General features: G+C 72.1%; 40 protein-coding genes (2 of these 40 running past the window's edge). 10 read left to right on the top strand and 30 right to left on the bottom strand.

Going from position 1 to position 57,671, the window contains the following annotated elements; genetic code table 11:
- On the bottom strand, positions 1 to 3,857 hold the 5' portion of the coding sequence (locus tag WMF22_RS28545) for a hypothetical protein (RefSeq protein ID WP_438031825.1). It extends 826 nt beyond the left edge of the window; only the first 3,857 of its 4,683 coding nucleotides appear in the window; the start codon lies at positions 3,855 to 3,857; the stop codon falls past the left edge of the window.
- Between the two features lie 522 nt (positions 3,858 to 4,379).
- Between WMF22_RS28545 and WMF22_RS28540 the strand changes: the two genes are divergently transcribed.
- Positions 4,380 to 4,565, top strand: coding sequence for a hypothetical protein (locus tag WMF22_RS28540; protein WP_438031824.1), 186 nt, complete (start codon positions 4,380 to 4,382; stop codon positions 4,563 to 4,565).
- A 25-nt stretch (positions 4,566 to 4,590) separates the two neighbouring features.
- Here the strand turns inward: WMF22_RS28540 and WMF22_RS28535 are convergent, their stop codons facing one another.
- The 3 genes from WMF22_RS28535 to WMF22_RS28525 all read right to left on the bottom strand — a co-directional run bounded on the left by WMF22_RS28535 (position 4,591) and on the right by WMF22_RS28525 (position 9,026).
- Positions 4,591 to 5,406 carry a hypothetical protein gene (locus tag WMF22_RS28535; protein ID WP_438031823.1) on the bottom strand — a complete coding sequence of 272 codons (816 nt, stop codon included), beginning with the start codon at positions 5,404 to 5,406 and terminating at the stop codon, positions 4,591 to 4,593.
- 352 nt (positions 5,407 to 5,758) lie between these two features.
- The gene (locus WMF22_RS28530) at positions 5,759 to 7,972 is read right to left on the bottom strand and encodes a hypothetical protein (RefSeq protein WP_438031822.1); all 2,214 of its coding nucleotides are present in this window, start codon (positions 7,970 to 7,972) and stop codon (positions 5,759 to 5,761) included.
- Between the two features lie 184 nt (positions 7,973 to 8,156).
- Positions 8,157 to 9,026 carry a glycine zipper family protein gene (locus tag WMF22_RS28525; RefSeq protein ID WP_438031821.1) on the bottom strand — a complete coding sequence of 290 codons (870 nt, stop codon included), beginning with the start codon at positions 9,024 to 9,026 and terminating at the stop codon, positions 8,157 to 8,159.
- A gap of 653 nt (positions 9,027 to 9,679) precedes the next feature.
- Between WMF22_RS28525 and WMF22_RS28520 the strand changes: the two genes are divergently transcribed.
- Complete coding sequence (locus WMF22_RS28520) at positions 9,680 to 10,960, top strand: lipase family protein (protein ID WP_438031820.1); 1,281 nt, start codon at positions 9,680 to 9,682, stop codon at positions 10,958 to 10,960.
- 112 nt (positions 10,961 to 11,072) lie between these two features.
- Here the strand turns inward: WMF22_RS28520 and WMF22_RS28515 are convergent, their stop codons facing one another.
- The 6 genes from WMF22_RS28515 to WMF22_RS28490 form a co-directional block, all read right to left on the bottom strand.
- Positions 11,073 to 12,263 (bottom strand): radical SAM protein, encoded by a 1,191-nt coding sequence (locus WMF22_RS28515; RefSeq protein WP_438031819.1) that lies wholly within the window; start codon positions 12,261 to 12,263, stop codon positions 11,073 to 11,075.
- A gap of 120 nt (positions 12,264 to 12,383) precedes the next feature.
- Entirely contained in the window at positions 12,384 to 12,641 is a 258-nt protein-coding gene (locus WMF22_RS28510) for a hypothetical protein (protein ID WP_438031818.1), read from the bottom strand.
- Between the two features lie 639 nt (positions 12,642 to 13,280).
- A complete protein-coding gene (locus WMF22_RS28505) occupies positions 13,281 to 14,246 on the bottom strand; it encodes a hypothetical protein (protein WP_438031817.1) in 966 nt (321 codons plus the stop codon).
- Positions 14,243 to 15,514, bottom strand: a complete 1,272-nt coding sequence (locus tag WMF22_RS28500; protein WP_438031816.1) for a radical SAM protein — start codon at positions 15,512 to 15,514, stop codon at positions 14,243 to 14,245. Before WMF22_RS28500 ends, WMF22_RS28505 begins: the two co-directional genes overlap by 4 nt.
- Positions 15,515 to 15,701: 187 nt before the next feature.
- Positions 15,702 to 18,215 carry a kelch repeat-containing protein gene (locus WMF22_RS28495; RefSeq protein ID WP_438037293.1) on the bottom strand — a complete coding sequence of 838 codons (2,514 nt, stop codon included), beginning with the start codon at positions 18,213 to 18,215 and terminating at the stop codon, positions 15,702 to 15,704.
- A complete protein-coding gene (locus WMF22_RS28490) occupies positions 18,215 to 18,913 on the bottom strand; it encodes a Kelch repeat-containing protein (RefSeq protein WP_438031815.1) in 699 nt (232 codons plus the stop codon). Before WMF22_RS28490 ends, WMF22_RS28495 begins: the two co-directional genes overlap by 1 nt.
- A gap of 202 nt (positions 18,914 to 19,115) precedes the next feature.
- On the opposite strand from WMF22_RS28490, the gene WMF22_RS28485 reads away from it, so the two are divergent.
- The gene (locus WMF22_RS28485; RefSeq protein WP_437293147.1) at positions 19,116 to 19,682 is read left to right on the top strand and encodes a hypothetical protein; all 567 of its coding nucleotides are present in this window, start codon (positions 19,116 to 19,118) and stop codon (positions 19,680 to 19,682) included.
- Between the two features lie 265 nt (positions 19,683 to 19,947).
- On the opposite strand, the gene WMF22_RS28480 is transcribed toward WMF22_RS28485, so the two are convergent.
- On the bottom strand, positions 19,948 to 20,301 hold the full coding sequence (locus tag WMF22_RS28480) for a BON domain-containing protein (protein ID WP_437301624.1): 354 nt from the start codon (positions 20,299 to 20,301) through the stop codon (positions 19,948 to 19,950).
- Between the two features lie 147 nt (positions 20,302 to 20,448).
- Between WMF22_RS28480 and WMF22_RS28475 the strand changes: the two genes are divergently transcribed.
- Positions 20,449 to 21,549 carry a hypothetical protein gene (locus WMF22_RS28475; RefSeq protein WP_438037349.1) on the top strand — a complete coding sequence of 367 codons (1,101 nt, stop codon included), beginning with the start codon at positions 20,449 to 20,451 and terminating at the stop codon, positions 21,547 to 21,549.
- A gap of 885 nt (positions 21,550 to 22,434) precedes the next feature.
- On the top strand, positions 22,435 to 23,757 hold the full coding sequence (locus WMF22_RS28470; protein WP_437293146.1) for a DUF5690 family protein: 1,323 nt from the start codon (positions 22,435 to 22,437) through the stop codon (positions 23,755 to 23,757).
- Positions 23,758 to 23,850: 93 nt separating this feature from the next.
- Here WMF22_RS28470 and WMF22_RS28465 read toward each other — a convergent pair whose 3' ends face one another.
- On the bottom strand, positions 23,851 to 25,338 hold the full coding sequence (locus tag WMF22_RS28465; RefSeq protein WP_437293145.1) for a hypothetical protein: 1,488 nt from the start codon (positions 25,336 to 25,338) through the stop codon (positions 23,851 to 23,853).
- 335 nt (positions 25,339 to 25,673) lie between these two features.
- On the bottom strand, positions 25,674 to 26,186 hold the full coding sequence (locus WMF22_RS28460) for a hotdog fold domain-containing protein (protein WP_437293144.1): 513 nt from the start codon (positions 26,184 to 26,186) through the stop codon (positions 25,674 to 25,676).
- Positions 26,187 to 26,508: 322 nt separating this feature from the next.
- On the opposite strand from WMF22_RS28460, the gene WMF22_RS28455 reads away from it, so the two are divergent.
- Positions 26,509 to 27,918: an RNA polymerase sigma factor gene (locus WMF22_RS28455; RefSeq protein WP_437293143.1), complete on the top strand. Its 1,410-nt coding sequence runs from the start codon at positions 26,509 to 26,511 to the stop codon at positions 27,916 to 27,918.
- Between the two features lie 40 nt (positions 27,919 to 27,958).
- Here WMF22_RS28455 and WMF22_RS28450 read toward each other — a convergent pair whose 3' ends face one another.
- The 3 genes from WMF22_RS28450 to WMF22_RS28440 are packed head-to-tail and all read right to left on the bottom strand — an operon-like array spanning position 27,959 to position 31,940.
- Positions 27,959 to 30,220 (bottom strand): hypothetical protein, encoded by a 2,262-nt coding sequence (locus tag WMF22_RS28450; RefSeq protein ID WP_437293142.1) that lies wholly within the window; start codon positions 30,218 to 30,220, stop codon positions 27,959 to 27,961.
- The gene (locus WMF22_RS28445; RefSeq protein WP_438031814.1) at positions 30,217 to 31,629 is read right to left on the bottom strand and encodes a hypothetical protein; all 1,413 of its coding nucleotides are present in this window, start codon (positions 31,627 to 31,629) and stop codon (positions 30,217 to 30,219) included. The genes WMF22_RS28450 and WMF22_RS28445 overlap by 4 nt, the downstream gene beginning before the upstream one ends.
- A complete protein-coding gene (locus WMF22_RS28440; RefSeq protein ID WP_012237857.1) occupies positions 31,626 to 31,940 on the bottom strand; it encodes a hypothetical protein in 315 nt (104 codons plus the stop codon). Before WMF22_RS28440 ends, WMF22_RS28445 begins: the two co-directional genes overlap by 4 nt.
- A gap of 331 nt (positions 31,941 to 32,271) precedes the next feature.
- Between WMF22_RS28440 and WMF22_RS28435 the strand changes: the two genes are divergently transcribed.
- Positions 32,272 to 34,050: a DUF2169 family type VI secretion system accessory protein gene (locus WMF22_RS28435; RefSeq protein ID WP_438031813.1), complete on the top strand. Its 1,779-nt coding sequence runs from the start codon at positions 32,272 to 32,274 to the stop codon at positions 34,048 to 34,050.
- A gap of 66 nt (positions 34,051 to 34,116) precedes the next feature.
- Here the strand turns inward: WMF22_RS28435 and WMF22_RS28430 are convergent, their stop codons facing one another.
- Genes WMF22_RS28430 through WMF22_RS28400 form a run of 7 tightly spaced genes read right to left on the bottom strand, consistent with a single transcriptional unit; the run spans position 34,117 to position 42,239 of the window.
- Positions 34,117 to 34,716 carry a DUF6484 domain-containing protein gene (locus tag WMF22_RS28430; RefSeq protein ID WP_437293139.1) on the bottom strand — a complete coding sequence of 200 codons (600 nt, stop codon included), beginning with the start codon at positions 34,714 to 34,716 and terminating at the stop codon, positions 34,117 to 34,119.
- Positions 34,713 to 35,333: a hypothetical protein gene (locus tag WMF22_RS28425; RefSeq protein ID WP_437293138.1), complete on the bottom strand. Its 621-nt coding sequence runs from the start codon at positions 35,331 to 35,333 to the stop codon at positions 34,713 to 34,715. Before WMF22_RS28425 ends, WMF22_RS28430 begins: the two co-directional genes overlap by 4 nt.
- Before the next feature lie 22 nt (positions 35,334 to 35,355).
- Positions 35,356 to 36,600: a DUF4150 domain-containing protein gene (locus WMF22_RS28420; protein ID WP_437293137.1), complete on the bottom strand. Its 1,245-nt coding sequence runs from the start codon at positions 36,598 to 36,600 to the stop codon at positions 35,356 to 35,358.
- Positions 36,601 to 36,602: 2 nt separating this feature from the next.
- A complete protein-coding gene (locus WMF22_RS28415; protein ID WP_438031812.1) occupies positions 36,603 to 37,715 on the bottom strand; it encodes a beta-ketoacyl synthase N-terminal-like domain-containing protein in 1,113 nt (370 codons plus the stop codon).
- Positions 37,716 to 37,748: 33 nt separating this feature from the next.
- A complete protein-coding gene (locus tag WMF22_RS28410) occupies positions 37,749 to 38,750 on the bottom strand; it encodes a DUF2169 family type VI secretion system accessory protein (RefSeq protein ID WP_437293135.1) in 1,002 nt (333 codons plus the stop codon).
- Positions 38,734 to 40,041 (bottom strand): TIGR02270 family protein, encoded by a 1,308-nt coding sequence (locus tag WMF22_RS28405; RefSeq protein WP_438031811.1) that lies wholly within the window; start codon positions 40,039 to 40,041, stop codon positions 38,734 to 38,736. The genes WMF22_RS28410 and WMF22_RS28405 overlap by 17 nt, the downstream gene beginning before the upstream one ends.
- A 2-nt stretch (positions 40,042 to 40,043) precedes the next feature.
- Positions 40,044 to 42,239 (bottom strand): type VI secretion system Vgr family protein, encoded by a 2,196-nt coding sequence (locus tag WMF22_RS28400; protein WP_437293133.1) that lies wholly within the window; start codon positions 42,237 to 42,239, stop codon positions 40,044 to 40,046.
- A gap of 531 nt (positions 42,240 to 42,770) precedes the next feature.
- On the opposite strand from WMF22_RS28400, the gene WMF22_RS28395 reads away from it, so the two are divergent.
- Both WMF22_RS28395 and WMF22_RS28390 read left to right on the top strand, forming a co-directional pair.
- Entirely contained in the window at positions 42,771 to 46,244 is a 3,474-nt protein-coding gene (locus tag WMF22_RS28395; RefSeq protein ID WP_438031810.1) for a protein kinase domain-containing protein, read from the top strand.
- Positions 46,245 to 46,372: 128 nt separating this feature from the next.
- Positions 46,373 to 46,984, top strand: a complete 612-nt coding sequence (locus tag WMF22_RS28390) for a hypothetical protein (RefSeq protein WP_438031809.1) — start codon at positions 46,373 to 46,375, stop codon at positions 46,982 to 46,984.
- 107 nt (positions 46,985 to 47,091) lie between these two features.
- Here the strand turns inward: WMF22_RS28390 and WMF22_RS28385 are convergent, their stop codons facing one another.
- Positions 47,092 to 48,072 (bottom strand): helix-turn-helix transcriptional regulator, encoded by a 981-nt coding sequence (locus tag WMF22_RS28385; protein WP_437293130.1) that lies wholly within the window; start codon positions 48,070 to 48,072, stop codon positions 47,092 to 47,094.
- A gap of 135 nt (positions 48,073 to 48,207) precedes the next feature.
- Between WMF22_RS28385 and WMF22_RS28380 the strand changes: the two genes are divergently transcribed.
- Positions 48,208 to 48,663 carry a GFA family protein gene (locus WMF22_RS28380; RefSeq protein ID WP_438031808.1) on the top strand — a complete coding sequence of 152 codons (456 nt, stop codon included), beginning with the start codon at positions 48,208 to 48,210 and terminating at the stop codon, positions 48,661 to 48,663.
- A 66-nt stretch (positions 48,664 to 48,729) separates the two neighbouring features.
- Here WMF22_RS28380 and WMF22_RS28375 read toward each other — a convergent pair whose 3' ends face one another.
- From WMF22_RS28375 to WMF22_RS28350, 6 genes are all read right to left on the bottom strand, one after another.
- Positions 48,730 to 50,667: a PAS domain-containing hybrid sensor histidine kinase/response regulator gene (locus WMF22_RS28375; RefSeq protein ID WP_438031807.1), complete on the bottom strand. Its 1,938-nt coding sequence runs from the start codon at positions 50,665 to 50,667 to the stop codon at positions 48,730 to 48,732.
- Between the two features lie 353 nt (positions 50,668 to 51,020).
- Positions 51,021 to 52,379 carry an SGNH/GDSL hydrolase family protein gene (locus WMF22_RS28370; RefSeq protein WP_438031806.1) on the bottom strand — a complete coding sequence of 453 codons (1,359 nt, stop codon included), beginning with the start codon at positions 52,377 to 52,379 and terminating at the stop codon, positions 51,021 to 51,023.
- A gap of 237 nt (positions 52,380 to 52,616) precedes the next feature.
- Positions 52,617 to 53,759 (bottom strand): hypothetical protein, encoded by a 1,143-nt coding sequence (locus tag WMF22_RS28365; RefSeq protein WP_438031805.1) that lies wholly within the window; start codon positions 53,757 to 53,759, stop codon positions 52,617 to 52,619.
- 148 nt (positions 53,760 to 53,907) lie between these two features.
- Positions 53,908 to 55,065: a hypothetical protein gene (locus tag WMF22_RS28360; RefSeq protein WP_438031804.1), complete on the bottom strand. Its 1,158-nt coding sequence runs from the start codon at positions 55,063 to 55,065 to the stop codon at positions 53,908 to 53,910.
- A complete protein-coding gene (locus WMF22_RS28355) occupies positions 55,062 to 56,651 on the bottom strand; it encodes an RNA polymerase sigma factor (protein WP_438031803.1) in 1,590 nt (529 codons plus the stop codon). The genes WMF22_RS28360 and WMF22_RS28355 overlap by 4 nt, the downstream gene beginning before the upstream one ends.
- A 267-nt stretch (positions 56,652 to 56,918) precedes the next feature.
- Positions 56,919 to 57,671, bottom strand: partial view of a hypothetical protein gene (locus WMF22_RS28350; RefSeq protein WP_438031802.1) — the 3' portion only. The gene runs 279 nt beyond the window's last position; 753 of the gene's 1,032 nt are visible here — the last part of the coding sequence; its start codon lies beyond the right edge, outside the window; it ends in the stop codon at positions 56,919 to 56,921.

Below are 57,671 nucleotides of genomic sequence, written 5' to 3'. Positions count from 1 at the left end.
GCCTTGCCGCTTGCCGTGCCGCGAAGGCCGCTCGGCAAATCGATGGCGCGCGCCACCGTGCCCGTCGCGAGCGCCTCGACATGGTAGGTCGTCGACCTGCCGAGCGCCGTGGACACCGTCTCGCGATGCCCGCCCGGCTCCTCCGCCGGCGTCAGGCGCTTGCTACCGCCGGCCGGGTCCTCGTCCCGGATCAGCAGCCCGGCGTCGTCGTACGTGAACGTGTGGCTCCGGCCCAGCGCGTCCCTGAAGCCGGTGAGCAGTCCCTCCGCGCCATACGTGAGCGTCACCGTCTCGTGCTCCGGGTTCGTCACCGTCCACAGGTACCCGTCCGCGTTCAGCTCGAGCTGTGTCGCCTGGCCGAATGGTCCGGTGATGGAGCGCGGCGTGCCGCTCGCGTCGCGCTCGATCGTCGTGACGTCGTTGTCGACATCCGCGATCGCGATGAGCTGCCCCGATGGATCATAGGCCATCTGGAACAGGGTGGCCCCCGTGCGGGTGTCCACCGTCCTCTGATGCTTGCCGCGTCCGTCGAACACGTACGCCTCGCGGCCGTCCTCGGATGGGATCACGATCTCCCCGGCGGATGTTCCCGCCATCGGCGGCGGCGCGATGCGGCGCACCCGGTTCACGCCGGCGCTCATCTCCGCCAGGTAGAGCGCACGATCCGGCCCTACGTGCAGCTGTGCGACCAGGCCGAGCGCCGCGTCGATCGCGGGCAGTCCCTCCTGGATCTGGCTCGCGACGGTGCTGTCTCTCCCGGCGATCGTCGTGATGACTCCGTCCGTTCCGATGCGGCGAAGTCGGTATCCGTGGCCGTCGGCAATGTAGAGCTCTCCGCTGGGTCCCGCGGTTGCCGCGGTCGGCCCTTTGAGCTGTGCTCGCAAGGCGAGGTCCCCGTCGCCCGCAGTGCCTGGCACACCCGTGCCGGCGATCGTCCGGATGGTCCCCTGCACGTCGATCCGGCGCACGCGGTGGTTGTCCGTATCGACGACGACCACGCTGCCGTCGCGCTGGAGGGCGACGCCGCGCGGCTGCCTCAGAAGCGCAGCCTCCGCCGGTCCGCCGTCGCCCCCGAAGCCCGCCACGCCGGTGCCGGCCACCGTCTCGATCACGCCGTCGGGCGCGATGCGACGGACGCGGTGGTTGCCCGTATCGGCGATGGTGACGCTGCCGTCGAGCCCCACCGCCACGCTGAACGGCTGCCTCAGCGTCGCCAGCGTGGCGGGTCCGCCGTCCCCGCCGTCCCCGGAGATGCCGGTGCCCGCCACCGTCGCGATCGTCCCGTCGGGCGCTACCCGCCGCACGCGGTTGCCGCCCTGCTCCGCGATGTACAGGCTCCCGTCGGGCCCGAACGCGAGCCCCCGCGGCACCTCGAGCTCCGCGGCGACCGCGGGCCCGCCGTCGCCCCCGCCGCCCGCCACGCCCGTGCCGGCCACCGTCTCGATCACGCCGTCCGCTCCCACGCGGCGCACCCGGTGGTGGAACGAGTCGGCGATGGTGACGCTGCCGTCCGGCGCCGCGGCCACGCCCGAGGGCGCATAGAGCGACACCTTCGTTGCCGGCTCGCCGTCGCCCAGCGCACAGTTTGCGCAGCCGTGGCCCGCCACCGTGGTCAGCACGTCGCCCAGCGCATCGGCGCGACGCCGCCGCCCGTTGCCGAGGTGAAGCACCCGCCCGATCGGCTCGTACGCGTGGTGCTCGCTCAGCGTCCAGCCGCCTGGCCCGTGAGAGCGAGCGCCGAGCGCGCCGAGCGCACCGCGCCAGACCTTCCATAGCGTCGCGTCCTCTCGGGTCCTCGTGCCGACGATCGGTGTGCTGGAGAAGCCCGCGAACGCTCTGCGCCGCTCCGCCGGCTCCATGTAGACCCCCGGGTAGACGTAGCCCACGCGCACGGTCACCGGCTGCGCCCCCTCGACCGTGCGCCCAAAGGCATCCTTGCCGTCCCACGAGAAGGTCGTCTCGCTGTCCGGCTCGCACGGGCAGGCAAACCGCCCTTCGAAGCGCCGGCCGGCGACCTCCACGACCAGATCGATGCGCTCGAGCGAGGCGGGCACGCCGCGCCGGCTGAGCGGGATCGTCAGCGCATAGGCCGCCTTGCGGCCGGGCACGCGATCGCTCCGGTAGTGGAGCTCGAACGGCGTGCCCGCGAGCGGCACGCTCTCGCCGAGGATCTGGTTCTCGCACTCGATGACCGAGCCGGCCTCCTCGCAGGCATCGGGCATCGGCGCCGGCGGCACCGGATCCGTGCCGCCGCCGTCTCCGTCCCCTGCGCCGGTGCCGTCCCCTGCGCCGCCTTCATCCGGTGCGCAGACCAGATCCATCGGCATGCAGGCGTCCGGCGGCGGACCCCAGGGCCAGTTCAGGTCCCACGGCGTGAAGTGATCGAGCGGAACACGCCACAGCGTCGCGCCCACCGTGTAGAGCGCGGCGAGCGCCCTTCGCTCCTCGTCCGTGATGCCGAGCTCGAGCAGCGCGCTGCGTTCGTCCTCCGCTCCGTCGCCATCGATGTCGACGGCCGCCAGATCTCCCGCGACGTCGATGATGCCGAGGACGCGCCCGTCGTCGGAGGGGACCCACGCGCCGAGCCCCCGGTCGTAGTACCCCGCAGGCACGTCCATGCCGACCGGGAAGCCGAGGAAGTTGTCGACGTAGAGCGGGATGCGCTGCGTGAATCGCACGGACGTCGCCCCGGCGGCCACGGCCTCATCCACGCTGAGCTCGACCGCATAGGTATAGGCGCTCGCGGGCGGTAGCGCAGCGGGCATCGCCGCGGGGCCGTGCTCCCCGACGGTGTACTCGGTGGCCCGCACGCGCAGCGTGGCGAGCGGCTGCGTCGTGCCATCGGGCAGGAGCATCTCGGCGCCCGTGCCGGTCGGGAAGAGCAGCGTGGCTTGACGGACGCCGTCGGCGTCTGCGACCACGCTGCCGCGGGCCACGGAGATCGGCGCCGCAGAGGCAAGGTCGATGACAGTCACCTGGCGGTCGTAGGACGTCATCACGACGTCGCCCACGGTCACGTAATCCTGCCATGGCACGTCGACCGTCCTCGCCACGCGCAGGTAGCCGTCCCCCTCGTACGTCACCGTGAGCGGGCCACCGCCGTTCACGGCCATCAGGAATGTGCCGCCGGCGAGCGTCCTTGTGCTGCCGTACTCGGGGTGTCCCTGGACCGAGATCGTGATGCCGGCGAGCGGCGCGCCATCCGTGCCGCGCACCTGCCCGCGGAGGACCGCCGCCCGGTGCGGCGAGAGAGTGCCCGGGGCGACGCCGTTCTGGACGGGGCTCGGGCCGCTGTAGAGGAACGCCGATGCGTCCACGAGGGCGGTCGCGATGGTCCGATCGAGCACCGAGCACGAGGCACGTGCGATTCCGGCGACGGGATCGCAGGTGTCCAGCGTGCACGGGTCGCCATCGTCGATCGCTGGCGCTGTGCCGGCGGCGCACGTGCCCGCGCCGTCGCACGTCTCCTCGCCGTCGCACACGTCGCCGTCCGCGCACGGTGTTCCCGCCGGCGCCGGCGCGTGAACAACGCCAGCCATCGAATCGCAGGCATCGACGGTGCACGGGTTGCCGTCGTCGACGACGGGCGGCGTGCCGGCGACGCACATGCCTATCCCATCGCGCGTCTCCTCACCGTTGCACGCGTCGCCGTCCGAGCACGGGGCGTCGGCGGGGGTCGCGCTCGTGCTCGCGCCAGCGCTGGCTGCGCAGTCGGGCCCTCCAGTTTCCTCCGGCGGACGCGACGGCGCCGTCGCGACCGGCGGCTCCTCTTGCGAGGCGGGGTCGTCACCGCACGCGATGAGCATCGCTGTAACGAGGAGCAGCGTCCGGGCACGAAGACCGCGCAAATCAACCATGGTTCCCCTCTTTCCTGCGCTCACGGCTACTCAGGATCTCGCCATGTCCCGATGCCGCAAGGCGAGCAGTGACCAGGCGCCATCAGCCCCCATCCCGGCCGCGGCGCGTGCGCTCGATCCGCCCGTCCGGGGCGCTCCAAGGCCGAGGGTTTCGTGGATCTCGCCACGATGTCCCGCGCCACCGGCGAACAGCACGACAACGCCGACCAGCCAACGCGCAGCCGACATCCAGCCCCCCTACGCGACCCCGCTCCGGCGGCACGCACCGTATTCTCACCGGGAAAGCGACGTCAATACGTAGCGGCGGCTACCGCCGCCCTCACCCCGGACGCCGATCCAGCCATACCAACGCGTCCTGGTCCCCCTGCGACCGCGCTCGCCCGCGACCACGACGCGACCTGGTCCCCTCGCGAGCGCGCTCGCCCGCGACCACGACGCGACCTGGTCCCCTCGCGAGCGCGCTCGCCCGCGACCACAACGCGACCTGGTCCCCTCGCGAACGCGCTCGCCCGCGACCACAACGTGTTCTGGTCCATCGCGAGCGCGCTCGCCCGCGACCACAACGCGTTCTGGTCCATCGCGAGCGCGCTCGCCCGCGACCACAACGCGTTCTGGTCCATCGCGAGCGCGCTCGCCCGCGACCACAGCGCGTTCTGGTCCGCCGAGATGTATCTTAGGAAGAATACTCGTCTTTTGACGGCGACGTGAGCTTTCTCACGCGCTCAGGCTCGGCTCACGCCGGATCGGCCAGCGGCTCCTCTTCCGCCTCCACCGGCGGCGCGGCCGGCGCCTCATCGTCGTCGCTGGCTTCGCCGCTCGATGCAGCCGGCCGCGACTCCCACGCCGCGAGCGGTGCGAGCAGCGCCGCGCTCACCTCCTCGCTGCCGGGCACGTCCGGATCCGCGTGCGCGGCGACCCGGGTCGCATAGTCGCGGAGGGCTGCGAGCGTCGCCAGGAACGCGGCGCGCACGTCGCCGGTCGGAGCGCTCGCGGGCTTCGGCGCGGTGATGTGCAGCGCCCTGCCGTAAGCCTCGTGCGCCTCTTCCAGATGCACGAGGAAGCCCTCGCCGCCGAGCTGCTTGAACGTCCTCTCGTGCCGCGCGCTCCGGATCGCGTCGAGGCGGGCCTTCGACTCCTTCCATTCGAGCTTGTACGGGAGCCGGGTAAAGGAGAGGCCGTCCGGGTAAAGGATCTTGAAGAGATCCTTCGCCTCATCGAGGTGCGGGTTCCGCTCCGGCGGGAGCTTGCACCAGCCTCCGAGCCAATCGAACGTCGCGCTATACGCGTTGTCGAGGATGCGATCGGCCTTCGGCTTGGTCTTCGTCTCCACCGGATCGCCCCCTTGCGGCCGGGTGAGCACCTCGAGCGTGGCGACCGCGGCGGCGAGGCGCCCCTTCGATCGCCCGATCGCCTCCGGGAGCTTCTTCGGCTTGAGCTGCTTCTCCCTCGCGTCGGCCACCGTGATGAGCTCCGTGGCGAGCACGACCGACTCGGCGGCGTTGAGGCGCGGGAGAGCGACGAGATCCTGGGAGGTGAATGAACGAGCCATGGTGAACTCCTTCCCTGAAACGGCGCAGTCGATTGCGCCGGGGAGGAACGTCTTGGCAAGAACGGAGCCGCGCACGGCACCTCGGAGTTTCGCGCTCTCCAACGCTCTGTGCATGCTCCTGGCCTGGTTTGGCCGGCCAGTCCTGGCCCGCCTGGCCGCGCGAGCTCCATCACCGATGCGGCGCCCCGGCCCTCTTCTGGGGGCGCGCCGCCGGGGTGGGGCTCCGCAGCCGACGCGGACGATGACGTGACGCGCACGCCTACGGCGAACGAAACACGCCTACCGAGGACTGAATAGGCCGAGCGCGCCGCGTCGGCGCTGGCGGGCGGTTAGGTTCCTCTCCAGACACCGCTCAGGCGCGCGGGCCGCGCAGCTTCGCGAGCTCGTCGATGCCGAGCTCACGCGCCTTCTGGGCGAGCGCCTCGATCTTCCTCTTCCCGTCGGCGTCGGCGCTCGGCAGGAGCGACGTCAGGAGCCCCGACAGCGTGCCGTCCGAGGGCTTTGCCCCGGGCGCGACGAGCTGCTTCAGGTCCTCCGTGACGCTCGCGTTGCCGTTCAGGTAGTCGCCGGCCAGGGCGCGCACCGTCGCGCTCTGGTCGACGAGCCCGTCGACCGACTGGCCCAGGGTGACCGCCTTGACGAAGCGATCGAAGAACGCACCGTCGCCGCCGACGATGTTGATCTTCGCGTGCTCGAACGCCCCGTGCAGGATCTCGGCCTGCGCCTTGGCGATCTCGGCCCGGATGCGCAGCGACTCGAGCTCCACCGCCCGCTCCTTCTCGAGCCGGAGGCGGAACTCCTCGTGCTCGCGCCCGACGCCGTCGAGCGCCTTCATCGCCGCCGCCTTCTCCGCCGTGCCGGCCGCCTCGGCCAGGAGCCGCTGCTTGATCGCGGTCGCCTCGGCGAGGCCCGTCTTCTCCAGCGCGAGCGCCTCGGCCTCGCGCGTCCGCGCGGCCGCGAGCCCCTTCTGCTCGATGCCCGCCGCCTCGGCGAGCAGCCGCTCCTTCGCGACCGTCGCCTCGGCGCGCCCCTGCTTCTCGATCGCCATCGCCTCGGCCTCCTTGACCATCACCCGCGCGAGGCCCTGCTTCTCCTCGCCGGCGGCGGCGGCGTTCATCTTCTCGAGCGCCACGCGCGCCTCGGCGAACCCCTGCTTCTCGATCGCCTGCGCGTCGGCCTCCTTCACCCGGATGCGCGCCAGCCCCTCGGCCGCGGACTCGGCCTGCAGGCCCTCGGCGAGGCGGATCTTCGCGCGCGCGGCCTTGTCGCTCACCTCGAGCTCGGCGTCGGCCGTGATGAGCTTCTCGCGCGCCCGGAACTTCGCCGCCTCCTCGCTCGCCTCGGCGCCCTTGAGCTGCTTGACGAGCTGCTCCTGCGCCTCGGCCTCCGCGTTGATGCGCGTCACGTCCTTGAGGCGCGTCGCCTCGGCCACCGCGCGCACGTCCTTGATGCGCTCCTCCTCCTCGGCCACCGTCTTGTCGACCGCGATCCGCGCCCGGACCACGTCGGCGATGTCCTTCCTCTGGAGCTCGAGCTCCTTCTCGCGCGCGATCTGCTGGAGCGTCACGTCGCGCTCGCGGCTCACGATCTCGAGCTGGCGCGCCTTCTCGACGCGCTCGGTCTCGACCGCGACCTCCCGCTCCTTGTTCTTCTGGGCGACCGAGACGCCGCGCTCCTTCGCCTCGCGGGCGACGAAGGCCTCCTCGTCGTTCTTCTCCTGGAGGAGCAACGTCTTCTTGCGCTCGTCGCTCACGATGCGCGCGGCCTCGTTCTGCTCGCGCGCCTGCGCCACCGCGATCTCCTTGGCCTTCTTCGCCTCGGCCTCGGCCCGGCGCTGCTCGAAGCGGAAGATGGCCTCGTCGGAGTTCAGGTTCTGGCTGCCGATCTCCATCCGCTCCTTCTGGCGGAGCTCGTTCGTCAGCACGTTCTGCGTGACCGTGAGCTCGGTGATCTTCCGGATGCCCTCGGCATCCATGATGTTGTCCTTGTCGAGCAGCTCGATGGGCGTCTGCTCCAGGTAGTCGATCGCCGCGTCGGCCAGCACGAACCCGCTCAGGTCCTTGCCGATGACGTCGATGATGTCGTCCTTGAACTTCTGCCGCTCCTTGTAGAGGTCCTCGAAGTTCAGGCGCTTGCCGACCGTCTTGAGCGCCTCGGAGAACTTCGCGGCGAAGAGCTGCTCGAGCGTCTCGGGGTTCGACGCGCGGACGCAGCCGATGGTCCGCGCGACCGTGCGCACGTCGTCCTGCGTCTTGTTCACCTGCACGAAGAAGGTGACCTTGATGTCCGCGCGGATGTTGTCCTTGCAGATGAGGCCTTCCTTGCCGCGCCGGTCGATCTCGATCGTCTTGACCGAGATATCCATGTACTCGGCGCGGTGGATGATCGGCAGCACCAGCGTCCCGGTGAAGGTGACGATGGGGTCCTGGCCTCTCGTGTTGATGATCAGCGCCTTGCCCTGATCCACCTGGCGGTAGAACTTGGCGTACATCACCAGCATCCCGAGGGCGACGAAGGCGAGGACGCCGACGAGGACGATGATTAAGGGGACGGTCACAGGGGGCACGCGGAGCTCCTTCGCGTTTCGGTGGAGGGGAGGGCGCCGGCCCCCGCGTTCACGTCGGTGAGGGTCGGACGGCCAGGCCCGCTCAGAGCCGGGTCGGGGGCCGAATGATGCCCCCTCGGGGGATGAGCGTACACGAAACAGCCCGCCCGACAGCGGCGTTCAGCGGCGGCGCCCGCGCCGGCGTTCAGCCGCGGCGCTGCCGCTCGTCCGCTGCGCGCGCCGCGGGCGCGTCGTCCTCCTCGACGCCGGCCAGGCGCGCTTCCACGCGGGACGCACCCCGCTCGGCCAGGGGAGGGGGAGGGCCGAGCAGGGCGTCGAGCGGCTCGACGCTGAAGATCTCTCGGTCCGGGTCCCAGCTCACGAGCAGCGCGCGGTCGCCCCGGCGGAGCGCGCCTTCTGTGTCGCACCGGACGTCGAGGATGTGGCTCGCCCCGCCCTCGTCGATCGTCGCCTGGCCGAAGCGCTCGTCGACGCGCCCGGTGGAGATGACGCACACGCGGCCCACGAGATCCCTCTTCGACTGGCCGTGCCGGGTCACGAACAGCGGGCCGAGCGGCCGCACCGCGAGCGAGGTCGAGAGCACGGCCGCGACGAGCGAGCCGGCGAGCACCGCGACGCCGAGCGCCCAGCGAGGCAGCCCCCAGCCGAGCCAGAGCGGCTCGACGAGCACCGTCGACAGGGCGCTCGTGAACCAGCCGAACGCCGCGATCAGCGTCAGCGACACGGTCGCCGGCACGCGGTGGAGCTGGAGCGCGGCGAGGAGCGAGCCGGCGTCTTGCGCGACGCCGGCCCCGTCCGCCGTGCCCGTGGCAGCGCCCTCGAGCGAGCCCTTGGCGGCGCCTTCGAGGGCGCCCTTGGCGGCACCTTCGAGGGCGCCCTTGGCGGCGCCTTCGAGCCCGCCGAGGTCGGGGGCAGCGTGGCCGTGGGCGCCGCCGAGCAGATCGAGGTCGACCGCGCCCAGGAGGACGAACAGCCAGTAGATGAGCGCGAGCGCGAGCGCGACCGTGAAGATCACGGCAGGGAACGCGAGCGATGCGGCGAGCACCTCGGCCATAGACAGACGCGGGCAGGACGCGGCGCCCGCGACCGGCGTCTCCGATAGGATCACAAGGAGGGGAGGGATGGGGCCAAATTCGGCCGCACAGGGTGTTGCCGAAAAGGCTTGACATGCCTGGGTGGGCGCTCGATCGCGGAGCGCAGCGTGGGAGCGCTGAGCGCCGCGCAGACGCCCGGGGCGCGGCCAAGCCGACCTGCCAGGGAGCCGCTTCGTCCAAGGGGGCGCTTTGCGACCCGAGGCGTGCGCGGCGATCCACCCTGGTATGCTTGAATCGCTCTGGCGTCTCTTTCCTCCATATCCTGCGAGGACGCTCGATCTTCTGGCCCGGGTTTTCACCTATTCTCGTCGGAAGACCTGGCAGGCTGTTTGCGGGCCTCCGCCGTGCTCGGGTGGTTGCAGAGGGGGGAGGCGGTGGTAGTTTGAGGTGTGCGATCGACCCGCTCCGGTGTTGGTGGGCGCGGGGCGCGTCGTCGGCGCAAAGGTTACGCTGCGGGTCGAACCAGCTCACGATGAGCGCTGGTGATGGAGGCGCGGCTCACGCCAACCGGACTCTGAGCGACGACACGCGCGCGTCCCCGGCCGGAGGCGCGTGCTCGTCGCAGCTTCCATAGCGAACGCCGGCCGAATGGCGATGAGGAGCGAGGTGAGCCATGACAGGCAAGGATTTGTGGCCAGATCATGACATGTCGAGCAGCGCCGACGGCATCCGGATCGCTGAAACACTTCAGCGTGCAATCGCTCTCTTTCCGGAGGAGTGGGCGGCTGCAGCGGCACGTGTGAGAGCCGGTGCCCTCGTCGACGACCTCGTGAACGTGAGTCCAGGTGCATACGACCACACTGCTTCATCTCTTCTCGCTGCCGCGTCGGCATGGGCATACTCGGACAACGAGGAAGTCATCAGAATGATGGAACGCCGCGGATTCTCGAATGTCTGTGTCACGGTCAAGTTCAATAATCAGGGCTTTCTCATGGATTCGCTTGCGCACTTCGCCCTGAGCAGGGATGGGCGGGTGGGAATCCTCGTTTTTCGTGGATCGCAGCTGCAGCCTCTGACCAACTGGTTGGCCAATATCAATATGAAGACGGAGGCGTTCTATGCCGCCGGACGTGTGCACGGAGGCTTCCATCGCGGCATACTCTCGGTGTGGTCACGTGTAAAACACTACCTTGTCGCTGCCCAAAGCGGTGAATCAATCTGTCGAGCATCGGAGCGCGATGCGATAAACAAGCGCTGCGCTCAGGAGTCCTCGGCGGAGGATGTCTGTGTGTCCTGTGGCGAGGATTCGGGCTTGTCGAAGCAAGCTGCCGAATTTCGCAGAAAGACGAGACTGTGGTCCATGGTGGGGGCGCTCGAGGACGCGCTCCGGTTCAAGATGGAGGCGCTCTACATCACCGGCCACAGCCTGGGCGGCGCGCTCGCCGTCCTCGCGGCGGCGCTGATCTACTCGGACGAGAAGCTCCGTGAGTTGCGGCCGCTGTTGCGCGGAATCTACACATTCGGCCAACCGATGGTCGGCGACCGGGCTTTTGCCACGAAGTTCCAGAGGGAGTTCGGGGACAGGCTCTTCCGGCACGTTTATCGCCGAGACGTCATACCGCACTTGCCACCGCGCTCGGCAGGGGTCTTTGAGCACTTCGGTCAGGAGTACAGCTCTTCGATAGAAGGCTGGATCAACAAAAGGGGGCCGACCGCGGGCCAGGTGCGCATTGGGGGGGTCGCCATGCTCGGCAGCGCTCTTTCCTGGCTCGAGGAGCAGTTCTCCCCTCGCGGCCTGCTCCCCGACCTCGGACCCGTGGAATGGCTCGCGAAGAAGATCGTTCCTCCCTTACTGCGTGAACCGCTCCTGCTTGGCTATTCGCTGGGCGATCATATGCCAATCAACTACCTCCGCGCCTCCCGTGGACCCGTCCCTGGCAGCGAGTTCTTGTGAGTGAGCGCCTTCGTCAGGGCCCGCTATGATCATGGTCGAGCGGGCGCTGGCTTGCCTTTGTATGCCGGCTCCGGGCGCGGCAGGACTCCGTCGTCGGCGTGGATCCTTCCCCTCAGGGATGGACCCTGCTCGGACGGACCGTCGCGATCATCTCGGGGGGCAGCGACTCGATGACGCGCTGACGGATATGGCGGATGAGCTTCTGCAGGTCCTCGCAGTAGACGGAGGGGTTGTCGAACCGCCGCTCCCGGCTGAAGCGATGCGGCATGTATCCGCCTCCGCACACGTCCCGCAGATCGCAGGCGTGGCACGTCTCGCAGAGCGCCGTGACGCCGCCCTGCATCGCGCGAACGATCGGCGAGCGACGCGCGTCGTCGAACTCGTTGCGCAGCACGTTGATGCCCAGCTTGGTGAGCCCGTGCTCGCAGCACTTGAACGCGTCGGTCGGCTCGATGCTGCCGTCGGTCTCCACGATGATCGCCCCGGCAGGTCTTCCGCCGATGTTGTCGGTGCTCATCGGATGCCCGAACAAGAGGCGCAGGATGTTCTCGAAATACCGCACGTGTCGATCGGGCCGATTCTGCTCGAACCAGAGGTCGAACAGCTCGATCATCCAGTCCCCGTACGGCATCGCCCCCGTCGGCGGCCGATTCTCATGGTTCGCGTGTGGGAGGTTGATCTCCATGCCCGGGACGTCGAGGAACTGCCACAGCTCGAACATCTCCCGAGGTGGGATGTCCGTGTTGATCACAGCGAGCACGTTCGCGAAGATCCTGGGCCCCCTCGGGTGCGCTTGGAGGCTCCGGATGGCCGCCACGACGTTGTCGAACGACCCGGCGCCCTGGTGGTCCACTCGGTGCCGGTCATGAAAGCGCTTCGGGCCGTCGATGCTGAGGCCCACGTTGATGGACAGATCCGCGAGGAGATCGATCCACTCGTCGTCGATCAGCACACCGTTGGTCTGGACGCTGAAGTGTGAGCGAACGTCGGCCCCCTCCAGCGCGCCCCTGACTTGTTCAACCCACCCGCGGAAGCGGCGCTTGCCGAGCAAGAGCGGTTCCCCGCCGTGCAGGATGACGTGAACGGTCGGAACGTCGTGTCGGGCCGTGTGCGATATGATGCGCCTCGACAACGCCGCCGTGACGTCCTCGCGCATCACCGCGGGTTGGGACACGTACGTCCGATCCGCCAGGTTATACATGTAGCAATAGCTGCAGTTGAGGTTGCAGCGGCTCACCACCTTCACCACATACGTCGATATGGGGACGGCGTGAGATCGATCGGTTGCGATAGGCAGTCTCACGACGGGGGCCATCCAGGCGCTCTCCGTGATCAGTGCGGTTGCGAGGAAGGGGGCTCCGGACAGCAGCCCGCGCCGATCCCGACCTCAGAGAGGGCATGTTTCCTCGGAACGCCGCTGTCGCTAGCCCTCCGGAAGTACGCCGGGCCTCGGCGCGGAGCCGAAGTCAGTCCACTCGCTGAGGGTGAGCGAGTCGTGTCGCCTCTGCCCCTCGCGCAGGGCTGCGACCGACAGCACCGCGGACCTTACGGCCTCTTTCCCGATCTTCCGGATGTGTTCCGGATCGGCGTTCAGAGCGGTAAGGTCTATCTCCTTGAATTCGTCGCCACACGGCTCTGCCGCCGCGTGCAAAGATTCATTCATGTCCTTGTTCATCGTCAACTCCAGATCTCGTACACCCGGCACGCCCATCGGGCGCGGGAGCACCTCATGGTAAGCTTGTGCTACTCGCAGCCACTCGCAATGGGGTGGCAGCGTGGACCAGATCTGGATTCCGAGGTGTAACGGGTCCTCCTGGCGACGCTGGCGCGAGGCTCCGGGAAGCCCAGCCCCGCGCGGGTGCATGGCTCTTCGTGCGACCCGCCGAGCGGGGGCGGACTCGTCGCGGTGGGCATCGACTTCTCCCCGGATGACACGGCGCTGGTATCCGACTATCTCTGGCGCCCCGCCGTGCCGAGCACCACGTCCATCTGCTCCATATGCCGATGAGCCGGTTCCCCATCGTGGTGGACACGCTGCGCCAGGCGGCGCCGCTCAAGCTCTACATTGATGTCGATCGCGGCGGCGGGCGTGCCCGACGCCGCGAAGAGCTCCGTCGATGCCGTCGCCGCGAAGCTTTGGCGTCTGCTCCACCTCGTCGTCACAGTACCTGCCGCTAGCGATGAGCGCGCGACCGTTCGGGAAAAGTGTTGATGAGCGCCAGCTCCTCTCCATGCGCATCGAGGGGAGCGACGACCCCGTGCGGCCCTCATGAAGGGCGACGCCAAATCAACAACGTACCGATGCCTCGAACGCCGTGGCTCAGCGAGCTCTTTGGCTTTCGAGGCTCGAGAGCACGCTGAGGTCCTCGGGCCCACCGAAGACCGGCGCCGGCACGCCGAGGATCCCGAGCTCGAGCAGTTCCCCGAACGACCTCGCCGAGATCGCGAAGTAGCCGTTGCACCGGGAAGCTCTCAGATCGGGCCTCGCGCTCGTCAGCGCGTCGAGGCTGCGCGCGCGATCGCCCAGGATCGCGCCGACCTCCCGCGGACGCGAGGCATGTTCGGTGAGCGCCGCGTAGCCGACGCGGACCCGCGGCTCGTCCTTCGGCAGCTTCGCGAAGGCGTCGCGCGCCTCCTTCTGAAAACGCTCGGGCACGATGCAGAGCCCCGCGTGATCCGGGATGAGCCAGCCCTTCGACAGCGAGGCGAGGAGGATCGCGCTCCCGTCGTCGAGCAGCGCCCGAGCCTGCTCCGTCGGCGGCGTCGCATAGGCCGAATCGAGGATCAGCATGCGCCGCTCGTCCGCGCGCGCCCAGCGCCGGAGCTGGGCCGCTTCGGGCGGCGACAGGTGCGAGCCCCACGGCTTCAGGGGCTCGCAGATCAACACCGCGTCGAGCCCGTCGAGGACAGGTAACCCGAGGCGCGCATTCCACGGGACGACGGTCGCTCCCGCCTCGGCCGCGAGCTGCTGGTAGACGGGGTAGACGTCGGCGGGGACGCCGACGCGCGCTTCCCGCTTCGCGAGGAGCTCGAACAACGCGCGAAGCGAGCGACGGATACCGTGGCTGACCTGCGTGCGCGGCTTGAGCGCCTGCGGGAGCTCGAGGTGCGCGAGGAACCGCTCCGCGAGGTGACAGCGATACGGTGCCTCCGGGTGCGTCGAGGGCGCGATGGCCGGGAAGAGACGGGCGAGGCTCCTGTAAAGGTTGAGCTCCGAGAGATCGACGAGCGAAGGACGCGTGGCCCTGAGCTCCGCGCGGCGCGCGAGAAACGCTTCGTGCTTCATAACGTGGAGCTCGGATCTTCCAGGGAGGCGAGGCAGGACCCGTCAGCCATCACGTTCCACGAGCGGACAATGCCATGAGTCCGTTCCCAGCCGACCGATGGCTCGGTGTAGGCGGCCACGCGGAGCACGCGGCCTCCCAGGGTTCCTTCGAAGACCGGGCTCCCCCAGGGGAGCTCCGCGCATCGCTCGAAGCCGAGGTCCGCGAGCGCGTGGAGCACGAGCGAGAGAGGCACCTGGTTGGCCTCGCAATACCGGTTGGCCGCGCTCGGCGCCCACGGGTTCTCCGAGAGGCTCGAGATGTAGAGCTCCTTGAAGCACACCTCCTGAAACCCCTCTCCGGCGCTCCGTTCGAGGTAGGCGCGCACCTTCGCGGCGTCGTCGACGCCGCCGCGCTGGAGCACGCAGATGGCCCGCGTGCGGAGGCCCGGCGCGCCCCCCAGCGCGCCGGAGTCGACCTCGATCCCCATGATGCGCGCGTCGTCTTCGCGCGTCACGCCGTGCCGGCTCACCGCGAGGGTGGTGAGCCCTGCGTCCCGGAGCCCTTCGACCTGCGCGAGGTCGAGGCGCGCGCCGTTCGTGATGAGGAGGGTCTTCGGGAAGAGCTCGGACAGGCCACGAACGAGCGCGCGGAGCCGTTCGGGCTCGAGCAACGTCGGCTCGCCGCCGCCGGTGATGACGGCGCGCTCGGCGCCGCGCTCCTTCGCGCGCCTCGCCCAGTCGAGGTAGCGCGCCAGCGTGGCGCTCTGCTGGCGCGCGAGATCGGAGGCGCTCGCCTTCGAGAAGCAGAATGCGCAACGCGCCTGGCAGGCATTCGCGACGGGCAGCACCGAGATGCTCCGCGGCTGGCATCTCGCCCAGTCGATGAGGCCGGCGTCATCGAGGCGAAAGGCCTCCGCGGTGATCTCCTCGTGCCGGGTGGGCACGAGGGCGCCACGCGCATCGACCCACGCCACGCCGCTCAAGGGGATCTCGCTCGACGGCCAGCGCCAGCCGACGCCCGTGCCCGTCACGTCGTTCGGGCGCATCGCGTCAGGCCCGACGGGGAGCCGCGCCCGCAGCGCCACGACGCGATCCTTCGGCCGCCCGAGCCTCGTCACGAGCTTCCGCGCCTTCTCGAGCCCGGGCGCAAAGGGTTCGTCCTCCTTCAGCATGTAGAAAGCGTCGGGGAAGGTCGATTCGCGGATCAACGCCTTCGAGTAACGCATCCCGTAGCGATCGAAGCCCCGCAGCCAGTTCGACAGCGGAATGAAGGCAACGAAGGGGACCATGGACGACATGGTCGATGAGTCACCGAGTCGAGTCAACCGGGCTCGCGGGGGCGGACGCGAGGCCCACGGCGCTGCGGGCGCACGCCCGCCGTCGGCCATCGCCATCCGCCTGGCTCTTGCGAGGACGAAATGATTTGCGGGAGTGGGGACGAGCTACAGTGCGATTTGCGCACGTGCTCTCGAGAGCTCAGGCGGCGCGGCGGGGCCTTGCGAGGCGCCGGCGCAGCCGCGTGGCGGCGAGCGCCCCGAGGGCGAGCAGCCAGGCCGGTGCGTCCTGAGGGCCGTTCGCCGTGCGGAAGGCGCAGCCTCCTGCTGCGCTCGGGAGCTCACCGCCGCCGCTGCTCTGCGTGCCCGTCGCGCCGGCGCCGGTGGTCGTGGAGTCATCGCCGCCCGCGCTGGTCGTGGTGGATGTGGCGCCTCCTTGATGGCTGGTGTCACCGCCTTGGCCGCCTGTGGCTGTGCCGCCAGCGCCACCCTCGCCGCCAGCGCCCCCGTCGCCGCCGCCGTGGCCGCCTGCACCGCCGCTGCCGCTCACGGCCCCGCCGCCTTCGCCCGTGGTGCCGCCGCCGGCGCCGTCGCTGCCGCCCCCCGCGCCAGCGCTCTCGCTCCCGCCTCCGCCCGGCACGCAGGCGCCGCTCTGGCACATCCCGGGCGACGCCGGCTGCGCTGCGACATAGAGCCACGCATTGTCGAGACGTTGATGCCCCGAACTGCCGCCGGCGATCAGGATACGGCCGTCGTGGAGCCGCTCCATCACGGCGCTCTGAGCCCTCACGTCCAGCGCCGGCGCGAGCGTCCAGGTGTCGCTCGCTGGGTCGTAGATCTCGGCCGTGAAGGCACCGTCTTTGGCTCTGGAGGGGGACGGGAGGCCCGTCACCAGGACCCTGCCATCGGGGAGGAGCGCTGCGCGGGGGGAGTCCCGTGGCTCGACCATCTCTCCGGTCGGGGTCCACGTGTCGCTCGCCGGATCGTAGATCTCGGCCGTCTTCATGTTGGCTCCGGTGTTTCCTACTCGTCCCCCGATGACGAGCACCCGGCCGTCCAGAAGCAGCGTTGCCGCGTGGCGGCGGCGCCTCCACTGCATCGAGGCGACGCTTGTCCACGTGTCGGTCGCCGCGTCGTAGATCTCCGCGCTCACCTCCAGGGATTGCCTGTCTCCGCCCGTGACGAGGACCCTGCCGTCCTGCAGCAAGGTCGCCGCGGCGTTGCTTCGCGGAACGTTCATGGGCGCTGCCAGGGTCCACGTGTCGGTGGCGGAGTCGTAGATCTCGACCTTTTCTCCGCCGCCGTCGACGTTGCCGTCGCCGCTGGCGACGAGCACCCGGCCGTCCGCGAGCGGCGTGACCGTCGCGTCGGCCATAGAGCGCGACACGATGGTGGGCGCGGCCGGCGTCCACACGCCCGTCGCAGGGTCGAATCGCACCGTCTGCGAGGGGCGCCGGAGCGGGCCATCGGCGATCCCCAGGGCCGTCCCGTCCGGAAGCGATACCAGCCTCGTCGGGCGCCTCGGCGCGTTCAGCTTCTCGGGGGGCTGCCACGAGCCCGTGCTCGGGTCATAGCGGAGCCAGACATCGCCCGCACGCGGCGGATTCCCTGTCTCGCCGAACCCGATCATGAGGAGCGTCCCATCCTGGAGCAGCGTGGCCGCAGGCAGGTTGAGGAGGACGCCCATCCGCCCCGTCGCCTGCCAGCTCTCGGCGGAGCCCGGGAAATCGCAGAGCGCACCGTCCGGCTTCGCGGACGCGGGCGCCGCACACCCCGCCGCGGGGTCGCACACCGGCGCTTCATGGCAGTCATCGACGGGCAGGCACACCGCGAGGCTCGACCCCACGCAGGCCCCGCCCACGCAAGCGCTCGCCGCGGAGCACACGTCGCCGTCGCTGCACGGCGTCCCGTCCGGCGCGGCCGCGCCGTCGACGCACGCGCCCGCCTCGCAAACACCCCCGACGACGCACGCGTCCGTGTCGTCGCAGGCGACGCCCGTGAGGGGGGTGCAGACGCCGTCCTGCGATGCGCCCGAGGCCGCCGCGCAGGCGTCGCAGGGGCCGGCGCAGGCCGCCTCGCAGCAGACCGAGTCCACGCAGAAGCCGCTCCCGCAGTCGCTGTCGGCGTCGCAGGTCTCGCCGAGCGGCGAGCGCTCGCGGAAGAGCACGGCAGACGCCGTGGCGGTCGCGGCGTCGACGTAGCCGCCGGCGATCAGCACGCTGCCGTCGTTGAGCCGCGTCGAGGAATGGTAGGCGCGCGCCATGGTCACGGGCGGCGCGAGGTCGAGGCTCGACCAGGAGAGGGTCGCCTCATCGAAGAGCGCCTGGGTCGCATAGAAAGGAACGACGGACGCTGTCGAGCCCGCGGGCCTGCAGGGCTCCGCGCCTCCGGTCAACAGCACCTTTCCGCTCGGGAGCAGCGAGGTGCGCATCCCCTGGATACCCGAGGAGTCCTGCCCGCACGGGCTCGATGCCGGAGCATACGGTCCCGGGGTCGGCTCCCAGCGGTCGTCCTGCGGCAGGTAGAGCTGCGAGAAGGCGTGAATCTCCGGGGCCGGGCCGGCGGGGAGGGTGCCTCCGACGATCAGGACCCCGCCGCCCGGGAGCGTCGTCGCGCCGGGATACGCAAGCTCGGTCGTCGGCTTCACGGCGCCCAGCTCCCAGGTCCAGAGCTGGGTCTCCAGGTCATAGAGGCTGCAGCCGCTTCCGGCCACCATCACGCGGCCGTCCTGGGAAGCAGGGTCGCGCTCACAGGCTGGGGCCTGTAAGGCAGCCTCACCCACCGGTCCACGGCGTCGCAGTGCGGAAGGTCCGTCCAGCCGCGCGACTCCGGGTCGTAGATGGCTGCGTTCTGGTAATAGTGCAGCACGAACTGGCCATCGAACTCGTCGTAGACGTCTTGCCAGGCCAGCCCGACGAGCACCGGCCTGCCGCCGGCGAGCATCATCGAGGGCGCGGGGTGCGCTATCGACAGCGGCCCTGCAGGCGTCCAGGTGTCGCTCATCGGGTCGTAGATCTCGGCCGAAGACAGGGAGGTTCCCTGCGCCTGTGCGTTCATCATCCTGCCGCCGGCCACGAGGACATGGCCGTCTGGCAGCAGGATGGCCGCGTGTCCGCTGCGGGCCTGGAGGAGCGGCGCCGCGGGCGACCATGTCCCGGTCGCCGGGTCGTAGATCTCGACTGCGTTGAGGCTCATCGCCTCTCTCGTCGTGTAGGGCGGTCCGTCCAGCTCCGGGTATCCACCCGCGACGAGCACCCTGCCGTCCTGGAGCACCGTGGCTGTGTGCTCGCCCCGCGGGGTGATCATCGGCGACACGCTCTCCCAGGACGGCGCGCTGGCCGCCGACGCGACGCCCGCGCAAAGTGTCACGAACCCGCAGGCAGCGGCGCTCCCCAGCCTTCCGATCGATCTCATGTCCCGATGACCTCCGCGGCCTTCTGTTGCTCGCGGTGGCGCGAAGATTCAGGGCGTGGAGGACGCGCTCCGCACGCTGCCCGATGTGCCGTCGATACAGCAGCAATCGGCTCACCCTGGCGCAGTCTCATCGTCTCGCGCTCGGAAATCCACGATTTGTGCTGGCACATCAGGCTGGCACATCCGTTGCTGAAGGGGCGGCATGAAGACCTTTGTCCGATGGCTCATTCCCCTCGCGCTCCTTCCTGTGTTCGCCTGCTCCGACGCGGTCGAGCAGCCTTCCGGCGGAGGTTCGGGGGGCGGCACGCCCGACGAGCCCCAGTCCTCCAGCGTATCGAGCGGCGCTGGCGACACGCCCGAGGAGACCACGTCGTCCAGCGCCTCGACCGGTGGCGACGCCCCCGTCGCGTGTGATTTCTCAGGAGGGGGCGCGCCGCCGGGGGCGCGCTGCGCGAACGAGGGCGAGCTTTGCGACTACGCCTGCTCCCCCTGCAGCGTCACCTGCACCGACGGCGTGTGGGTCGAGCACTGCACCGCATGTCCCGATACGGCGCCCGAGAACGAAACGGACTGCAGTTCCTACTACGGCGTGGGGCCGTGCAGCTACAAGCGCGAGTGTGGCACAGTGAGTGCCACTTGCGACGGACCGACCGGGTTGTGGGTGGTCAGCTGCGGTGACGAGAGCGACGGGAGTGGCGGGGGCAACGAAGGCGGTGGGGGCAATGCAGGCGGCGGCGGCGAGGACACCCACGGCGGCTGCGGCGGATAGAACGACAAACGGGTTGAAACCCCGAGAAAAGCAGGAATTTCACAGGGAGACGGGGAGGCGGGGAGCGAGAGACGGCAAGAGGGAGAAATTCATTTTCTTTCTTCCTCCCCGCCTCCTCGCCTCCCTGTGAAAATTCTCCGGGTTTCAACATGATCGCTGTTCTAGGCGTGGCCGCGGCGGCTCCCGCCGCCACGTGTGCCGCGCGCTCGGCCTGCGATCGACCGCCGCACGGCGGCCCGCCCGCCTCGGCCCTTCGCGCCGGCGCTCAGGAGGCGTTCCGGCGCGACTCGTTGTTCTTCGTCTCCGGGGGTGACGTCGCGCCGATGGAGGTCGCGGAGCCCGCCGTGACGCCGCTCGTGCTCGCGGCCGCGCGCTCGCTCGACGACGACCCCGCGCTCGTCCTCGCCTCGCCCTGCTGCTGCTCGCGGTAGAGCCGGATCTCGTTCCGCACGTCGACCACGCCCGAGATCCGCTCGGCGAGCGCCTCCAGCTGGTGCTTCACGCGACGCTCGCGGACGGTCCCGGAGAGGATGACCTCGCCGCTCTGCACCTTCACCTCGACGTCGCTCGCGTCGAGGTCCGGCTGATCGGAGATCTGATCGCAGATGTCCTCGCGGATCCGCTCGTCCGAGCGCTTGTACCCCTTGGGCGGGCGACCACGCGAGCCGCCGGGCCCGCCGCCCTGTCGAACGGTCTGGAGGAAGCTGCGGCCGCCTGAGGCCTGTCCGCCGGATCCCTGTCCGCCGTAGGGCCGAGGGGAAGGGCCTTGATCGCCGTCGAAGGACGACTCGTGGCCTTCGTACCCGCGTTGCTGTCCTGGCCGCTCGTTCCAGCCGCGCTCGTCGTCGGCCCACTGCCGGAGGCCGCCGCGGGCTCCGTATCCTTCGTGCTGGACTCCGCCCAGGCCTCCCTGGCGACCGAAGCCGCCCTGGCCGCCACCAGATCCACCCTGGCCACCGAATCCACCCTGGCCTCCGAGGCCGCCCTCACCGCCCTGGCCGCCGCCGAAGTGGCCCTGTCCGCCGAAGCCGCCCTGGCCAACCTGTCCGCCGAAGCCGCCCTGGCCACCGAAATAGCCCTGACCGGCGCCATAACCGCCCTGGCCGCCGCCGAAGCCACCCTGTCCGCCGAAGTGCCCCTGTCCGCCGAAGCCACCCTGTTCGCCCAAGCGGCCCTGTCCGCCGAAGCGGCCCTGTCTGCCCTCATCGCCATAGGCGCCCTGGCCACCGGCGAATCCGCCCTGGCCGCGGCCGGATCCCTCTCCGCCGTGGCCGCCGAAGCGGCCCTGTCCACCGAAGCCGCCCTGGCCGCCACCGAAGCCGCCCTGGCCGCCGCCGAATCCGCCCTGGCCGCCGCCGTGACCGCCTTGGCCGCCGCCGAAGCCGCCTTGGCCGCCGTAGCCGCCCTGGCCGCCGCCGAAGTGACCTTGGCCGCCGTGACCGCCCTGGCCGCCACCGAAGCCGCCCTGGCCGCCGCCGAAGCCGCCTTGGCCGCCGCCGTGGCCGCGCCTGGCGTCAAGATCGTCGCGACCTCCTCGCTGGAAGTCATCACGCTGGCCGCCCCAGTCCTCACGCCGGGCGTCCTCGCGCTGCCCCCAGGCGCGATCCTGTCGGACCTCCCAGCCGCGTTCCCCGCCCTGGCCGCGCCAGCTCGGGTCGCCCTCGCCGTCGCGCTCGCCCTCGTGGCCGCGTCCGACAGACTCTCGCTGATCGGGGCGACCGCGGAGATCATCGTGACCTCCGCGGGAATGGCGCCGATCGTCTCGCTGGAGGACTTGCTCGTAGTTGCCACGATGCCCGTAACTAGCATCCCCGCTCGCTCCGCGCTCGCCACGATATCGCTCATCGCCCCGCTGACCCGGGGTTGACCCAAACCGCTCGTCGTCGCGCCCCGGCGCATCGTTATGTTCCTCGTCGATCCATCCCTGACGATTCGGCATGACTCCTCCGCCTTTCTTGCGAGGAGAGCGACACGGCAGCGAAACTGGGCCGCTCCTCTCCGGTGATCCAGCCGACGCTCGGTCTACATTCGGGCGACGCACGAGCGTGCGGGAGGACAGCCGTATCGGGCCGCCGGTCGTGCGTGCCTGTCCGGCGCCGCGTGGGCTGAAGATCCAGGGCCCCGACGCCCCGGCGCGATCCGTCATCGCACATCGCAAGGGGTGTTCCAGGACGGCGAGGGCGGTATTTCGCTCCGTTTTCAGGGAGATTTCGCCCCGTCAGGCCCGCTGCGAGGCGCGATGCGCCCCATGCCGGAGCGACCAAATCGTCTCACAGAGACGTTGTGCCACAGTGACGACATCATGACTTAGGGCTTCCCCTGAGGGTGACCCGGGAGCCGACGGACGGGCTCACATGACTTTCCGGGCCGCGCGCCGGCGTCGCTCGCCGATGTGTCGACTTCAGGCCATCCGATCTCGACCATCACTGCGCGGATGAGCCCGCTTCATCGATCGCCGATGAGCTTCCTCGAACGCCGCACGCCCGCGGGCGCCCCATGAGGGGCGCGAGAGACGAAGAGCGAGGACCGGAGCGACGAGGGGCGAGCCGCGACACGAGCCGGGAGAAGAATGAGCAGGGCGGAAGGCGAAAAATGCGACCATCGCGGCATACCGGCCGGACGCTCTGCAGGCCACGGCGAGATCCGCGGTTCGCGTGTTCGTGTGCGGGCGGCAGTCCGGCCCGCTCCTCACCGAAAAACCATGCGCGCGCCGCGCGGCCGCGATTACCCTCGCGCCTTCCTCGGAGCTCCCATGCCGGCCCAGCAGCGAAGCGTGACGAAATGGCTCGAGCGAGCCCCTGCGCCGGTGTTCACGGCCTTCGCCGTGATCGCCGCGTTCTCGACCTACTTCTGCATGTACGCCTTCCGCAAGCCGTTCGCGGTGGGCTCCTACAAGGGGATGGTCGCGCTGCCGCTGCTGCCCGCGCTCGATCTGAAGAGCCTCTACATCATCGCCCAGGTGCTCGGGTACTGCGCCTCCAAGTTCCTTGGCATCAAGATCGTCTCCGAGATGCCGCCCGAGCGGCGCGCGCTCGCCATCCTCGCGTGCATCGGGGTGAGCGAGGTCGCGCTCGTCCTGTTCGCGCTCGCGCCTGCGCCGTACGCCGCCGTCTTCCTCGCGCTGAACGGCCTGCCCCTCGGCATGGTCTGGGGGCTCGTCTTCGGCTTCCTCGAGGGGCGCCGCGTGAGCGATCTGCTCGGCGCGGGCCTCTGCGCCAGCTTCATCGTCGCGAGCGGCTTCGTAAAGACCGTTGGCAAAGTCACGCTCGGCTGGGGGGTCCCGGAGGTGTGGATGCCCGCGGTGACGGGGGCCCTCTTCTTCCCGCCGCTGCTCCTCTCGGTGTGGATGCTCGCGCAGATCCCGCCGCCCTCGGTGGACGACGAGGCGCTCCGGACCCGGCGCGCGCCCATGGACCGCGCCGCGCGGCGCGCGTTCGTCCTCGCGAACGCGGGCGGGCTCGCGACCCTCGTCCTCGGCTACGTCGTCCTCACCGCTTACCGCGATTTCCGGGACAACTTCGCCCGCGAGATCTGGGACGCCCTCGGCTACACCGACCAGCCGGCCATCCTGACGACGGCCGAGATCCCCGTGGCGATCGGCGCGCTCCTCTCGGTCGCGGTGATGATCGGCATCCGCAACAACCGCGCGGCGCTCGCCGCGATCCACGGCGTCATGGTCGCCGGGGCGGCGCTCGCGGGGCTGAGCACCGCGCTCTACCAGGCGGGCGTCATCGGCCCCGTCGCCTGGATGATCAGCGTCGGGCTCGGGCTCTACGTGGGGTACGTCCCGTACAACTGCGTCCTCTTCGACCGGCTCATCGCGGCCGTGGGCTCGGTGGCGACGGCGGGATTCCTGATCACCGCGGCCGACGCCTTCGGCTACCTCGGGAGCGTGGCGCTCCTGCTCTACAAGAGCTTTGGCCAGGCGAAGCGCTCGTGGCTCGAGTTCTTCCTCGGCTTCAGCTACGCGACAGCGCTCGTCTGCGGGGCCCTGTTCACCGCGTCCGCGGCGTACTTCTGGCTGCGCACCCGCGGCCCGTCCGCCGCCGCGCGGCCGGCGGCGCTCGACGCCTGACGCGCCGCGCGCCACGCGCCACGCGCCACCAACTACCGGCCGCGCGCGCGAGCCATGGGGGGCGCGTGGCGCCGGCGAGGTGGCGGGAAGGGCTCAGTTGATCGGCGGGATCTCGGTCTTGCAGCCGACCTGGAGCTGGACCTGCCCGCCCGCCTGGAAGTGGGTGCACGTCGCGGGGCACATCACGATCTTCGTCGGCGTGCCGCCGGTCGCGGGGTCGACGTCGTAGTACCAGCCGCCGGCGGTCGCGTCGCAGCGCGCCTCGGTGGCCACGTAGAAGATGGTCGACGGGTCGGCGCCCTCCGGCGGCGTGTGCTGGACGTTGAGCGTGCCGTAATCGAGCGTCTGCCCGGCGGACGGCGCCGGGACCTGGTACTCGCACGCGAGGCTCGTCCCGCGGATCTCGCTGAGCGCGTCGAGGAACGCCTGCGTCACGTCGGAGCTCGTGTCGATGAAGTAGGCCGACGTCGTCCCGCCGCCCTCGGCGATGCGGTTCATCGTGGCCTGGGCGCCGTCGTCGTCCCTGCCGAAGACGCCGATGACGAAGGTCGAGATGCTCGGCGAGCCGCCCAGCCCCTCGGCCGCGATCTCCGCGATGCCGTCGGCGGACGTGGGGTTGCACTCGGTGGGCATCCCGTCGGTGGCGAGCACGGTGACGACCCTGTGGGTCGGGTTCGCCTGGGCGTGGGCCCGGGCCTGGGCGATCGCGCCGGACAGGGCGCCGGCGGTGGGCGTGCCTCCGTCGGGAAACGTCCGGTCGATCGACCCGATGAGCTCGTCGGCCCAGGCGGCGTCGAGCGGCGCGATCGAGACGGCGGGCGTCGCGTAGTCCTCGGTGACGCACGAGTACGGATGCGCGCAGGAGCTCCGGGTCACCTTGTTGCACGTGCCCGCGCGGTTGGGACAGCGCTCGCCGATGTCGCCGCAGACGATGTTGCTGTTCTGGGAGCATACGCCGATGTCGATGCACGCGTCGTCGTCCGGGCAGTCCGCGTCGGTGACGCAGACCTGGATGCCCGTGCGGGCGTCGAACGAGCTGCGACAGGCCCGGAGCGCGCACGGCCCGCTGACGCCGCACTCCTCGTGGGTCCTGCAGCTCATGGGCTGGCCGGCGTTCAGCAGAGGGAAGTACTGGAGCCCGACGCCGAGCCCCTCCGACTTGGGGTCGGTGAAGAAGGCCTCGAGCGCGTCGGTCACGGCGGTCCACTTGGTGCCGCCCGTCGCGAGCCGATCTCTCATCGACCCCGACGAGTCGAGCATGATGTAGAGGTCGAGCGGCACGAGCTCCGCCGTCTTCGTCTCCCCGGCGCACGACGCCTCGCCGCCGGCGCCCTCGCCGGCGCCGCTGCTTGGCCCGGTGGTGATCTCTCCAGGCCCGTCGGTGCCAACTCCGGTGCTCGTCGCTCCGCCTGTTCCCGGGCCGTTCCCCGTGCCATTCCCCGGGCCTGTCCCCGAGCTGGCCCCGGCGCCCGCTCCGCCGGCTCCGCCGGCGGAGACCGAGCCGTCGGCCCCCCCGCACGCCGCGAAGATCACGCTGATCCCCGTCGCGGCGAGCGCCACCATCGCTGACCGGTTCCTCATGAGAAGAATCGAAACACCCTGGAAGCGCTTTGTCGAGCGTGTTGACTCGAACCCTCTGTCCGCGCTCTGGCGCGGTGTGGGGCGGGGTGAGACGCTTCAGGGGAGGTCAGGCGACAGCTGAGCTCCCCGTGTGCTCGCGGGCACAGGATTGCTCCGAAGCACAGGATTGCTCCGGCCGGCAAGGTGCTTTGGAGCACACGTCTGCTCCGGAGCTTAGGGCTCCGCCGCAGCGCAGCGTGCTTTGGAGTACAGGGGGGCTCCGGCGCGTGGCGCTTTGCCGGACTGCGGGGGTCGGGAGCGCCGGGGGGCTCGGTAAGGGCGGCGCGGCGCCGAGCTCAGGGGTGCTTCTTCGGACCGACGAGGCTGCGGAGGACGGCGCGGGCGACCTCGGCCCCCGTCGCGTCGCGCAGGCTCACCGGGATATCGTACTCCCTGCGCTCGCTGGTCTCCGGGAGAGGGCACTCGCAGACGGCGCGGATCGTCCCGCGGGCCTTCTTCACGTACTCGATCGAGAGGCCCGCGACGATGAACCGGGCGTCGTCGGGCAGCGCGTAGGACAGCGCCGTGTTGCCGGTGAGCTCGGCGAGGTTGACGAGCGCGACGGCGTGCACCGAGCGGAGGTGGTTGCGCAGCCCCGGCCGGTCGCGCATCGACACCTCCGCGCGCCCCCGCTCGAGGACCTCGACCTCGGCGCGGATCGTCCCCGTGTACGGGGCCATCGCGCCGATGAGCCGGCTGAACAGGCGCTTGCCCCCCGGCAGGGGGCTCAGCTTGTCCCAGACGTCGCGGATGGTGTTGCGGCGCGAGCTCGCCGCGATCGATGCGAGAGAGAAGTCGGTGAGCTTCATGCGCTGGATCCGCGGAGCGGGGGCGCAGCCTGCCTCGAGTCGCGCGCGGGCGCACCCGGAATCCCCGGCGAGCCGGGGCGTCCCGGCGCCTCCTCGCGCCGCAACCTGGGTGCGGTACGACCCATTCGCTGCATGAATTATTCTACAGAATGCTATTCTATAATCGGATGGATCCGGAGCGCCATTGCGCCCCGTTCTCGCGAGGATTCTGCGGGATTTCCGGCCTCCTGGCGCCCGTGAGCAGCCGTCCGGCCCCCCGTCCGTCGCGCGCGGCCTGCTTCGGGCGGCAATCTCCCGTCCGTGCCCGGAACTGGACTTGTGTATGACAAGACCTCGACGTCCGGGCCAAGGCGGCCCACCTGAAAAAGAGCGCGCTTTCGAGCTTCTCTTTCGTGAGCAAACCTCCGCGCTCGTAGGGCGCTGGCTGACGGGGCTGGGGGTCCCGCTGCGTGATCGCAAGGACCTCGCGCAGGAGGTCCTGTTCGCGGCGTACCTCAGCTTCGACAGATACAACCCCGAGATCTCCCGGCCCGAGCGCTGGCTGAACAGGATCACGGTCCACACGGCCTCGCACTACCTGCAGCGGGCCCAGCACCGCTACGAAGAGCTCGTGCCCGACGACGAGCTCCCTCCCCTCATCGACCCCGCCAAGACCTCGGAAGAGCTGCTGATCTCGGATCAGGAGCGGCTCGTCGTGCTGGAGCTCATGCAGAAGCTCGACGCCGATGCGCACTGGATCCTGGTCGGGCACGATCTCCACTGCACCTCGATGGCGGATCTCGCGCAGCAGCGCGGCATCCCGCTGTCCACCGCGTACAAGTGGCGCGCGCGCGCCATGCGCCTGTTCCACGACATCCTGCTGAAGCGCCGGCGCGAGGACCGGAAGAGGGAGGGCTCTCGCCTCGTGCTGCCCCTGGATCTGGCGGCGATCCTCGCCACCGCGCGGATCTCGCCGCGCGTGCCCGACGACGTCCGGATCTCGATCCTCCGCGGCGTGCAGGAGTCGGTGGGGGCGCTCAAGGCGGGCAGCGCCGGGAACGCCGCCGGGGGCGTCGGCCAGGCGCTGAGCGACGCCGCGACGTGGCTCAAGGGCCTCGTGAAGCTCGTCCAGCTGCCGACCCTGAGCGTGGCCGCGCCCGTCGCGGCCACGGCGGCGGCGGCCACGGGGGCGGCCTGGCTCGCGCTCCAGGCCCCGGAGCCGCCGCCTCCGCAGGAGGTGAGGCACGTCGCGCCCGCGCTCGTCGCCGCCATGCCGCCGCGCCGGCCCGCCGAGCCGGCGGCGCCGCGCGTCGAGCCGCCGTCGCCGCCGGCGGCCCCGGCGCCCGTCGCCGCCATGCCGCCGCGGCGGAGCCCCCCGGCCCAGCGGCGCGCGCGCGTGCCGCCGCCTGACCGGGGGGAGCGCGCGCCGGCGCCGGTCGCCGCCGAGACGATCGAGAAGCTCAAGATCGAGATCGACGGGCCCGGCAGCAATCACGACATCGCCCTGTTCGACGCGGTCACCAAGGCGCTGCAGGCGCGCGATCCGGACCGGGCGATCGCGGCGCTCCAGCGCTACGAGCGCGAGATGCCGAACACCCTCTTCGCGTCGGAGCGCAAGGTGCTCTGGATCCGGGCGTTCGTGATCGCGAGGCGTTACCCGGAGGCGCGCGCCCTGCTCGAGGAGGCGCGGCTCGATACAGCGATCCAGCGGCAGGCGATCGAGGAGCTGGACACGATATTGAACCCCCGGTGAGCGGGCGGCCGGGCCGCCGCGCGCCCCGCGCCGCGGCGGCTCAGTCGCCGGCGTAGGTGCCGAAGCTCGCCCGGCCGCTCGTGGAGACCTGCGGGGCGGCCTGGCCCACCTGCACGACCGCGGACACGAACGCGGCGGGCTTGAGCCCCTCGTCGGGCCCGGCCTCGTTGGTGATGTACTCCAGCCCGAGCCCCGCCAGGAAGCCGAACGACGTGGTGTTGCCGCCCGAGCCGAGGATGGGGATCGTCGGGGCGACGCCGACGTAGCCGAGGAGGCCGACCCGCCCCTCGCCGAGCGTCTGCACGAAGCCGCCGAGCTGCGCCGCGATCGGGAAGGCCCGGCGCTCCACCGGGTCGTAGCGGTCGATCGCGAGCGCGACGCCGACGGCGCTGAGCACGCTGCGCGTGACGAGGGGCTTCTCCACCCACGGCGCGCGGGTGACCTGCAGCGTCGCCAGCATCGCCGGGACGGTGAGGTACGCGCGGAAGCAGGTCCCCGCGGCCTCGAGCGTCTGGAAGTTGTCCTCGCCGCACAGCGGGACCGAGTGGATCGCCACCGATCCCACGAGGCGCCGGGCGCGCTCCGGCTCGCCGGGCTCGCTCGAGCGCAGCGAGCTCGCGACGCGGCCCGCGTCGGAGACGAGCACCACCTTGCCCTGCGGGCTCAGCGGATCGCTGTAGACGGCCAGCCGGAGCCGCGCGTCCCCGTCGAAGTCCTCGGCGAGCGGCGGGAGCGGGAACTCAGCGCTGCTCGGCGTGACGATCCACGTGCCGTTCTGGAGGAGCTCGATCGGCGTGCCGCTCCGCATCTGATCGGTGCGCGTCAGCGAGACGTGGAGCGCGAGCGGCGCCACGAGCCGGTGCTTGGCCTGGCCCGTCAGCCGGATCCGGCAGTTGCCCAGCCGGAGCGGCGCCGGCGAGATGACGACCGCGCCGTGCGCGAGCGGCTGCGGCCCGGGGCGCGATGGATCGACGTCGGGCGCCCGGCGAGGAGGCGGCAGCCCGGCCGGCGGCTGGGCCTTCGCCGGAGGCGGGGCCTGCTTCGCCGCGCCGGCCTGCGCCGTCGGACCGGCCTGCGCCGCCGTCGGAGGCCGCTGGCCAGCGCCTGCGCCGCCCTGGAGCTGTCCATTCGCGCGCGCAGGTCCCCGGCCCGCCGGCGGGGCAGGGGACGCCCCACGCGGCCCGGGCGGACGGGCGCTCCCGGGCGGCGGGAGGCTCCCGGCGTCGGCGCGGGGCGCGATCGGCGTGGGGCCGCAGTCGACCTTCAGGTCGTCGGCGAGCGGATCGGGGAAGAGGAGCCGCGCGGGGTTCGACTCGACGAGGTTCTCGAGCGGCGGGACGGTGACCCGGTACGTCGCGTTGACGACGTTGGCCGCCGCGGGCGCGTGGAGGTTGAAGGCGGTGACCCGGAGCCAGCCGCCGCCCGGGAAGACGCGGAGGACCTTGCCATCGGGGCGCCCGCAGCCGCCCGAGGCGACCTCGAGGACCGGCACGGTGAACGTGCGCTGGAACGGCTGCACACGGGCGTTGCCGCAGCTGTCGACGATGGCGAGGTAGTGGAAATCGGCCATCTCCGACTGCTTCGGCCACTGCATGCCCAGCGTGAGCTCGCCCGCGTCGGCCGGCGGCGGCTCGGGCCGGCCGTCGCGGCAGACGTCCACGCGATCGGGCGATAGCGGTGACAGCGGCGCCGGCGCGGCGGGCGCGCCCACGGGAGACCGCGGGGCGTCGGCGACCGGGCGGTAGGCGCAGACGTGCCGGTACGAGCGGCGGCCGAGCAGCACCGGGTCGAAATCGAGCAGGCGCTGGCCGTCCTCGGTGAGCCGCCCCCACACCGTGAGCGGCAGGGGAAGCGTCGGGGTCTGGAGCTTGATCGAGCGCAGCATCTGGTCGCCGATCGGGCTCTGCCCGGGATCGCCGGTCTGCGCGGCGCAGCCGCCGCCGCTGCACAGCCAGCGGCCGCCGCGGCGCGCGGCCTCGATCGGGACCGGATCGGTGTCGCGGACGCTCATCCAGACGCGGCGCGCGTCCGGGAAGATCTCGGGCCCGCCGGCCGACGACGCGGCGCTGGCCGTGCCCGCCGGCGCGCGCACGACCTGCAGGCTGCCGCCGAAGTCGGCGGGGACGGCCATCGGCCCCGCGTCGGTCGGGCGCCTCAGGGTGGTGGCCGGCTCCGGCGTCTCCTCTCCGGTCTCCCCGGTGTCCGTCTCGGGATCGTCCTGCGCCGGCGCGGTGGCGGGCGCGGCGATCGCGAGCGCGAGCGCCACGGCCGACAGGAACGTGGCGGATCTGCGTGCGCTCACGGCGAGCCTCCCCCTCCGGCGCCCGGCTCGGGCTCCGGCTCAGTCTCCGTTTCGGTGTCCTCTTCGGCGTCCTCTTCCGGCTTTTGCTCCGGCGTGACGGTGACGGGCTCGGACGAGCACTCGGGGCTCGCGAGCAGGCGGGGCGTCACACGGAGCGTCGTCGTCCCCGGCGCGACAGCGACGCCCTGGATGATCGTCGCCTCGCTGTCCTCGCCGCGCAGGGTCACCGACGCCCCGCCGAGCGCGATCACCTGGTCGTCGCCGACGGTGAGGTCGACGGGGACGGCGATGCGCACGCGCTCGGCGTTGTAGGCGCTCACCTCGAAGAGATCGCCGGGCGTCCCCGCGGCGACGACGCTCCGGAGGGCGCGCACGCGGAGCAGGCGCGGCTCGGGGTCGACGGTGAGCGAGGGGATCGGGTCGAGCGCCTTCTGCCCCGAGCTCACGGCGATCTTCACCTCGCCGCCGAGGTCGCTGAAGCACAGGATGAAGGGCGGGCTCTCCCCGGTCGCGCCGAGCAGCACGCGCAGGCGCGAGGTCCGCTCGAGGCAATCGGGGGTGAGCGAGAGGGCGGCCTCGCTGTGCAGCGACTCGATGATCACGGGCGCGTGCTCGACGACGCCCGGCGCGTTCAGGGGAGGCGACGCGCGGACGCGCGCCTCGCGCGCCCGGATCGCGCCCGGTCGCCAGGTGGCGCCGAGATCGTCCGGAAGGGGGCCGATCGTGCACATGAGGGGGACGTAGGTCGCGAGCACCCGGTCGCTGTCGCCGAGGCCCCCCGCGATGAGCGCGAAGTTGGCGGCGTCCTCCGGCAAGCCCGCGGGGAGGATCGTGATCGGGAGCTCCTCGGTGCGGTCGGCCCACGAGACGACGAGCCGCGCCTCGCCGGACCAGTCGCCCTCCGAGGCGGCCGTGAAGCGGGCGTAGCCCTGGGTTCCGGCGGTGCAGCGGAACGCGCCGTCCTTCACGCCGCACGAGGCCCCGGCTTCCTGGTCGCGTTCCACGGGGTGCAGCGCGAGCGCCTCGCTCGGGACGGCGCGGACCTCGACGTAGCCGCCGTACGCCGGCTCGTTCGCCTCGGTGAGCTTGAGCGAGACCGCGGTCCGCCAGGGGCTCTGGCGGGGCAGCACCGGCTTGCCCGCCTCGTCGAGCGTGTCGGCGGCGAACAGCGGCCCGGCGACGTCGGCGCGGAGCTCGACCTGCCCGCTCCCGGCGAGGGGATAGCCGCGCTCGATGCAGGCCGGGGCGAGCGAGGCGAGGAGGAGCGCGCCGGCGGCCGCCGCGAGGAGCGGCGCGCCCGGCAGGCGTGGGCGGCGCAGGCCGCGCGGGCGAGCTTTCGCGTGGAGCGCGCGTGGAGCGCGAGGTGCGCGCGGGCAGGAGCGGGGCACGGCCGGCCGGGGCGCGCTCACTTCTGGTAGATCTCGGTGTACTCGGTCCCGAGCGGGTGGCGGTGCCAGGCGTAGGCGCTCTGCGGGAACCCGCTCTCGTCGGTGTAGTCGCAAGGGCCGAGCTCCCACTCGGTGTGCCAGACGCTCGCGCCCGTCGCGGGGTCGACGGACATCCCGTGGGCTGTGACGTCGCTCTCCGGCTCGGCGGGGTCGTGCACGACGCGCGTGGCCTCGTCGAGGTAACGCTCGAGGACCGCGACCGGGATGCGCGCCACGCGCTTGCCGGGCATCGGGATGAGGAACACGTCGCTCTTGTCAACGGTGCTGGTCATGGAGCTCTCTCCTGGAACGCGGGGCGCCGTCGGGAGGCCGCCGAGCGCCGGTTTCCGGCCCGCGCGCCGCGCTGGAGCGGACCTGGGGAGCTGGAGCTGGCGCGCGGCGCTGTCCGTTCACGCTCGCCCGAGAATACCCGCTTCGGACAGCGCGCGGGAGCGCTTCGCGCGGCGCGGGGCCGGTCGGCACGCTGGAGGGCGCTGCTCGGCTTTCTCAGGCTGCGCTGTCGATGGCGCCTCGCCTCGTCCGGTGTCCGGCGCTGCCGGTTTTGGAGATTGACCGGAGAAGGAGACGGCGCAAAAGATCGCGGGTCCTTCTCCTTTGCGCCCCATGGACGTGATCGCCTACGACCCGTTCCGCGCGAGCTCCGTGCTCTGGCGGCCGAGGAGCGACGCATGGACGCTCACCGTGGTATGCAGGGCGACCTTCGCGCTCGTCCCGGGGGTGTCGCGGATCCTCGGCGCCAGCGGCGGCGACGCGGGCGAGGCGCCGGTCGATGAGCTCGGGCGCATCGTCGTCGCGAGCGCGCTCGCCCCCGCGAAGCGCTGGCCAGAGGTGCTCCTCGTGGGCCACGCGCGCGCGCCCGAGGGCGCTCCCGTGACGTCGCTCGTGGCGCGGCTCGCCGTCGGCGAGGTGGACAAGGCGCTCTGGGTGTTCGGCGACCGCTTCCTCACGCCGGACGGCACGGTCACGGGCCCCACGCGTTTCGTCGAGATGCCGCTCCGCTGGGAGCGCGCCGCGGGCGGGCCGGGCACCGCGAACCCCGTCGGCGTTCGAACCGGATCGAGCGCGGTCGCCGACCCGTGGGGCCGCGTCGCGCTGCCGAACCTCGTCCCGGTCGGGTTGCCCCTCGCGCACGACCGCGACGTGCCTCCCGTCGGCTTCGGGCCGATCGCGCCGACCTGGCCCGGGCGCGCGGCCCTCCTGCACCGCCACGCGGCGACGTGGGATCCTGCGCGGTGGAGCGAGCGGCCGCTCCCGGACGATTTCGACATTGCCTACTTCAACGCCGCGCCGCCGGATCAGCGGCTGCGGGAGCTCGCGGGCGACGAGCGCATCGCGCTGGAGAACCTCCACCCCCGTTTCGCGCGGCTCGTGACGAGCCTGCAGGTGGCCGCGCCGCGCGCGACCGCGACGTTGGACAGCGGCTGGTCGCAGGACGTGCGCATGCGGTGCGACACGCTCATCCTCGACGCGGATCGCGGGACCGCGATGCTCATGTGGCGCGGGCACGTCGCGCTCGATCACCCGCAGCAGGCGGGCGTCGTCCGGATCGCTCCGGAGCTGGGCGCTTTCGCGGAGACGGCGATGCCCAGCGTCAGGCAGCAGGCGGCCTTGCCGTTCCGGTCGGCCGCAGACGACGCGCCGGCCAGCGGCGCCGCGGCGGCAGCCGTCGTGACGCCGAGCTGGGAGCCGCCCAGCGGCGCCGCGCTGGCGGCTCCGGCCGGTGAGCCGCTCTGGGAGCCGGCCAGCGGCGCCGCGGCGGCGGCTCCGGCCGGTGAGCCGAGCTGGGAGCCGGCGGATGGCGCTGTGGTCGCGGCTCCGGCCGGGGGGTCGGCCGCGCGCCAGGCCATCGCGGACGACGACCCCCTCGACGGTGTCGCGGTGAGCGCGGCCGGTGCGCCCACCGGCGCGTCGCAGGGGGCGCTCCTGCCGTGCGCGGGCGCGGCGGCGCCGCTGCCGCCGTGCGACGCGTACCCGATCGAGCGGTGCGCGAGGATCGCGGCCGAGCTCGCGTGGCGGCCGGACGCCGCGGAAGAGATCCTCTCGGCGGCGGGGCTGTCGCACGAGGCATGGCAAGGGCTCCACGCGCGCTGGCTCGACGAGATCGAGGCCGAAGGGGCGCGCGGCAAGCGGAACCTGCTGTCGGCCTACGACGCGGCGTACGTGGCGCAGCTCGAAGCGGTGCGGGGCGCCATCGCGGTCGAGGAGCACGCGCGGCTCGTCGTCGCCGCGGAGCGGGGGGCGGCGGCGGAGGCGCTGCGCGAGCTCCGGCTCCCGGCGGACGCGCTCATGCGGATCCGCCGCGCGTGGATCGCGAAGAGCGCGGCTGATCCAGCGTTCGGGGCGCGGTCGCGGCGGGCGATCACGGCCGAGCGCGAGCGTTGATCGAGGCTCCGGGCGGGGCGCGCGGAGGCCTGCCAGCGGCGGCCGCCGCCGGCGCTGGGCGGGAGCTCAGTTGATCTCGACCGAGCCGCCCTGGATCCGGTTCACGCCCGTGGCGCGGCTCGATACGTAGGCGCCGCGCAGCAGGATCTTCCCGGCGCGCGTGAGCGTGATGCTGGCCTCGCCGCACTGGAGGACGATCTCGCGCTCGGCCGTGAGGACGAGCCGCTCCCCGTCGCGGGTGACCTGCAGGCTGGCCGCCGCGCCCGTCGCGGCGGCGTCGTCCGGCGCAGCGGCGTCGCCCGGCGTGGCTGCCGTGGCGCCGGGCGGGCTCGCGGCAGCGGCGGAGCGCGCCGCGCCGAGCCCCTCCGCCATCCTGCCGAGGATCACCGGGCGCGACGGATCCCCCTCCTCGAACAGGAGCGCGACCTCGGCGCCCGGGACCAGCGAGCTCGGCCCGGCGAGGGCGCGCGCCGCGACCCCCTCGGGCGTCCCCGGGAAGGCGACGCGCACGCCGTCCAGGGCCTCGATCACGCGGCCGATCACGATGCCCTCGATGCGTTCCCGGGGGGGCGGGAGGAGCACGAGCTCGAGCAGCTCTTCGCCTTCATCCGCCGGGGCGTCCGCCGCGGCCGGCGGTCCACCCTTCTCTGCCTTCGCCTGGCTCATGGCGCGTCCTCCTCCGCTCGCCGTCTCCAGATGATCTCGCTACCGGTGTCCGCTACCTCCGCGATCGCGCGCTCCACGAGCGGGGCGTTCTCGATGCGCACCCGCACGAGGCTCGTCGGCGCGGGCGTCGGCTCTCCCGGGACTTCCGCCGATCCCGACCGCTCTACCTCGATCAGCACCTCGTCGTCCCCGTAGATCCACTTGCCCACGAGGATCAGGGCATCGATGGGCGTGTCGGGGTCGGCGAGCTCCGCGCTGATCGCACCCGCCGCCGTGCCCAGGCCCGGCACGCGCCTCCAGCCCGCCCGGCCCACGAGGGCCGCGACCTGCTCGCTCACCCGCGCCGCCTCGGCGTCCGAGAGCGGCCCGACGTGGGGGCAGATGCGCGCGCTCGTCAGCTTGCCCGCCACGAAGCGGAGCGCGACGAGCGCCGCCTCAGGCAAGTCGAAGCCGCCGGGCGCCCGCGCGTGGACGCAGCGGACGACCTCGGTGACAGCGACGAGATCGATGGCGTGGAGCTCGACGAGGCGGGGAAACGGGTAGCTCGATTCGGCGAGGAGCGCTTCGACGCCCTCGCCGAGGGTGAACCGGACGGTAGGGGGCTCACCGGGGCTCATGCGCGCGATCCTCTCCAGCCTCTCACGGCAGCACGGTCCCCACCGGCGGTACGGGGTAGTTGGGCGGCGACGACGTGAGGACCTGTTTGCCTTCCAGCTTCAAGAACTCCACGCTCATCCATTTCGGCCATTTCTCTTGGAGCTTGTCGAACGCCTGGGAGACGCGTATCGCCATGTCGATACGGTCCTGCACGTCGATGATATTCCCATTGAAGGGCACCTTGGGGCCGCCGCCGCAGCTCGCGGACAGGTATACGTCCGGGTTCTTCGCGCCGAACAGCCGACCGACGACCAGGTCGTTTCCGACCTTGTTCCCGATGAGCGCGCTCACGAAGAGGGGATCGTTCTTCATGACGTTCTGGAGCGTCACCGCCTGCTCCTGGGTCGCGACCAGCAAGGTCGCCTTCTCGATGCTCGCCTTGTCGCCCTTCGCGAACAGGTTGAACGCCTGCTTCATCTCTGGCGTCATGCCGCCGGCGGCCGCGCACCGCTGCAGCGCGTCGTTCCCGTACTTCGCGTAGAACAGGAACTGCGGGTAGATGTCCCTGAAAATCGCCTTGTTGCCGGCCGCGAGCCCGCGCAGCACGGCCCTCGCCGCCTCCCTGATACCGGCTTTGACCTCGCCGAGCCCCAGGTTGTCCCTGTAGAGCTCCACGGCCTCTTTCATGCCGCACCCGGCCTCCTTGGAGACGAAGGCGCCCATGCCCGCCCACTTGAGCTCGGGGTGCTCTCTGTAGATCTTCGCGTACGCCGCGGTGATGTGCTTGTTGCGCAAGATCGGATTGCGGTCCCCGCCCCGGCGCAGGACGTCGTCCACCTCCTTGCGCACCTGCTTCCACATGGCAGCGCAGTCGGCGTTGCCGCCGACCGGCGGCTGCTGCTCCCCGGCGCAATTGAACGTGTTGCCGTGGTTGTGGAGCATCTTGTCGGTGAGCCGACAGGCCGCGTGCCCCTCGATCTTCACGTCGGCCGAGAAGGTGAGCCAGCTGGCCTCCTTCATGAAGGTGCCGCTCACCACGCCGCCCATCGTGCCCGGCTCGTCGCCCGTGCTCGTGGCGAAGATCGATGGTCTGTGCGCGATCGAGTTGCCCCCGTCCGCGAACACCGTCCCGGTCCCGCCCGCGAGGTCCGCCGAATAAGCGATGTTCGGGTACGGGACGGGCACGCCCGGCGGGGTCAGGCACACGTCCGGCGCGGTCGCGACGGAGATCCCGTCGCTGCCGCGGTGGCAGAGCGAGAGGCCGTTGACGTTGATCGTGACCGGCATGGTTACTCCCTCCCGACGCAGCGGTGCTCGAGGAGCGCGGCGGAGCGCGCGCCGCCGTCGGCGCTCGTCCACACGAGGGCGCGGGGCCCCCGCGCGGCGCCGCGCGCGGCGGCGTGCGCCGACAGGGCGAGGTAGAGCGGGCCGGACGCCGCGCCGACGTCCCCCCACGCGAGCGCGGGCGCGGTGATGCGGCCCGGCTCGGCCAGGCGGCGGGCCACGCGCGGGATCGAGAAGCCCGCCTCGTCGCCGCGCCACCGCTCGCCGTTCAGGTCGCACACGGCCTCGTCGACGACCGCGCGCTCGCCGAGCGGCGCGAGCGCGGCCCGGAGCGCGGCGGTCAGGCCCGCGCCGAGCGACGGGGTCTCGGCGCGCGGCGCGACCTCCTCGCGCGCCGTCGCGGCCGCGAGCACGGCCGCGGCGGGGGCGATCACCCGCTGCTCGGCGAGCGCCCGGGACGCGACCACGCAGAACCCCGCGCCCTCCCCGGCGACGAGCCCCCACCGATTGCGCTCGGATTTCAGCTGCTCCCGCTCGTGGAGCCAGGCGAGCGTGCTCGCGGCGAGGTACGAGTCGACGCCGCCCACGAGGCACACCTCGGCCGCCCCCGCCTCGATCCGCTGGACCGCGTGTGCGAGCGCCGCGAGGCCGGCGGCGTGATCGAGCGGGAACGGCTCGACGGCCGCGGACACGCCCCTCGCTGCGAGCGCCGCGGCGACGCGCGCGCTCACGGCGGCGACCGCGTCGTCGGGCAGGCCGGGGCGCGGGGACGGGACGCCGAGCAGCACGGGCACGGCGGCGCGCGGCGCCACGGGCAGGCCCGCGGCCACCTCGTCGAGCGCGCGGGCGGCGAGCGCCGCGAGGCGGACCGTCACGGGCGGCTCGTCCGCGGGGCGCCACGGCGGGAGGTAGGGCGCGGCCGCGATCGTGAAGGCGTGCCGGCCAGCGACGGGGGCGTGCTCGCAGAGCGAGAAGTGCGACACCGAGGCGCGCGCGGCGGCGCAGGAGCCGACCGCCGACGGGGCCGACGCGGTGCAGCCGCCGAAGCCGAGGATCACGGCCGACGGCGCGGCGGGCGCGGCCACGGCCGGGGGCGCGGCGGTCACGGTCACGGTCACGGCGCCGCCTCCGCGCGGCGATCTCCGCCGCGATCAGACATACGTCTTCTCCCAGATGCGGGTGTGCTCGAGGCGGTGCTCCTTGCCGTGGCAGGGCAGCGCCGTGTGCCACACGAGGATCACGCGGCGCGCGTCCGGCTCGATGATCACCGTGTGCAGGCGGGCCCTGTGCTCCGCCGCCTCCCGGCCGAAGGACGTGCGAAAGCACGGCCTCGTCCTCGGCAGCCGGAACCGGAGCAGCCCGCCGGGGGTGAGGTGCAGCAGATCCACCGGCGTCCCCTCGCGCAGGAAGCCCGGGACCCGCTGATCCGCGGGCGCCCCGAAGAAGAAGAGATCGTCGAAGTCGGCCGGCAGGAGCGGCATGCGCTCCTCCTCCCATGCGCGGTCGAAGGTGCCGGCGAGCGCGCGGCGCGGCGCCCAGCCGCGCGCGAGGGGGCCGAAGCCTGCGGGCGTGGGGCGATCCTTCGCCGACGAGATCGGCGCGCCGGGGTCCTCGATGTTCGGCGCCGGCCGCCCGAGGAGGCGCTGGGCGCGCTCCGCGAAGCCCACGCCGGCCGGGTTGCGCGGCTCGCGCGCCGAGGTCTCGGGGTCGGCGCCGCCGAAGGCGCGCTCGTAGCGGATCGGCATCTCCACGAACGGCTCCGGCTCCGACGGGACGACGCCGAGGACGCCGCGGCGGTAGGTGCGATCGCCGACGACGACGAGCCGCTTCGCGATCGGCCCGCAGCGCAAGCCCACCTCGACGCGCGCCGCGGGCTTGCCGTTCGGCGCGTGGGCGCGGCCGTGGACGAGGACGTCCGTGCCCGGCTTCGTCAGGACGAGATCGGCGTCGTAGCGCAGGCTCGACCGGTCCGGGTCGCCGAAGTGGAGCGGCGCCAGGGCGACCGGCTCCTGCGCGTCGGCGACCTCGGTCGTGCCGTCGTCGCGGATCGCGAACGTCCCCTTGACCGCGACCAGCCACACCTCGGCGCCGCGCCGGTCGCGGGCGAAGCAGCGCTCCGCGGCGTACGGCGTGTGGTTAACGAGCTGCCACACGGGGGGCCTCGTCGGGGCGTCCGGCGGGGCGGAGCGCCCGCGCCTGGCGGAAGGATGGACCGCGGACCTCGAACAGGGCGCGCCCAGGCTCCAGCGCGGCGAGGTCGAGGGCCGCGCCCGCGCGGAGCGCCTGCGGGACGCGCGCCGCGTGCGCCGGGTCGAAGAGCGCGTCGTGGAGCGCGGCGCGGTCGATCGGCCGGCCGAGCCGGTGCCGCGCCCCCTGGTCGAAGCGCCCCGCGAGGTCGGCCCAGCGGGCGCGGAGCTTCCCCGCGTCGGGCCACGCGAGCCGCGCGTCCGGGTCCATGCCGACGTCGCGCTCCCACGGATCGTCGGTGGGGCCCGCCCGGAAGCCGGGCGGATGCACCGCGGCGAGCTCGCCCCTGGCCACGTCGACGCCCGTGATCGCCGAGAAGGCCCAGCCCGCGAGGCGCGCGAGGTCGGGCCGGTCCGCGAGCGCGAGGATCCACGGCACGGCGCGCGCGTCGCCCCACGCGGCCGCCGCCGCGAGCGCGCGCCGCTCGCCCCCCGCGGCGGCGATCTCGCGGATGAGCGCCTCGGCCTCGCCGGGCGGGAGCACCCGGACAGCGAGCTCGAGCGCGCGCTCCGCGAGCTCGGCCTCGCCCGCGCGCGCGAGCGCCGGGAGGGCGCGCCGGCACCGCGGATCACCGAGCAGGGCGCCCGACCACGCCGCCCACGCGCGGCACCCGGCGTCCGGGTCGTCGAGCGCGTCGCGCAGCGCGCCGGTGAGGTCGCGCCGGCCGAGCTCGCCCGCGGCGCGCAGCGCGGCGGCCCGCAGCCGGGGATCGCCTGCGAGGGTCGCCCGCGGGAGCGCGTCGCCGGGATCGCGCCGGTGCGCGCGCTGGGCGTGGAGCCGGAGCAGGGCCAGCGGCGCGTCCGCGCGGCCGCCGGCGGGCTCGGCCGTGACCGCGTCCGCGTCGGACCAGGGGGCCCAGCCGAGCGCCGCAACGACGTCGCGCTCTCCGCCGGCCACGCCAGGGCCGAGCCCGGCGCGCTCGGCGGCGTCGCGGAGGAGCGGGGCGCTCCGCAGGCGGATCGCGAGGAAAACCTCGACGAAGCGGCCCCCCGCGCGGCGCGCCGCGCCGGCCGCGTCGTCGCCGCCCTCCGCCGCGAGGAGCAGGCCGTCGAGGTGCGCCTCGAGGCGCTCGTCGAGCGGCGCGAGCTGCGCGAGGCCGTGCGTCCGGGATCGCGCGGCGCGCGACCGCTGCGCCCGGAGGAACATCGCGGCGTCGGCGTGGGTCTCCAGCACGTCGGGCAGGGAGATCGGCGCCATCGTCAGTTGATGTTGACGGTGCCCCCCTGCACCTTGACCGTGCCGCCGGCCTCGACGAGCACCGGCCCGCTCGCCTTGATCGCGACGTCGCCGGCGGTGATCGTGACGTTGCCGGCGGCGTCGACGTGGATCGCGCTGGCGCCGCAGGTGAGGTCGTAGGCGTCGCCGACCTGCACGAGCATCGTCTTGCCGGCGGTGACCTCGTAGCGCTGGCCGACCGTGAGCGCCTTGGCGCTGCCGACCGACTCGGAGGAGCTGATCCCGACGGTCTCGGCCTTGGAGAGCGCGACCTCCACGCTCATGCTCTTGCCCACGCTCATGGAAGCGTCGGCGCCGATCTGGACGCCCTGGCTGCCGCCGACCTGCGAGGTCCTGTTCATGCCGACCACCTGGCTCTGGTTGCCGGCGATGTCCGCGTCCTCGTTGCCGCCGATCGTCTTCGAGCGGTTGTTGCGGATCGTCACCGACTCGTCGTTGCCGACCGAGCGGGAGCGGTCCCCGCCGACCACGCGCGACTCGTCGCGGCCGACGTGCACGGTCTCGTCGTTGCCGACGTTGCGGCTCCGGTCGTGGCCGACGGTGAGCGTGTCGTCGTGGCCGACCTGCTTCACGCGGTCGTTGCCGATCCTGACCGTCTCGTCGTGCTTGACGAGCTTGTCGAGGTCGCGCTCCGCCTGCATCCGGAGGAGCTCCCTGCCGGCGGCGTCCTCGAACATGAGCTCGTTGTAGCCGCCGGTGCCGGTGGTCGAGTTGGTCTTGATGCCGCTCTGCGTCTTGTTGTCCGGCAGCCTGTACGGCGTCTGCTGGAGGCGCGTGTAGACGCGGCCGACGATGACCGGCCGGTCCGGATCGGCGCCGAGGAAGTCGACGATCACCTCCTGGCCGACGCGCGGCAGGTTGGTGCCCCCGTAGCCGGCGCCGCCCCAGGGTTGGCTCACGGGGATCCAGCACGACGAGCCGTCGTCCATCGTGCTCTCCCGGTCCCAGTGGAAGTGCACGCGCACGCGGCCGAACTCGTCGACGTGGATCTCCTCGCCCGGCGGACCGACCACGGTGGCGCTCTCCACGCCGACGGCCTTCGGCTTCGGCGTGGAGAGCGGCGGCCGGTAGGGGGCCTCGGCGCTCACGGCGGTGCACGCGTGGCCCCACTCGCCCGAGCTGGTGCCCGAGAGCCGCGACGCGACGACGAGCAGGGGGCGCTCGGGGCCGAGCTCGCGCTTCGGGTGATCGAGGAAGGAGAGGACGGCCCCCGGCGCGGGATCGAGGGCGTTCGTGTCGAACGAGACGGTGCGCGCAGACGCGCGCTTCGCCTGGAGGCGGCGCGCCGCGAGCGCGGCGCCCTCGCCCTCGTCCGCCCGGTATCTGCCCTTGTCGTCCGCGGCCGGGGTGCTCTCGCCGGCGCCGCCCTCGTAGACGAACGCGCCGGGCACGTAGTGGAACCGCTCGAGCCTCTCCTCGACGTCGGACGAGGCCGCGGCGCTGGCGATGAGCGGGTAGGTGGGAGGCCGCCGGTGATCGACGTCGCGCACCGTGTACCTGCCGGGGCGCAGCGCCCGGCCGATGCGGACCTCGGTGACGTGCTCGGCGTCGGCCGCGGTGGGGTGATCGCGGAACGCGATCGGCGCGCGCCGCGGGTTCGTCTGGGGGGCGTCGTCGAGGACGAGCTGGCTCTCCCCGTCCTCGGCGTCGAAATAGAAGCTCACGCCCGCGTCCTCGAGCATGCGGCAGAGAAAGGTGTAATCGCTCTCGCCGTACTGGACGCGATACTTGCGCTTCCTGTAGGTGTCTCTCAGCTTGAGCTTCGGTGAGACCCCCCAATCGCCGAGGAGCGCGAGCGCGATGTCGACCTCGGACATGAGCTGGAACATGCGGTGATTGCGCCGCTGGCTCGAGAGCCACAGCGCGGGCACGAGCGAGAGCTGATACGTGGACACGCCGCGCTCCTCGACCGCGGTCTGCTGGAGATCCTTGCAGACACCGGTCCACGCGCGGGTGTGCCGGCCGCGGACTACGAACCTCATCGGCTGGCCGACCACGGACTCGAAGTCGATGTCAGGGTTCTCGGAGACGGCGGTCAGGGAGACCTCGAAGAGGGACGAGATGCGCTCGTCGACCTGGAAGCGCCGCACGTCGAGCGCGTCGCCGGATGCGATGGTCGCTTCGAGGTTGACGAGGTCACGCGGGGGCGCAAGGGCCATGGGTCGCTCCGTGTCCCGGCCACACGCTCGCTCGGGCCGAGGCAGCGGATGCTACTGGGCCGCGCGGCAGGGGACAAGCTCATCCGTCCCGGAGGGACGCGAGCAGCAGGTACCCGACGCACCGACGAGCGAGGAGGCCCCGGCGATGCGCCGCGCGAGGGGGCGCTCCGCGCGGCGCGGGCGCGCAGGGCCGAAACGGTCCAGTCCTCCCGGGACCGGAGGCGCCGTGACCGGACCCGCCATGGGAAAAGAAGGCATCATTCGATGAGCTCCTCGAGAAGGGATCTGTCAGCGGCGCTGCTGTGGATATCGCTCGTCCGGTGGCGCCCACCGCCAGGGCGAATCGTGTTGTTCAATGTCATGGACATGCCCTCTCCTCCCGCAGGCGCGCCCCGCGAAAGCATCGCCCGGACGCCTCGCGCCGAGACATCGACGCAGAGCGGAGGCCGCCGGCGGCGCGGGCATCGGCGCCCTCTGTGGTAAGCTGCCCGCGCCGCGGCCCCCCGAGCTCGTCCCGGTCGCGGCCGCCTCATGTTCTCTCCGGATTGCCCGCTCGTCCTTGGTGGCCGCTACCGTCTCCTGAGCGAGATCGGCCGCGGCGGCGCGGGCGTTGTGTACATGGCCGACGACCTCGACGGAGGCGGCCATGTCGCGGTGAAGGTCCTGCTCCGGACACACGCGGCCGGCACGGCGGCGGCCTCCCGGTTCGAGCGCGAGATCCGGGCCATGCGGCTCCTCGACGCGCCCGGGTTCGTGCGCATGCTCGACGCCGGCTTCGCCCGCGAGCTCGACGACGCCCCTTTCCTGGTGATGGAGCTGCTCCGGGGCCACGACCTCGAGCAGATCGTCACCACCCAGGGCAGGCGCTCGCCCGGCGAGGTGCAGCGCTGGCTCGGCGAGGTCGCCGAGACCCTCGAGCTCGCCCACGCGCGGGGCCTCTCCCACCGCGATCTCAAGCCCGCGAACCTCTTCCTCGCGATCGGCGACGACGGGCAGGAGCGCGTGAAGATCCTCGATCTCGGCCTGGTCAAGGCGGTCGAGCCGGGCGCGCTCGGCGCGTCGGGCGGGATCACCGCCACCGGCACGGCGATCGGCACGCCCATCTACATGGCCCCCGAGCAGGCGCGAGGGCGCTCGGACCAGATCGGCCCCGCGGCGGACGTGTGGGCGATCGGCCTCATCGCCGTCCGCCTCCTGACCGGCGACATCTACTGGACCGCGAACAGCATGGCCGAGCTGATGGCGGCGCTCCTCGTGATGCGGCTCTACCCGCCGTCGACGCGCTGGCGGTGGCTCCCGCCCGCGTTCGACGCGTGGTTCTTGCGGTCGTGCGACCGCGACCCGGCCGGGCGTTTCCCTTCGGTCCGCCAGCAGAGCCTCGCGCTGCGGGCAGCGCTCGAGGGCTCCTCGGCGGCCGTCGAGCCGCCCGGCACCGGCGGGCCGGCGCCGCCCGGGGGCGGCGTGCCCGCGGGCATGCTCAGCACCGACACCATCGAGCTCGCGGGCACGGTCGAGGCCCCGCCCCAGGCGCGCCCCGGCGGCGCGCACCGCGACTCGGACCGGTTCTTACCGCCGCCCGGCCTCCACGGCACCTCACCGCCCGGCGTCCACGGCACCTCACCGCCCGGCCTCCACGGCACTTCACCGCTCGGCCCCCACGGCACCTCGCCGGCCGGCACCTCGCTGCCGCTCGGCTCCTACGGCGCGCCGCCGCTCGGCACCTCGCCGCCGCCGCCCGGCTCCTACAGCACGCCGCCGCTCGGCCTGTTCGGCTCGCCGGAGGCCGAGCGGCCGCGCCACAACCTGCCGGTCCAGCGCACGCCGTTCGTGGGCCGCGCCCGCGAGCGCGCCGAGATCGCCGCGCTCCTGCTCGACCCCGAGGCCGGCCTGCTCACGCTCACCGGCGTCGGCGGCACCGGCAAGACCCGGCTCGCGCTCCAGGTCGCCGAGGAGCTCGTCCCCGCGTTCCCCGGCGGCGTCTGCTTCGTGCCCCTCGCGTCGCTGCGCGAGGCGGCGCTTGTGCCCTCGGCGATCGCGCAGGCGCTCTGCCTCGGCGAGGGCGGCGCGCGGCCGGATCTCGAGCGCGTGGTCCAGTTCCTCCGCGACCGCCGCCTGCTGCTCCTGCTCGACAACCTGGAGCACCTGACGGCCGCGGCGCCGGCGATCGCGCACCTCGCCGCGAGCTGCCCGCACCTCTCGCTCCTCGTGACGAGCCGCGCCGCGCTGAACCTCTCGGGCGAGCGGCGCTACGTCGTGCCGCCGCTGGAGGTGCCGGAGCCGCGCGACGTCACGGTGGACGCCGCGCTGGCGAGCTCGGCGGTGAGCCTGTTCTGCCGCCGGGCCGCCGCGATCAAGCCCGGCTTCCAGCTCGGCCCCGACAACGCCGCGGAGATCGTGGAGATCTGCGCGCGCCTCGACGGCCTGCCGCTCGCGATCGAGCTCGCCGCGTCGCGCCTCCGGGTCCTCACCCCCGCGGCGCTGCTCTCGCGCTTCGGCGACCGCGGTGCCGCCGGGCGCTCCTCCGCGCCCGCGGGCTCGTTCCGCCTGCTCACGGGCGGCGCGCGCGATCTGCCCGAGCGCCAGCAGACCATGCGCGCCGCCATCGACTGGAGCTACGGCCTCCTCGATCCGGAGGAGCAGCTCGCCTTCCGCACGCTCGCCGTGTTCGCGGGCGGCTTCTCGCTGGCCATGGCGGACCAGATGTGCGCCTCCCGCGATCCGGCGCTCGACACGCTCGGGATCCTCGAGTCGCTGATCGACAAGAGCCTCGTGCTCCAGGTCGCCGGTGAGGAGCCGCGGTTCCAGATGCTCACGATCCTCCGCGAGTACGGCCTCGATCGGCTCGCGGAGGAGGGCGCCGCCGAGGCGTGCAACCGGCGCTTCGTCGAGCTGTCGCTGGAGCTCGCCGATCGCGCGGCCGAGGCGCTCTGCGGGCCCGAGCAGGCCGCGTGGCTCGCGGCGCTCGATCTCGAGCACGACAACCTCCGCCTCGCCCTGGAGCTCGCGCTCGCGGGGGCCGACGCGGGCGCCGCGGTGCGCCTCGCCGCCGCGCTCTCGCGGTTCTGGTACATCCACGGGCACTACCAGGAGGGCCGCGCGTGGCTCGGCCGGGCGCTCGCGGGCGCCGCGGGCGTCGCGCCCGAGCACGTGGCCTCGGCGCTCCGGGGCGCGGGGAGGCTCGCGCTCCTCCAGTGCGACTACCGCGAGGCGCGCGCGCTGCTCGAGCGGGGCGCGACGCTCTACCGCGAGCTCGGGGACGAGGGCGGGCTCGCCTCGGTGATCCAGATCCTCGGGAGCGTCGCCCGCGAGCAGGGCGACTACGAGCGCGCGCTCGCGCTGCACGGCGAGAGCCTCGCGCTGGCCACGCGCCGCGGCGACACGCTCGAGGCGGCGCGCGCGCTCGGCTACTCGGGCTTCGCGGCGTGGCTCTCGGGCGACACCGCGCGCGCGGAGGGCGCGTGCCGCCTCGCCCTGCCGGAGCTCCGCCGCGCGGGCGATCGCGAGGGGACCGCGACGGCGCTGCTCTACCTCGGCTGCGCGGCGCTCTACCGCGGGGATCTCGGCGACGCGGCACGCCTCTGCGAGGAGAGCGAGGGCCTGTCGCGGCAGGTGAAATTCAAGGAGGGGATCGCCTGGACGAGCAACATCCTGGGCCTCATCGCCATCGAGCGCGGCGATCTCGCCCTCGCGGAGCGGCGCCTGCGGGCGAGCCTGCGGCTGCACCGGGAGCTCGGCGATCTCTGGCGCTCCGCGAGCGTGCTGGAGGCGCTGGCGTGCGCGGCGGTGCGGGCGGGGAAGGCGGAGCGCGGCGCGCGCCTGCTCGGCGGCGCCGCGGCGCTCCGCGAGGCCATCGGCACGCCGGTGCCGCCCATCGAGCGGCCGGCGCTCGAGGCGTGCGTCGAGGCCGCGCGCGCGGCGCTGGGGGAGGCGGTCGACGATGCGCGCTTCCTCGAGGGCCGTGGCGCCGGGCTCGACGCGACGATCGCGGCGGCGCTCTCGGAGTGAGCCCGTTCGCGTCGCGTGAGGGAACAGGTCTTCAACATGAGTGAACGGGGCGGATCGAGCAGGATTCCGCGCCCTGGAAACAGTGCGGTTCGCTTCCGTCGTGGAGCGCGCCGTGCTCGATGGTGGATATGAAGAGCGCACGATGGGTGTTCGCAGGGTTGATGGGGGTGATGTCGGCCTTGCCCGCATGCTCCGATGACACGCAGGGAGGCCCGGGCGGCAGCGCGGGAGAGGGCGGCGGGGCGGGGGGATTCACGGTCACCGGACCGATCACGGGGGAGGCGGCTCCAGAGGGCGCCGTGGTGGCCGTCGTCTGGATCGTGAGCTCGTCCAGCCCCGACTACGGCTTCAGCTTCGGCGAGGGGAGCCGCTCCGGCGCGACGTTCACCGTCGGCTTCGGGTCGGCGCCGCCGCGCGAGGCGCTCAACAGCAACGGTGTCGGCATGGGCTTCGTCATGCTCCTCGCGCCGGGCACCCAGGTGCCCGGGGGCGAGATCGACGCCGACGTGCTCGATACAGCGCTCCTTGGGGTGAGCTCGCGGCACGTCATCGTCTGGCGTGACGACTCCGGCCAGGGGTTCGACTGGTCCGAGAGCTTCCCGGCCGGGTTCGGCTGCGGCAAGTGCGTCACGGCGCCGGAGGGCGAGGGGTTCGACTCCTACGAGCCTGTCGACTGCGCTGAAGTGGAAGTCCAGGTCGCCTCGGACCCGGATTCGCTCGAGTTCTGCAACTGGACCTGACGTCGCGACCCCGAGGCATCCACTCGAATTCTTCGGAAAATTCACAGGGAGGCAGGGAGACGGGGAGGAAAATATTCAAAATACTCCCTGTCTCCTCGCCTCCCTGTTCAATTCTCTCGCTGCCCCGCTCCGCTCCGCCCCGCGGCCCGGCCGAGGCGCTCGGCCAGGCGGCGGAGCTCGTCGATGAGCTCCTCGGGCTCGTGCACCTCGAACTCGAACCCCATGAACCCGAGGTGGAACGCGAGCGCGTCGAGGCTCCCGCCGCCGGTGTGGACAACGCAGCGGTCCGGCGCCAGCGCCTCGATGCGCCCCGCCACGCCCGAGAGGCGCTCCGAGACGGCCTGCGCGGGGGCGTGTACGGTCACGCGCGCGCGGATCGGGTAGGCGTCCGTGGAGACCGACTTCGACACGTAGGCGGCCACGTCCTCCGCGGGCAGCGGGCGCGGCTTGAAGCGGCCCGCGGCCTTCGGCCTGCCCTGGATGCGATCGACGCGGAACGTCCGCCAGGCGTCTCGCTGGAGATCGTACGCGAGCAGGTACCAGCGCCGGCTCGTGTGCACGAGCCGGTACGGCTCGACGGCGCGCGTGCTCGCGGCGCCGCTGTGGCTGCTGTAGTCGAAGCGCAGGACCTCGGCGTCGCGGCACGCGTTCGCCATGGCGGCGAGCGCGTCCGCGTCGACGGTGGGGCTGCCGTCGCCCAGCCGCACGCTCACGGCGCCCAGCGCGGTCACCTTGCGCCGGAGCCGCTTGGGGAGCACCTGCTCGAGCTTCCCGAGCGCGCGGACCGACGCCTCCTCCAGCCCCCTCACGGGCCCGGTCGCCGCCGCGCGCAGCCCCACGGCGACGGCGACGGCCTCGTCGTCCTCGAGCGGCAGCGGCGGCAGCTCCTTCCCGGCGCCGAGCTGGTATCCGCCGCCGATGCCGGTGGCCGCGTGGACGGGGTACCCGAGGCTCCGGAGCCTGTCCACGTCGCGCCGGACGCTGCGCTCGGTGATCGCGAGCTCGCGGGCCAGCTCGCCGCCCGTCCAGAAGCGCCGGGATTGCAGCAGCGACAAGAGCTTCAGCAGCCGCGCGGACGTCTGGACCATGTACCGCCTCTCTCCTTGCGGACCGAATCTGTCCGCAATCCAGTCTAGCTTCCTCTCATCCCGCGGGCGAGGCGCCCGAAGGCGCGTCTCGACGAGCCCTACGGCCCCCGCCCCCCATCCCTGGAGCCACCGCCCATGAGCAACGCCGCTTCCGAGCACACAACGACCACCGCCGGCATCCGGACCTACAAGGGCAGCTGCGTTTGCCGCGCCGTCCGCTTCGAGGCCGACTTCGACCCGAGCGCCGGGACGACGCAGTGCAACTGCACGATCTGCACGAAGACGAGGTGGTGGGGCACCATCGTGAAGCCGAGCGCCTTCCGCTTGCTCGCCGGCGAGGAGGTCCTCGGCGACTACTCGCGGCACGAGTCCGGCCATGCCCGGTTCTGCAAGACGTGCGGCATCCGCGTCTTCGGGCACGGAAACATCCCGGAGCTCGGCGGGGAGTTCTGCTCCCTGAACCTGAACTGCCTCGACGACGCAGACCTCACGGGCGTCCCGGTGGTGTACCTCGACGGGCTCCACGACACCTGGGAACAGATCGGCGCCACGACGTACGTGAACCCGTTCTCCGCCGCAAAGGTGGCTTGAGCCGGGGCGCGCCGCGGCTCGGCCTCGCCGCTGCGATGGCAGCGGCGCTCCCGGCGTGAGCGGCCCTCAGCGCCCCCCGGCGTCGTCGGGGAGCCCGTCGAGCAGCGGGACGAGCACCCCGGCGTCGATCGGCTTGACGAGGTGCAGCCGGAAGCCCGCCGCGTCGCTGCTGCGCTTGTCGCTGTCCTGGCCGTAACCGCTGAGGGCGATCAGGATCGGCGGGGCGTCCTGGAGGCGCGTGTGGAGCTCGCGCCCGAGCGTGTAGCCGTCCATCACGGGCAAGCCGATGTCGAGGATGGCGATCTGGGGCCGGAAGGCGTCCACGAGCGACAGCGCGCGTGACGCGTCATGAGCGATGCGCACCTCGTGGCCGCTCTTGCTCAACATCTCCGCGATCAGCTCGGCGCCGTCTCGGTTGTCGTCCACGACCAGGACGCGCCGGCGCCGCGTCTGCGGCGGCCGCGATTGAGGCGGGCGAGCCTCGGGCGCCGCCGAGGGCGGGGCCGCCGCCGCTGGAAGACGCACCGTGAACTCGCTGCCTCGACCGACGCCGGCGCTCTTCGCGCTCACGACGCCCCCGTGCATCATCGTCAGCGTTCGCACGAGGGACAGCCCGAGGCCGAGCCCGCCCAGGGCTCGGTCCGAGCCACGTTCCCCTTGCACGAACATCTCGAACACGTGGGGCAGCAGGCTCGAATCGATGCCCTCGCCGTCGTCCCGGACGCGCAGCACGACATCGCCGCCCTCGCGGCGGGCGGTCACCTCGATGTGGCCTCCGGGCGGGGTGTAGCGCGCGGCGTTCGTGAGCAGGTTGTTGACCACCTGGGTGAGGCGGACCTCGTCGCCCTCGATCGCGAGGCCCTCGGTGGGCACCGACAGGGTGAGCTCGTGCCTCCGCTGCGCCAGGAGCGGCTCCGTCGCCTCGACCGCCTGCTCCACGACCCTCGCCAGCTCGAGCCACTTCTTCGAGAGCGTGACCTTGCCGCGCGCCACCCGCGCGACGTCGAGCAGGTCGTCGACGAGCCGTATCAGGTGCTGCGCCTGGCGCGCGATCACCTCGCGTTCGCGCGGCGTCGCGACGTTGCCGCGCAGCTCCATCAGCTGGACCGCCGTGAGGATGGGGGCGAGCGGATTGCGGAGCTCGTGGGACAGGAGCGCCAGAAACTCGTCCTTCTGGCGCGCCACCTCGTGGAGCCGAGCCTCTGTCTCCTTGAGCCGCGTCACGTCGACGAGCGCGCTGATGGCGCCGCGCGGCTCGCCGCTCGGCTCGCGCAGCGCCACCGCCCCGCCGTACAGGTGGATCGAGCGCCCGTCCGGGAACTCGAGCACGATCTCGTGGGGCGTCACCTCGTCGCCGCGCGCCGCCCGCTGGAGGGGCAGCTCCCCCGGGGGCAGGTTCACGCCGTCGACCAGCACCTTGAACCCGCGGTCGTCTACCGCGTCGTCGCCCGCGCCCAGGGCCGTCCGTGCCAGGTTTTGCCCCGGATCGCTCCCGAGCAGCGCGTGCAAGGCGCGGTTGCCGTGCAGCTCCTGGCAGCCTGGGTCGCGGGCGACGAGCACCGCGGCCGGGACGGCATCCATGAGGACCGAAAGATCGTCCGCGCGCGCTCGCGCGAGCGCTTCGGCCTCCTTTTGATCATGCATGTCGAACACGGCCGCCACCCATCGCGTGACCTTGCCGTCGTCGCCCCGGATCGGCACCACCCGGCCGAGGTGGAAGCGATAGACGCCCGCCCGGGTGCGGAGCCGGTATTCCATCTCGCATGTGCTGGAGGTGGAGAGGGCCTCGGCGAAGCACCGCTGCACGTGCGCCCGATCGTCGGGGTGCACGGCGGCGAGCGCGCCCTTGTCCCGGAGCGACTCCTCGCGGCCGAGGCCGGTGAGCTCCGTCCATCGATCGTTGACCCAATCCAGGCGTCCCTCGGCGTCGCACGTCCAGATGATCTGAGGCAGCGCGTTGGCGAGCTTCCTGTAGTCCCCTTGATCGCCGTCGTCAGAGCTCATCTTCCCTCGCCTTCCTCGACGCGTGGGACCGGCTTTTCACGCCCGGATGACCTCCGACCAGGACAATCTCGTTCGTCTCGGGCGGCTTGAACGGCGCGCGGACGGGCATGATAAAGACACTTATCATTGATAGGGCCGACAGACAATCATCGCATCTTCGATGCTCGCCCCGTCGAACGCACGGGCGCACGGGTGCGCGGGGGCTCGAATGCGAGCGCTGCGGGGGGATCTGGGACGCGCACCTCGGGCGGATTCGCCGCGCTCGGCGTGGCAGCGGAGGACGGCGGCGAGCGACGAGCCACCGCGAGCGCCGCGGGGCGCGCGCGATCGCGGTGGATCGCCGCCGCCCTTGGTTACGGGGAGGTCGCTTTGACGACGGCGTTGATGATCGCGTCCAGGTCCACGGCGTTCGCCATCGCCTGATACCCGGCGTCGTTCGGGTGCAGCTTGTCCGCGTCGTAGGCCGGGAGCAGGCGGCTCGGATCGGCGGGATCGCGCAGGGCCTTGTCGAAGTCGATCACCCCGTCGAAGGCGCCGCTCGTGCGGATCCAGGTGTTCAGCTTCTGCCGCTCCTGCTCGCCCTTGGCGGTCCCGTAGTCACCTTTGTAGGTGCCGTTCGAGCCGGCGAACGGCACCAGGGTTCCACCGTAGATCTTGAGCCCGGCGGCGCGGGCAGACTGGATGATCTGCTGGATCGCCGGGATCAGATCCGCGGCCTTGGCGGAGCGGTCGCCGATGTCGTTGATGCCTGCCAGCAGGATGATCGCGCGGGCGCCGGGCTGGGTCAGCACGTCGCGCGCGAGGCGGGCAGGGACGGGATACCCGAACTGGAGCTGGGGACGGACGGTGAGCAGCTCGTTCCCGATGATCCCGGCGTTCGCCACGGCGAGGGTCGGCCCCTTCCGGCTGGCGAGGCGCTGCGCGAGGTAATCGGGGTAGCGATGGTTGTCGTTCTTGGTCGACAGGTATCCATCCGTGATCGAATCGCCGAGCGTGATCAGGGTGCCGACGACGTCCGGCGAGGCCTTGACGTCGACGCCCGACACCGCCATCCAGCACGAGATCTTCCGTGTGAACTGCTTGTCGGCGCCGTTCCCTGTCCGGTTGCCCGGAGCGAGGAAGTTGTCCTGTGCCGCAAAGTAGTGTTGCGTGATCGGCCCGGTCTTGCCCGGGAGGTAGACGTTCACCGCCAGCGCCTGCAGCGGCTGGACCTTCAGCGCCACGGGGTCGCTCACCGCCTCGCCGCCCGCGGCGATGAGGATCGAGGTCTGGCCTCCGAAGCGCAGCGGCAGGGAGCTCCCCGCGACCGTGGCGGCTCCACCGGCCGAGAGCGCGACCGACGCCGAGCCCACCTTGAGCGGCTCGCTGCCGCCGGCGTTGGAGATGCGCACGCGCACCGAGCTCCCGCCGGCGCTCACGCGGACGATGTTCCGGACCGTCTGTTCGGCGAGGCCGACGTCCGAGGGACAATCCTGCGAGTTGAACGTGCCGCCGGGCGTCGGGCTGCTGTGCCATCCGGCGACCCATCGCCCCTCGGGCGCCTTGTCCGCGGCCAGCGCGGGGCGCCCCGGCGCGCCGGTGAGCAGCGCGATCGCCGCGGCGAGGAGGGGAGCTCGTCGCGAGCGACCGACCTTCGCCAGCAGATCGAGCGAGGAGCGCCGGGCGTCGCGGCGCGTTGAGGTGACTGCGTTATATCTCGGTGAATTATCCATCGGTCCTATCCCGGTTGTTCGCTTGGAGCCGTGGAGTGCGGAGAGCGCTCACGAAGTCTCAATCCTCACGACCTCACGGCGTCCATCGTATGTATTCCCGATCCATGGCTCCAGGTGTCACACACTTCGCAGCACGTCAGCGTCCCCGCCGACCCTCTCGCCGGGCGCAGGGTCACCGTGCGAATCCACGCCCTGCTCGACGATGCTGTGCGCTTCAGATTTCCGGGAACGCCCCGCTCAGGCCGTGCAGCAGAAGGTCGATGGCGCGCTCGCCTGGAGCTCGCCCACGGGCTCGCCGCCGTGCGGCGCGCACGCGCCCGGCTCGACATCCGCGATCACGGCCGACTTGCTCCCCAGGCCGACGCCCGGAGGCGTCACGACGCAGAAAGGGACGCTGGAGCTGACGAGGCTCGACGCGAGCAGGTCCGTGCAGGCGGCGTCGCGGAACACGGACGCCATGAGGGTGCATGAGGCGCCGGTCGGGTCGCCGCAGCCGCAGGGGGTGCACTCGCGGCCGTCGATCACGTCCTCGAAGAAGACGTGCCTGACGGCGTACCCCTCCGGACAGCTGGCGCCGTCGCCCTCGTGGTAGACGCAGGTAAGGAAGCCCGACGGCGCCGCTGGCACGCACGTCGTCGCGTCCTCGCACGCGCTGTACGCGCCGGCGAGGCACGCCCTGGCCCGCGTCGCCCACGGATCCAGAATGGGGACGGGCGGCGGGGCGTCGGTGCGCGGTGTGCACGCGCCGGTCGTGACCGAGGGCGCCGCGATCGTGAGCGACTGCACGCAAGGCTCGCCGTCGCAGCGCTGATCTTCGGGGATCGGGTTCGCCGCGGTGCACGCGCCGTCCCAGCCGTCGGGCGCGGCGAAGGAGGTCATCACGGCGCCCGGCTCGTCGCCGGGACACGAGGCGGACGAGGATGCGGCCCAGCCGGTGGGGAGCGCGCAGGAGGCCTCGGGCGGATCACACGCGCAGCTCGCGCAGTCGAGCGGCGGCTGCTGGAGATCGGCGAAGCCTTCGTAGCCGAGCGTCGGTGCGTCGGCGGGGCAGTCGGGGACGGCTTCGGCTGGGCCGAACCAGAGCAGCGCCGGGCCGAACCAGCCGAGCGGCGCAGGCGGGGTGCACTGGCCGGAGCACAGCGAGCTGTGCATGTCGCCGCCGGCGCCGCCTTCGCCGCCGGTGCTGTCTTGCCCTCCGGCGGCGCCCTGGCCGCCGGCGCCGCCTTCACCGCCGGCGGCGCCCTGGCTGCCGGTGGTGGCCCCCGAGCAATAACCCAGCTCCTTCTCTTTGGGTGAGCAGGGGCCCGTGATGATGGTGGGCTCTACCTCGCAGCCAGCGATGAGCAGCAGCCCTGGAAGGACGAATCGTGCCGTGCGCATGGCTGAAACCTTACTTGAACGCCATTCTCCAGCACAAGGCCGATGACGTGTGACGATTCTCATGAACACCATTCCCTGAAGCGAGAGGAATTTCTCTTTCCGTTTCAATTTGTCGGAGCATTCTGCAGCGTTCACTGTCGAATCCAGCTCAGAAGCTCGCCTGTAGACCGACGCCGAGTGCCACGGTGACAGCAGGAGCGCTCCAGACAGGGCGCTCGGGCTCAGGATCGTCCGGGTGGCGGAGGATGGCGCCGGCGGCCACAGGATGAACGACATCCGCGTGTGCTCGGGCTGCTAAATTTTCTGAGAGAGGCCACTCGATGCCCGCCCGAGCACCGAATCCGGCGCGGAGGTTCAGCCGTGTTGTCGTGTTGAACGGAACAGCGGCGACCGCATGGCGCACGCCGAGCTCGGCGAGGCCGCACGCGAACAAGCTCCGGCGGTCCAGACAGAAGACGACATCCGTCGTGAGGGTGGAGACCGACATGGCGACGGCGTCGCCGTTTGCTGACAGTGCGGCGAGCCCGCGGACCTCCAGCGCCACGGACCACGCCGGCCAGCGTGCCCCGACGGACAGCGCCGGCCCAGCGGCAACGCCGGGGGTCATCCCGAGGCCTGCCACCGCGCCGAGGCCGGCCACCCAGCGGAAGCGCTCCGCCGGCGCTCGCAGTACTGCGCTGCTCCGGGGCGGCGCGCGCACGGGCGACGCCGTACGCGGCGGAGTTGGCGGCGCAGGGGAGGATGGCGGCGCAGGGGCCGGCTTCGGCGGGCAGGGCCGCTCCGGCGAGCAGGGCTCCTCGGGCGGCGCGGGCGGCGAAGCCGGTTTCGCCGGTGCAACCGGTGGTGCGGGGAGCTCGGCGGCGTCGTCGAGCAGCAAGGCGATGGACACGGCCATGGCGGTGACGAGCACCTTGCAGTCGTCGCGCGCGCTGAACCCGTCGGCCCAGCGTCCGTGACCGTCGCCATCGCGGAGGAACAGCGACGCGGCGAGCTTGCCGTGCCGGCGCTCGATGGATGCCGTCATCGTGAACGGAGCCTCCGCATCATAGGGGTCGACCCCTCCCATCGCCCGGACCGTCTCCGCGCGCAGGAACGGCTCGTCCGGGCAATCCTCGGCGCCTGGCCCGCGGATGAACTCGATCCGCACCCGGAGCGGCGTGGGCGTGGGCTCGGCCCGGACCGGCGTGACGCCAGCGACGGAGATCGCGCCCGCGGCTATCGAGGCGAGCGCTGCGCGGCCCGCCCGCTTCATGCTCGTGCTCTCGCCGTGCGATGTCCGGCGCACGTGCATCGTCCGTGCGGTCACGGAAGCTTCTGCCCCGCCACGCCGCCGGCCGGCGTCGCCTGCTCCGCCGCCGCCTTCGTTCGCAGGCGCTCGCGCATCAGCTTGAGCTGCCCCTCGGGGAACCGTCGCTCGTGGGCGGCGATGCGCTCCAGCGCGGTCGCCCTGTCGCCTTGCAACAGCGCCTGCCTGGCGGCGTCGAGTAGCTGCAGCTCGTCGGCGAGCGGCTCTCGATCCTGGTCGGAGGGAGCGCGCTGCTCCGGCGCGGCGGGCTTGCGCTGGCGGAAGGCGCTTGCCGGCGCGGGCGCGGGTCCGGGCGCGGGCGCACGAGGGGGTGGAGCTGCCTTATCCGAGATCGCGTCGGATCGCGGTACATCGGAGCGCGGCGCGTCGGAGCGCGGCGCGTCGGAGCGCGGCGCGTCGGAGCGCGGCCGCCCATCGGGACCGGTCTCCGGTCGCGCATCGGGGTGGACGGCACGCAAGGGGAGGAGCGGTGTCGCGATCGGGCCCAGGCGGCGGGCCCAGAGGGCAGGCGCCGGCGCGAGCGCGGCGAACAGCGCCGCGCCGCCGACGCCTGCCGTCGCCAACGCCAGCGCCAGGCCGATGAACCGGGCGAGCGCCGGGCGCATGAACCGAGCAGGCGGGCGCGCGCGGCGGGCGGCCCGCCACGGTCGATCCGCGAGGCCCTGGGGTCCGAGATCGCTCGGGGGCTCGGGACGGGTCGCGGGTGGGTTCGCCTCGACCATGGCGGACGCGCCGGAGTGGACGGCTGGCGACGCGACGGCGGAGCGCGAGGAGGTGAGGGAGAAGAGCGGGAGCATGAGCAGGCCGGACCGGAGCGCGCGCTGCTCCTCGGGGCGCAGGCGCTTCACGGCGGCGCGGAAGTCTTCGCGCGCGAGGCGCAGCCGACTCGAAGCGGTGTTCTCGTTGAGCTCGAGGGACCGCGCGATCTCGCGCAGCGGGATCCCGACCATGTCGGCCATGATCAGGATGGCGCGCCGTTCGGGTGCGATCGTCGCCAGCAGGCGGGTCGCGATCGCGATCCGCTGGTTCGTGGCGATGCGCTGCTCGCTGCTCGGCGCGACGTCGGCGCCTTCGAAGTACGCCTCATCCGTAAGGCCCACCGGCACCTCGAGGCGCCGGTAATTGCGCTCCAGATGGTGCCGGACCTTTCGCCAGGCGATCCCGAAGAGCCAGCTGGACTCGACACGCCAGCGCGGGCCGAGGCCGTGCGGGCGCGATGGCCGAGAGGGATCGCGCGGCGCCGGCCGAGGGATCGACGCCGGGTCGTCCTGCTCCTGCTGCTCCTGGGTGGTGTCCGCGGCGGCAGCGGGCACGGCCAACACGAAGTCCTGGAGAAGCGGCGAGGCGACCGGCGGCAGTGAGGCAGAGCCAGGTGCCGAGGCAGGATAGGCGGGGTTGTACCGGGGGAGGCTGGTGTAGGCGCCGAGGAGGACCTCCTGGGACAGGTCGTCGATGTCGTTCTCGGCGACGCCGAGGTAGCGGAGCATCCCCGGGAGGACGTGAACGGCGGTCGCGTGCATGGACGTCCAGGTGCTGTGCTGGACGAGGTCGTCGGGAGGGGGCGGGAGGGGAGAGAGAAGGCTCATGCTTAGAATTGCGGGGATTTCTCGGGATCGTCACAAAATCGACGGGGGCTAGCACCGAGGGGTGGGGCGGGAGCGTGGCCGACGGTGGCAGGAGGTCGGACCGGTGCGGGGCGCTGGGCGGCGCGGGGGCGACGTGCTCCGGCCCTTCCCCGAGCCCTGGCGCTGGACCGCGCCCTGGCCTCGCCGCGAGCCCGGTGGGAGAACGGAGGCACCCATCCGGAATAGGTGCCTTCGGTCAGGCGCGCTGGCCGGAGCCGCTGCGACCCCTCACAGCCGAGCGAGCCGGCCGTCTTCGAGCAGCACCCAGGGGGCTGGGGCTGAGTACGCCTCGGTCCCGGCAATGGGCAGCCTTGGCGCATCCGTGAGCTGATCGAGCCCCTTGTCTCGGAGTCGCGTACCACGTTCGGTGAGGCGATACACCTCCGAGAGCATGGGATAGCCAGCATGAGGCGGCTTTGGACCAGGCGCGCGCTCCACGGCCGCACTCGAATCGTGGTCTGCCCAGTGCCCGAGCCGGCGCGGTAGGAACAGATCGCCCGTGCAGGAAAGGAGATGCCAGAGGTTCATTTGCATCTCCGATTCGTTGGCGACCAAGGCCAACGGAGTTTTCCACTCTGTCGAGAGGAGGGCCAGCGTGAGTTCGTCGAATCGGCTGAGGCGCAGGGAACCCTCCGCGGTCTTTCTTGGGAAGAAGCAAGAGAGAAGCGTCCAGAGGGAGGCAAGCTCCGGGAATCCTTCAACGCCACGGACGCAGCTCTCGACGAATTGCACGGGGTTCTCATCGACGTAGCTCTCCCAGAGGCGAATGGCATTTTCGTGGCGTTCCCGCGACCAAGGTCGTGCCTTACCGAGGTGGTCCAGAAGAACCTCGTCAGCATGATCGGACACTGACTCGGAACAGGTGAACGGACGAGCCAACACCTCGCGGCTCGCCGCTCTCGATGGTGGAATAGGCTCGAAATCGACAACAAATATGTCGTAATGCGCGAAGCCGAGATGACGCAGCCAGCTACAAATCCT

Origin of the sequence: Sorangium sp. So ce204, from assembly GCF_051526795.1 — a bacterium.
In the GTDB taxonomy this organism is placed as follows: domain Bacteria; phylum Myxococcota_A; class Polyangia; order Polyangiales; family Polyangiaceae; genus Sorangium; species Sorangium cellulosum_B.
Note: the sequence above shows the minus strand (reverse complement) of the source record. Positions and strands in the feature narration are given on the sequence as shown.

What these genes read in the sequence shown, in the direction of transcription:
- WMF22_RS28460 (WP_437293144.1), bottom strand. Translation starts at nt 26,186, where the DNA reads ATGAAGCTCACCGACTTCTCTCTCGCATCGATCGCGGCGAGCTCGCGC.
- WMF22_RS28520 (WP_438031820.1), top strand. Translation starts at nt 9,680, where the DNA reads ATGACAGGCAAGGATTTGTGGCCAGATCATGACATGTCGAGCAGCGCC.
- WMF22_RS28535 (WP_438031823.1), bottom strand. Translation starts at nt 5,406, where the DNA reads ATGGCTCGTTCATTCACCTCCCAGGATCTCGTCGCTCTCCCGCGCCTC.
- WMF22_RS28395 (WP_438031810.1), top strand. Translation starts at nt 42,771, where the DNA reads ATGTTCTCTCCGGATTGCCCGCTCGTCCTTGGTGGCCGCTACCGTCTC.
- WMF22_RS28470 (WP_437293146.1), top strand. Translation starts at nt 22,435, where the DNA reads ATGCCGGCCCAGCAGCGAAGCGTGACGAAATGGCTCGAGCGAGCCCCT.
- WMF22_RS28355 (WP_438031803.1), bottom strand. Translation starts at nt 56,651, where the DNA reads ATGAGCCTTCTCTCTCCCCTCCCGCCCCCTCCCGACGACCTCGTCCAG.
- WMF22_RS28505 (WP_438031817.1), bottom strand. Translation starts at nt 14,246, where the DNA reads ATGAAGCACGAAGCGTTTCTCGCGCGCCGCGCGGAGCTCAGGGCCACG.
- WMF22_RS28380 (WP_438031808.1), top strand. Translation starts at nt 48,208, where the DNA reads ATGAGCAACGCCGCTTCCGAGCACACAACGACCACCGCCGGCATCCGG.
- WMF22_RS28495 (WP_438037293.1), bottom strand. Translation starts at nt 18,215, where the DNA reads ATGGTGGCCGGAAGCGGCTGCAGCCTCTATGACCTGGAGACCCAGCTC.
- WMF22_RS28465 (WP_437293145.1), bottom strand. Translation starts at nt 25,338, where the DNA reads ATGAGGAACCGGTCAGCGATGGTGGCGCTCGCCGCGACGGGGATCAGC.
- WMF22_RS28455 (WP_437293143.1), top strand. Translation starts at nt 26,509, where the DNA reads ATGACAAGACCTCGACGTCCGGGCCAAGGCGGCCCACCTGAAAAAGAG.
- WMF22_RS28385 (WP_437293130.1), bottom strand. Translation starts at nt 48,072, where the DNA reads ATGGTCCAGACGTCCGCGCGGCTGCTGAAGCTCTTGTCGCTGCTGCAA.
- WMF22_RS28425 (WP_437293138.1), bottom strand. Translation starts at nt 35,333, where the DNA reads ATGAGCCCCGGTGAGCCCCCTACCGTCCGGTTCACCCTCGGCGAGGGC.
- WMF22_RS28375 (WP_438031807.1), bottom strand. Translation starts at nt 50,667, where the DNA reads ATGAGCTCTGACGACGGCGATCAAGGGGACTACAGGAAGCTCGCCAAC.
- WMF22_RS28365 (WP_438031805.1), bottom strand. Translation starts at nt 53,759, where the DNA reads ATGCGCACGGCACGATTCGTCCTTCCAGGGCTGCTGCTCATCGCTGGC.
- WMF22_RS28390 (WP_438031809.1), top strand. Translation starts at nt 46,373, where the DNA reads ATGAAGAGCGCACGATGGGTGTTCGCAGGGTTGATGGGGGTGATGTCG.
- WMF22_RS28485 (WP_437293147.1), top strand. Translation starts at nt 19,116, where the DNA reads ATGAAGACCTTTGTCCGATGGCTCATTCCCCTCGCGCTCCTTCCTGTG.
- WMF22_RS28370 (WP_438031806.1), bottom strand. Translation starts at nt 52,379, where the DNA reads ATGGATAATTCACCGAGATATAACGCAGTCACCTCAACGCGCCGCGAC.
- WMF22_RS28500 (WP_438031816.1), bottom strand. Translation starts at nt 15,514, where the DNA reads ATGGTCCCCTTCGTTGCCTTCATTCCGCTGTCGAACTGGCTGCGGGGC.
- WMF22_RS28405 (WP_438031811.1), bottom strand. Translation starts at nt 40,041, where the DNA reads ATGGCGCCGATCTCCCTGCCCGACGTGCTGGAGACCCACGCCGACGCC.
- WMF22_RS28400 (WP_437293133.1), bottom strand. Translation starts at nt 42,239, where the DNA reads ATGGCCCTTGCGCCCCCGCGTGACCTCGTCAACCTCGAAGCGACCATC.
- WMF22_RS28440 (WP_012237857.1), bottom strand. Translation starts at nt 31,940, where the DNA reads ATGACCAGCACCGTTGACAAGAGCGACGTGTTCCTCATCCCGATGCCC.
- WMF22_RS28430 (WP_437293139.1), bottom strand. Translation starts at nt 34,716, where the DNA reads ATGAGCCAGGCGAAGGCAGAGAAGGGTGGACCGCCGGCCGCGGCGGAC.
- WMF22_RS28525 (WP_438031821.1), bottom strand. Translation starts at nt 9,026, where the DNA reads ATGGCCGAGGTGCTCGCCGCATCGCTCGCGTTCCCTGCCGTGATCTTC.
- WMF22_RS28420 (WP_437293137.1), bottom strand. Translation starts at nt 36,600, where the DNA reads ATGCCGGTCACGATCAACGTCAACGGCCTCTCGCTCTGCCACCGCGGC.
- WMF22_RS28490 (WP_438031815.1), bottom strand. Translation starts at nt 18,913, where the DNA reads ATGAGATCGATCGGAAGGCTGGGGAGCGCCGCTGCCTGCGGGTTCGTG.
- WMF22_RS28435 (WP_438031813.1), top strand. Translation starts at nt 32,272, where the DNA reads ATGGACGTGATCGCCTACGACCCGTTCCGCGCGAGCTCCGTGCTCTGG.